At 55.9% G+C, this 57,671-nt stretch carries 45 protein-coding genes (1 of these 45 running past the window's edge); 26 read left to right on the forward strand and 19 right to left on the reverse strand.

Translation table 11 applies throughout. The annotated features are described in order from the left end of the window. The 7 genes from N1689_RS07820 to N1689_RS07850 all read left to right on the forward strand — a co-directional run. Window positions 1-827 (forward strand): isopenicillin N synthase family oxygenase (locus N1689_RS07820; RefSeq protein WP_260058465.1); only part of this gene is annotated, 827 nt, incomplete at its 5' end. A 35-nt stretch (window positions 828-862) separates the two neighbouring features. Then, window positions 863-1,666 (forward strand): MetQ/NlpA family ABC transporter substrate-binding protein, encoded by an 804-nt coding sequence (locus N1689_RS07825; RefSeq protein WP_260058758.1) that lies wholly within the window; start codon window positions 863-865, stop codon window positions 1,664-1,666. After that, entirely contained in the window at window positions 1,659-2,447 is a 789-nt protein-coding gene (locus N1689_RS07830) for a methionine ABC transporter ATP-binding protein (protein WP_161735445.1), read from the forward strand. The genes N1689_RS07825 and N1689_RS07830 overlap by 8 nt, the downstream gene beginning before the upstream one ends. Further along, window positions 2,435-3,103: a methionine ABC transporter permease gene (locus N1689_RS07835; RefSeq protein WP_013196174.1), complete on the forward strand. Its 669-nt coding sequence runs from the start codon at window positions 2,435-2,437 to the stop codon at window positions 3,101-3,103. The genes N1689_RS07830 and N1689_RS07835 overlap by 13 nt, the downstream gene beginning before the upstream one ends. Before the next feature lie 9 nt (window positions 3,104-3,112). Continuing rightward, window positions 3,113-4,183, forward strand: coding sequence for an iron-containing alcohol dehydrogenase family protein (locus N1689_RS07840; RefSeq protein WP_260058468.1), 1,071 nt, complete (start codon window positions 3,113-3,115; stop codon window positions 4,181-4,183). 97 nt (window positions 4,184-4,280) lie between these two features. Next, complete coding sequence (locus N1689_RS07845; RefSeq protein WP_161735451.1) at window positions 4,281-4,898, forward strand: NAD(P)H-dependent oxidoreductase; 618 nt, start codon at window positions 4,281-4,283, stop codon at window positions 4,896-4,898. After that, window positions 4,873-5,481, forward strand: coding sequence for a TetR/AcrR family transcriptional regulator (locus N1689_RS07850; RefSeq protein WP_161735452.1), 609 nt, complete (start codon window positions 4,873-4,875; stop codon window positions 5,479-5,481). The genes N1689_RS07845 and N1689_RS07850 overlap by 26 nt, the downstream gene beginning before the upstream one ends. An 85-nt stretch (window positions 5,482-5,566) precedes the next feature. On the opposite strand, the gene malG is transcribed toward N1689_RS07850, so the two are convergent. From malG to malE, 3 genes are read right to left on the reverse strand one after another with little or no spacing between them, the layout of a single operon-like run. Continuing rightward, window positions 5,567-6,457: a maltose ABC transporter permease MalG gene (gene malG, locus N1689_RS07855; protein ID WP_260058470.1), complete on the reverse strand. Its 891-nt coding sequence runs from the start codon at window positions 6,455-6,457 to the stop codon at window positions 5,567-5,569. Window positions 6,458-6,489: 32 nt separating this feature from the next. Continuing rightward, complete coding sequence (gene malF, locus N1689_RS07860; RefSeq protein WP_260058472.1) at window positions 6,490-8,016, reverse strand: maltose ABC transporter permease MalF; 1,527 nt, start codon at window positions 8,014-8,016, stop codon at window positions 6,490-6,492. A gap of 58 nt (window positions 8,017-8,074) precedes the next feature. Then, window positions 8,075-9,265, reverse strand: a complete 1,191-nt coding sequence (gene malE, locus N1689_RS07865) for a maltose/maltodextrin ABC transporter substrate-binding protein MalE (RefSeq protein ID WP_161735456.1) — start codon at window positions 9,263-9,265, stop codon at window positions 8,075-8,077. Window positions 9,266-9,627: 362 nt separating this feature from the next. On the opposite strand from malE, the gene malK reads away from it, so the two are divergent. From malK to malM, 3 genes are all read left to right on the forward strand, one after another. Further along, window positions 9,628-10,737: a maltose/maltodextrin ABC transporter ATP-binding protein MalK gene (gene malK, locus N1689_RS07870; RefSeq protein ID WP_150015485.1), complete on the forward strand. Its 1,110-nt coding sequence runs from the start codon at window positions 9,628-9,630 to the stop codon at window positions 10,735-10,737. Window positions 10,738-10,780: 43 nt separating this feature from the next. After that, window positions 10,781-12,082 (forward strand): maltoporin, encoded by a 1,302-nt coding sequence (locus tag N1689_RS07875; protein WP_222925812.1) that lies wholly within the window; start codon window positions 10,781-10,783, stop codon window positions 12,080-12,082. Between the two features lie 98 nt (window positions 12,083-12,180). Continuing rightward, window positions 12,181-13,113: a maltose operon protein MalM gene (malM, locus tag N1689_RS07880; protein ID WP_222925811.1), complete on the forward strand. Its 933-nt coding sequence runs from the start codon at window positions 12,181-12,183 to the stop codon at window positions 13,111-13,113. A 317-nt stretch (window positions 13,114-13,430) separates the two neighbouring features. Here the strand turns inward: malM and malQ are convergent, their stop codons facing one another. Continuing rightward, a complete protein-coding gene (malQ, locus tag N1689_RS07885) occupies window positions 13,431-15,497 on the reverse strand; it encodes a 4-alpha-glucanotransferase (protein WP_260058474.1) in 2,067 nt (688 codons plus the stop codon). Between the two features lie 8 nt (window positions 15,498-15,505). After that, window positions 15,506-17,908: a maltodextrin phosphorylase gene (gene malP / locus N1689_RS07890; protein ID WP_260058476.1), complete on the reverse strand. Its 2,403-nt coding sequence runs from the start codon at window positions 17,906-17,908 to the stop codon at window positions 15,506-15,508. 282 nt (window positions 17,909-18,190) lie between these two features. Here malP and malT point away from each other — a divergent pair, with 282 nt between their 5' ends. The 4 genes from malT (at window position 18,191) to N1689_RS07910 (ending at window position 23,500) form a co-directional block, all read left to right on the forward strand. After that, the gene (gene malT, locus N1689_RS07895) at window positions 18,191-20,893 is read left to right on the forward strand and encodes an HTH-type transcriptional regulator MalT (protein ID WP_161736169.1); all 2,703 of its coding nucleotides are present in this window, start codon (window positions 18,191-18,193) and stop codon (window positions 20,891-20,893) included. Between the two features lie 360 nt (window positions 20,894-21,253). Further along, a complete protein-coding gene (locus tag N1689_RS07900; protein ID WP_161736168.1) occupies window positions 21,254-21,814 on the forward strand; it encodes a YfiR family protein in 561 nt (186 codons plus the stop codon). Between the two features lies 1 nt (window position 21,815). Beyond that, window positions 21,816-23,024, forward strand: coding sequence for a diguanylate cyclase domain-containing protein (locus N1689_RS07905; protein ID WP_222925806.1), 1,209 nt, complete (start codon window positions 21,816-21,818; stop codon window positions 23,022-23,024). Between the two features lie 2 nt (window positions 23,025-23,026). Continuing rightward, window positions 23,027-23,500 (forward strand): OmpA family protein, encoded by a 474-nt coding sequence (locus tag N1689_RS07910; protein WP_260058481.1) that lies wholly within the window; start codon window positions 23,027-23,029, stop codon window positions 23,498-23,500. 135 nt (window positions 23,501-23,635) lie between these two features. On the opposite strand, the gene N1689_RS07915 is transcribed toward N1689_RS07910, so the two are convergent. From N1689_RS07915 to N1689_RS07930, 4 genes are all read right to left on the reverse strand, one after another. Next, the gene (locus N1689_RS07915; RefSeq protein WP_260058483.1) at window positions 23,636-24,646 is read right to left on the reverse strand and encodes a Gfo/Idh/MocA family protein; all 1,011 of its coding nucleotides are present in this window, start codon (window positions 24,644-24,646) and stop codon (window positions 23,636-23,638) included. 9 nt (window positions 24,647-24,655) lie between these two features. Further along, a complete protein-coding gene (locus N1689_RS07920; RefSeq protein WP_305884798.1) occupies window positions 24,656-25,483 on the reverse strand; it encodes a TIM barrel protein in 828 nt (275 codons plus the stop codon). Between the two features lie 98 nt (window positions 25,484-25,581). Further along, on the reverse strand, window positions 25,582-27,024 hold the full coding sequence (locus N1689_RS07925) for a sugar porter family MFS transporter (protein WP_161736163.1): 1,443 nt from the start codon (window positions 27,022-27,024) through the stop codon (window positions 25,582-25,584). A gap of 320 nt (window positions 27,025-27,344) precedes the next feature. After that, on the reverse strand, window positions 27,345-28,247 hold the full coding sequence (locus tag N1689_RS07930) for a LysR family transcriptional regulator (protein ID WP_260058484.1): 903 nt from the start codon (window positions 28,245-28,247) through the stop codon (window positions 27,345-27,347). Window positions 28,248-28,347: 100 nt separating this feature from the next. On the opposite strand from N1689_RS07930, the gene N1689_RS07935 reads away from it, so the two are divergent. Continuing rightward, window positions 28,348-29,415, forward strand: a complete 1,068-nt coding sequence (locus N1689_RS07935; RefSeq protein ID WP_222925802.1) for an SDR family oxidoreductase — start codon at window positions 28,348-28,350, stop codon at window positions 29,413-29,415. An 89-nt stretch (window positions 29,416-29,504) separates the two neighbouring features. Then, window positions 29,505-30,161 (forward strand): NAD(P)-binding oxidoreductase, encoded by a 657-nt coding sequence (locus N1689_RS07940; protein ID WP_222925801.1) that lies wholly within the window; start codon window positions 29,505-29,507, stop codon window positions 30,159-30,161. A gap of 384 nt (window positions 30,162-30,545) precedes the next feature. Here the strand turns inward: N1689_RS07940 and fumA are convergent, their stop codons facing one another. Both fumA and N1689_RS07950 read right to left on the reverse strand, forming a co-directional pair. Then, on the reverse strand, window positions 30,546-32,192 hold the full coding sequence (fumA, locus tag N1689_RS07945) for a class I fumarate hydratase FumA (protein ID WP_222925866.1): 1,647 nt from the start codon (window positions 32,190-32,192) through the stop codon (window positions 30,546-30,548). Window positions 32,193-32,348: 156 nt separating this feature from the next. After that, the gene (locus N1689_RS07950) at window positions 32,349-33,857 is read right to left on the reverse strand and encodes an anion permease (protein ID WP_161736158.1); all 1,509 of its coding nucleotides are present in this window, start codon (window positions 33,855-33,857) and stop codon (window positions 32,349-32,351) included. A 590-nt stretch (window positions 33,858-34,447) separates the two neighbouring features. On the opposite strand from N1689_RS07950, the gene N1689_RS07955 reads away from it, so the two are divergent. Together N1689_RS07955 and N1689_RS07960 are read left to right on the forward strand one after the other, a co-directional pair. Further along, window positions 34,448-37,228 (forward strand): flavocytochrome c, encoded by a 2,781-nt coding sequence (locus N1689_RS07955; RefSeq protein WP_161736157.1) that lies wholly within the window; start codon window positions 34,448-34,450, stop codon window positions 37,226-37,228. Window positions 37,229-37,290: 62 nt separating this feature from the next. Beyond that, window positions 37,291-38,253 (forward strand): FAD:protein FMN transferase, encoded by a 963-nt coding sequence (locus tag N1689_RS07960; RefSeq protein ID WP_260058490.1) that lies wholly within the window; start codon window positions 37,291-37,293, stop codon window positions 38,251-38,253. On the opposite strand, the gene dcuR is transcribed toward N1689_RS07960, so the two are convergent. Both dcuR and N1689_RS07970 read right to left on the reverse strand, forming a co-directional pair. Further along, window positions 38,247-38,966 carry a two-component system response regulator DcuR gene (gene dcuR / locus N1689_RS07965; protein ID WP_033735650.1) on the reverse strand — a complete coding sequence of 240 codons (720 nt, stop codon included), beginning with the start codon at window positions 38,964-38,966 and terminating at the stop codon, window positions 38,247-38,249. The genes N1689_RS07960 and dcuR overlap by 7 nt on opposite strands. After that, window positions 38,963-40,552 carry a sensor histidine kinase gene (locus tag N1689_RS07970; RefSeq protein WP_222925864.1) on the reverse strand — a complete coding sequence of 530 codons (1,590 nt, stop codon included), beginning with the start codon at window positions 40,550-40,552 and terminating at the stop codon, window positions 38,963-38,965. Before N1689_RS07970 ends, dcuR begins: the two co-directional genes overlap by 4 nt. A 351-nt stretch (window positions 40,553-40,903) precedes the next feature. Between N1689_RS07970 and mqo the strand changes: the two genes are divergently transcribed. After that, window positions 40,904-42,553 carry a malate dehydrogenase (quinone) gene (mqo, locus tag N1689_RS07975; RefSeq protein WP_222925863.1) on the forward strand — a complete coding sequence of 550 codons (1,650 nt, stop codon included), beginning with the start codon at window positions 40,904-40,906 and terminating at the stop codon, window positions 42,551-42,553. Between the two features lie 71 nt (window positions 42,554-42,624). On the opposite strand, the gene N1689_RS07980 is transcribed toward mqo, so the two are convergent. Continuing rightward, entirely contained in the window at window positions 42,625-42,936 is a 312-nt protein-coding gene (locus tag N1689_RS07980) for a VF530 family DNA-binding protein (protein WP_222925870.1), read from the reverse strand. 206 nt (window positions 42,937-43,142) lie between these two features. On the opposite strand from N1689_RS07980, the gene N1689_RS07985 reads away from it, so the two are divergent. After that, on the forward strand, window positions 43,143-44,456 hold the full coding sequence (locus tag N1689_RS07985) for an MFS transporter (RefSeq protein ID WP_260058492.1): 1,314 nt from the start codon (window positions 43,143-43,145) through the stop codon (window positions 44,454-44,456). 966 nt (window positions 44,457-45,422) lie between these two features. Here the strand turns inward: N1689_RS07985 and N1689_RS07990 are convergent. From N1689_RS07990 to N1689_RS08000, 3 genes are all read right to left on the reverse strand, one after another. Then, window positions 45,423-46,889 carry an aspartate aminotransferase family protein gene (locus tag N1689_RS07990; protein WP_161736891.1) on the reverse strand — a complete coding sequence of 489 codons (1,467 nt, stop codon included), beginning with the start codon at window positions 46,887-46,889 and terminating at the stop codon, window positions 45,423-45,425. A gap of 14 nt (window positions 46,890-46,903) precedes the next feature. Further along, window positions 46,904-48,289 carry a diaminobutyrate--2-oxoglutarate transaminase gene (locus tag N1689_RS07995; protein ID WP_222925861.1) on the reverse strand — a complete coding sequence of 462 codons (1,386 nt, stop codon included), beginning with the start codon at window positions 48,287-48,289 and terminating at the stop codon, window positions 46,904-46,906. 463 nt (window positions 48,290-48,752) lie between these two features. Next, a complete protein-coding gene (locus N1689_RS08000) occupies window positions 48,753-49,337 on the reverse strand; it encodes a TetR/AcrR family transcriptional regulator (protein ID WP_222925860.1) in 585 nt (194 codons plus the stop codon). Window positions 49,338-49,441: 104 nt separating this feature from the next. Here N1689_RS08000 and N1689_RS08005 point away from each other — a divergent pair, with 104 nt between their 5' ends. Continuing rightward, entirely contained in the window at window positions 49,442-50,335 is an 894-nt protein-coding gene (locus tag N1689_RS08005) for an ABC transporter six-transmembrane domain-containing protein (RefSeq protein WP_161734564.1), read from the forward strand. Window positions 50,336-50,449: 114 nt separating this feature from the next. Here the strand turns inward: N1689_RS08005 and N1689_RS08010 are convergent, their stop codons facing one another. Continuing rightward, window positions 50,450-51,199: an NAD(P)-dependent oxidoreductase gene (locus N1689_RS08010; protein WP_260058495.1), complete on the reverse strand. Its 750-nt coding sequence runs from the start codon at window positions 51,197-51,199 to the stop codon at window positions 50,450-50,452. Window positions 51,200-51,503: 304 nt separating this feature from the next. Here N1689_RS08010 and N1689_RS08015 point away from each other — a divergent pair, with 304 nt between their 5' ends. Both N1689_RS08015 and cspA read left to right on the forward strand, forming a co-directional pair. After that, complete coding sequence (locus N1689_RS08015) at window positions 51,504-52,700, forward strand: MFS transporter (RefSeq protein ID WP_260058496.1); 1,197 nt, start codon at window positions 51,504-51,506, stop codon at window positions 52,698-52,700. 423 nt (window positions 52,701-53,123) lie between these two features. Further along, window positions 53,124-53,336: an RNA chaperone/antiterminator CspA gene (gene cspA / locus N1689_RS08020; protein WP_003855207.1), complete on the forward strand. Its 213-nt coding sequence runs from the start codon at window positions 53,124-53,126 to the stop codon at window positions 53,334-53,336. Between the two features lie 182 nt (window positions 53,337-53,518). Here cspA and N1689_RS08025 read toward each other — a convergent pair whose 3' ends face one another. Further along, window positions 53,519-54,535 (reverse strand): lipoate--protein ligase A, encoded by a 1,017-nt coding sequence (locus N1689_RS08025; protein WP_260058498.1) that lies wholly within the window; start codon window positions 54,533-54,535, stop codon window positions 53,519-53,521. 229 nt (window positions 54,536-54,764) lie between these two features. Between N1689_RS08025 and N1689_RS08030 the strand changes: the two genes are divergently transcribed. The 3 genes from N1689_RS08030 to N1689_RS08040 form a co-directional block, all read left to right on the forward strand. Continuing rightward, complete coding sequence (locus tag N1689_RS08030; protein WP_222925858.1) at window positions 54,765-55,676, forward strand: DMT family transporter; 912 nt, start codon at window positions 54,765-54,767, stop codon at window positions 55,674-55,676. A gap of 145 nt (window positions 55,677-55,821) precedes the next feature. Then, window positions 55,822-57,090: an MFS transporter gene (locus N1689_RS08035; RefSeq protein WP_253418252.1), complete on the forward strand. Its 1,269-nt coding sequence runs from the start codon at window positions 55,822-55,824 to the stop codon at window positions 57,088-57,090. Then, window positions 57,077-57,671: the 5' portion of a sugar phosphate isomerase/epimerase gene (locus N1689_RS08040; protein WP_260058501.1), read on the forward strand. It continues 467 nt past the right edge of the window; only the first 595 of its 1,062 coding nucleotides appear in the window; the start codon lies at window positions 57,077-57,079; its stop codon lies off the right edge, out of view. Before N1689_RS08035 ends, N1689_RS08040 begins: the two co-directional genes overlap by 14 nt.

Raw genomic sequence — 57,671 nt, forward strand, 5'->3', positions numbered from 1 at the left:
CTCTGCCGCAGGCGGACAAAACGGCGGTCGCGATGGCCAACTCACCGCATTTTCGTGGTTACAACCTGGCGGGCGTGGAAATCACCCGCAGCCAGCCCGACTATCGTGAGCAGTTCGATATTGGCGCAGAGCGCGAAGCGCTGCCCGTCACCGCCGATTCCCCGACCTGGCAACGCATGCAGGGGCCGAACCAGTGGCCTGAAGCCTTGCCTGAATTGCAGACGGTGGTGACCCGCTGGCAGCAGCAGATGACTGCCGTGGCGCTGGAGCTGCTGCGCGCCTTTGCCGAAGCGCTGAACCTGCCACGTAACGCCTTCGATAACCTTTACGGCGACTATCCCAACGAACACATCAAACTGATCCGCTATCCGGGCCGCACCGAGGGTGAATCACGCCAGGGTGTAGGTGCACACAAGGATTCGGGTTTCCTGACCATGTTATTACAGGACGACCAGCCGGGCTTGCAGGTTGAAGTGACGCCGGGCAACTGGATTGATGCCTCACCTTTGCCGGGCGCGTTTGTGGTCAACATTGGCGAACTGCTGGAGCTGGCGACCAACGGCTATCTGCGCGCGACGGTACACCGCGTGGTGTCGCCGCAGCAGAACAATGAGCGCTTATCCATCGCCTTCTTCCTTGGCGCACAGCTCGACGCCGTCGTGCCAATCTATCAGCTTCCCCCGCAGCTGGCTGAGCTGGCGCAGGGACCGAGCAGCGATCCGCTTAACCCGCTCCTGCGAGAAGTTGGCTGGAATTACCTTAAAGGCCGGCTGCGTTCGCATCCGGAAGTTGCCCAGCGTTTCTATCCCGAACACAACACCCACTAAAAACTACGACTGATAACGATAAGAGATAAATGATGATGATTAAAAAGCGCTTTCTGGTTCTGGCTGGTCTTTCACTGCTGATTGCTCAAAGTTTACAGGCGGCACCGCTGCGCGTGGCGGCCGATCCGCTGCCGCATGCGGAAATCCTTGAGTATGTCAAAACTCTGGATCCGAAACTGGATATCAAAATTGTTGAGCTGAGCGGGGGCGTGAATGCCAATGAACTGCTGGCATCCGGGGATGTCGATGCCAACTACTTCCAGCATCTGCCTTATTTAAAAGATCAGGAGAAAGCGCTGGGAAAAACCTTTGCCGTGGTCGCCAGTGTGCATATTGAGCCGCTGGGGATCTACTCGCGTAAGGTGAAATCGCTGGCAGCGTTGCCAGAGGGCGCAAGCATTGCCGTGCCGAACAACACCACCAACCTGAGCCGCGCACTCTGGCTGTTGCAGGACAAAGGGGTGATTAAACTTAACGCGCAGGGCGAGGCGGGTTCGACGCTGGTGACGCCGAAAGATATCAGTGAAAACCCGAAGAAAATTAAAATTGTTGAGATCGAATCACCGCAGCTGCCACGGTCACTGGATGACGTTGATGCCGCCATTATCAACGGCAACTATGCCCTGGAAGCGGGTCTGAATCCGGCAAAAGATGCGCTGGGGCTGGAGTCCGTGGCGCATAACCCTTACGCCAACCTGCTGGTGACCACGCCTGAACTGGCGAAAGATCCGCGAGTGATTCAGCTGGCGAAAGATCTGCGCTCGCCGCAGGTGGCAGAGTTCATCCGTAAAACCTATCAGGGCTCTGTGATTCCGGTTGCGGACCAGCAGCATGATTAAGCTCAGTCATCTCAGCAAACACTACGCTGGCGCACCTGCGCCAGCGTTAGACGATATCTCTCTGACCATCGAAGAGGGCACCATCTTTGGTATCCTGGGCCGGAGCGGGGCGGGCAAAAGTACGCTGCTGCGCTGCCTGAACCGGCTGGAGAGTCCTTCCAGCGGGCGGATTGAGATAGATGGTCAGGATCTCGCCACATTGAGCCTGGCGCAGCTGCGTCAGCAGCGCCAGCAGATGGGGATGATCTTCCAGCACTTCAATCTGCTGCATTCCCGTAACGTGCAGGACAATGTCGATCTGGCGCTGGAGATTGCGGGTGTGCCTAAGGCGGCGCGCCGCCAGCGGGTCACCTCGCTGCTGAAACTGGTGGGGCTGGAGTCCTTTGCGGCCGCCTGGCCGTCGCAGCTCTCAGGTGGACAGAAACAGCGCGTCGGCATTGCCCGCGCGCTGGCCGCCCGACCGCGTTATCTGCTGTGCGATGAGGCGACCAGCGCGCTGGACCCCGAAACCACCACCTCGATTCTCGATCTGCTGGCCGATATTCAGCAGCAGCTCAATATCACAGTTGTGTTGATTACCCATGAAATGGCGGTAGTAAAGCGTATCTGTGACGGTGCGGCGCTGCTGGAGAATGGCCAGCTGGTCGAGAGCGGAACGCTGAGCCAGATTATGGGACGCGAAGAGGGACGCCTGCGCAAAATGCTGCTGAAGGATGGCGAAGCGGACCGGGCGTTTATTGAAAAATATCAGCGAGAGGCATTAACCCGATGCGTAGCATGAGTAGCGATCGGTTTCAGGAACTGCTGTTGAACGCCACAGGCGAAACGTTATATATGGTGCTGCTGGCGGCACTCTTTACGGTTGCGATAGGTTTACCGGTGGGCGTGCTGCTGTTCCTGACCCGTCCCCAGGGCATTCTGCCTAACCGCGCGATTTCACTACTGCTCAATGCGCTGGTCAATACTGGGCGCGCGCTGCCGTTTGTGGTGCTGCTGATCGCACTGATCCCTTTTACCCGCCTGCTGGTCGGCACCACGCTCGGCAGTACCGCCGCGATTGTCCCGATTACGCTGGGCGCCTTTCCCTTTTTTGCCCGCATCGTGGAGAACGCGCTGGATGAGGTCGATCGCGGCCGCATTGAGGCGGTAGTCTCAATGGGCGGCACGTTGTGGCATATCGTCAGCCGCGTATTGCTGCCGGAAGCACTTCCTGCGCTGGTGGCGGGCATTACCCTGACTATTGTGATGCTGATTGGCTTCTCGGCGATGGCGGGTGTGGTCGGCGGCGGCGGACTGGGCGATCTGGCGATTCGCTACGGCTATCAGCGCTTCGATAACCAGATCATGGCGGCCACCATTGTGGTGCTGCTGGCGCTGGTGATGCTGATTCAGAAACTCGGTGACCGCCTGGTGCGTTCGCTGGCTTATCGGCGTTAAGGGGCAGCGATGTTTCGTGTAATGTCGCCAAAAGGCTATCTGCAACGGCCAGGACTCCGGTCTGAAGTGGGTGAGATTATCCGGCCGCTGACCTCGCATATACATATCCTCACCTCGCCGCACGCCTGGCAGGCGGTGAATCCGGCACTGACCATCAGCCTGGAACAGGCAGGCATTCGCTGGCAGCTCGACATGCTGACCGGTGAATGCACCGATGCGGCGATAGCTTCACTGCAACAGCGGGTGCAGACGCACGGAGCCACCCTGATTCTGGCCGTCGGGGGCGGGCGGGTGCTGGACTGTGCCAAAGCGGTCAATGATGCCCTGCCGGATGTGCGGCTGGTCAACTTCGCTACGCTGGCTGCCACCTGCGCAGCCTGGTCTCCGCTGGCAATTATTTATAACAAGCAGGGCGGGCATCTTCGCAGTCAGCCACTTAACGCCATGCCGGAATGGATTCTGGTGGACAGTGAAGTGATTGCCCATAGCGACGTCCGCTACCTGCGATCCGGTATTGTGGACGCGCTGGCGAAATGGTTTGAGTTTGAACCTTATCAGCGACAGACGCCGCACCGGATGGCGCTGGATCTTAAAGTCGTCGCCGCCTGGCAGGCGGTGACGGTGCTGAGACAGTGGGGTGAAACGGCGGTGGCCGATAACTTAGCGCAACAGGTCACCCCGGCGCTGGAGAAGGTGATTGAAGCCAATATTGTACTGGCAGGGCTGGCGAACAGTATTCAGGACGCAATGGCGACGCCCGGCTTTGCCCATGTTATCCACGACCGTCTGACGCACCAGCCAGAACTGCATCACTGGCTGCACGGCGAAAAGGTCGGTTTCAGCCTGCTGATCCAGTCCTGGATTGAACAGCAGGGCAAACAGGTCGAGCCGGAACTGCTGTCGCTGCTGCGCCGTTTCCACTCGCCCCTGACGCTACCTGCGGCTATCGACGCCGACACCGTGCATCAAATCGCGCAGCAAATCCACTTTCCCGCCGCCAGCCTGGCGCATCTTCCCTTTACGTTTGACCCTCATCAACTGGAGAAGGCTCTGCTGGCGACGGCCGCGTTTAAACCGTAAATGCGGTGAGTCAGAAGAACAGACGTTGCCGCTTGATAACCTACCAATAGTAACTTACCTTTAGTAGCTTAATGGCTAATCAGGTAAGGTGACAACGATGCATGCACTCATAGTGACTTCCCATCCTAATCAGGATGCGCATTCCCACCACGTGGCGGACCAGCTGGCGCAGGGCATAATCTCGACAGGGCACCACACGGTTGAAAAGGCCGATCTGGCGGCAGAAGGGTTTGATCCACGCTTCACGCTCGATGATCATCGACGTTTCAACGGCCAGGCTATGGCATCGCCCGAAGTGCTGGCGGAACAGCAGCGACTGGACCGCGCCGATGCGCTGGTACTGGTCTATCCGATTTACTGGTGGTCATTCCCGGCACAGCTCAAAGGCTGGATCGACCGGGTGTTTATCCAGGACTGGGCCTTCAGCGAACAGGATGGCCGGGTAATTAAACGCCTTGGCCATCTGCCTGTGCATCTGCTGGCCATTGGCGCGGCGGACACCCGAACCTTTGTGCGGCGCGGCTATTTCACCAGCATGCGTAATCAGATTGAAAACGGCATCTTTGACTACTGCGGTGCGCCGGTGGTGACCAGTGAGCTGTTACTGATCGGCGATGAAGGTTATCCTGAGTCGCACTATCAGCTGGCGCAGGCTCTGGGCCAGCGTCTGTTCGCCCATCAGGAAAAACATGACCGTAGAAAAAACACCCCGTAAGCGTCTGTCACGTGAGGCCCGACGCAGGCAGTTGTCAGACGTCGCGTGGCAGATAATGCAGACGGAAGGCAGCGAGGCGCTGACGCTGGCGCGGGTCGGCGACGCGGCAGGCGTCAGTAAACCGGTGGTGTATGACCATTTCACTACCCGTCATGGGCTGCTGGCGGCGTTGTATGACGATTTTGATCGCCGCCAGAGCGAGCGGATGAATGCGGCGATGGATGCCGCGCCGATGCAATTACCAGAAAAAGCGGACGTGCTCGCGGCCTGTTATGTCGATTGTGTGATGACGGAGGGGCGCGAAATACCCGAACTGCTGTCCGCGCTCAGTACCTCACCGGAACTGGCCGCCGTCAAACGCCACTATCAGCTCGATTTTATTGCCCGCTGTCAGCGCTGGCTTGCGCCTTTTGCTGGCAGCAGCGGTATTGCGGAAGCCGGCATGTGGGGGCTGCTGGGGGGCGCGGATGCCATCGCAGGCGCGGTGGCACGCGGCGATATCAGCAAGCCTGAAGGTCAGCAGGCGATAGCGGCTATGGTGATGGCGCTAGTGGCGGGCAGTCTGGCGTCAGAAGCGGATTAGGATAAAAAAGGCGGCCCGCAGGCCGCCGAATCATTCAACCACAACAGGCGTTGTGTAAGCAGTGGCAACGTACAATGATGATCGTTTAGCCTTTCACCCCGCCCGCGGTTAATCCGCTGACCAGCCAGCGCTGTGCCAGCAGGAAAACCAGGGTGATCGGAATCGCGGAGAGCACCGCCGCCGCGGCAAAATCCCCCCACAGGTAGTTCTGCGGATTGAGGTACTGCTGCATCCCCACCGCCAGGGTATAGCTGTTGACGTCGCGCAGCAGCAGCGAGGCCACCGGCACTTCAGTTACTGCAGCGATAAACGCCAGAATAAACACCACCGCCAGAATCGGCACCGACAGCGGCAGCAGCACCAGCCGGAACGCTTGCCACGGCGTTGCGCCATCCAGCGCGGCGGCCTCTTCCAGTGACCCATCGATGGTTTCGAAATAGCCCTTAATCGTCCAGACATGCAGCGCAATGCCGCCCAGATAGGCGAAGATCACTCCACCGTGGGTATTCAGCCCGATAAAGGGCAGATACTGGCCGAGACGATCAAACAGCGCATAGAGCGCTACCAGCGACAGCACCGCCGGGAACATCTGGAAAATCAGCATCCCTTTCAGCAGGCTGGCGCGACCGGTAAAGCGCATACGGGCAAACGCATAGGCGCAGGTGGTGGAGAGCGCCACGATGCCCAGCGCGCTGATTGCCGCAATCTTGATCGAATTCCATAACCACAGCAGCACCGGGAAGGGCGGCGGTGTAACCCGTCCGTCGGCATGTTCAACGCTAAAGCCCAGCGCCAGCCGCCAGTGCTCCCACGAGATCTGCTCCAGGATCAGGCTGCCGGTGGCGAAGTTCCCGGCACGCAGGGAAATCGCGATCACCATCAGCAGCGGAAAGAGAATCGCCGCGATAAACAGCAGCAGCAGCAGATGCGTGGTCAGCAGACGCAGCCGTTGCGATTTGGGTTGTACCATAGCCATAACAACTCCTTAGCGCCTGGTCCAACAGGCTATTAATCGAATTTCATCCGCGAGGCTTTCAGGTTGATCACCGCCAGCGCACCCACCAGCAGGAAGATCAGCGTGGCAATAGCGGCGGCCAGACCAAAGTCCTGCCCGCCACCGCCTTCAAAGGCGATACGCCAGGTGTAGTTCACCAGCAGGTCGGTATAACCGGCTGGTGTGGTAGTGCCCAGGCGATCCGGCCCGCCGTTGGTCAGCAGCTGCACCAGCACAAAGTTATTAAAGTTAAAGGCAAAGCTGGCAATCATCAGCGGCATCAGCGGTTTCAGCAGCAGCGGCAGCGTAATCAGGAAGAAGTTCTGTAGCGGGCCGGCACCGTCCATCGCCGAGGCTTCATAGAGGTCGTCAGGAATGGCTTTCAGCAGCCCCATGCAGAGGATCATCATGTAGGGATAGCCGAGCCAGGTGTTGACGATAATCAGCATGGTGCGTGCCAGCGTCGGATCGCTGAACCAGGCGGGTTTTACACCAAACAGCACGCTCAGCATCACGTTGATCTCGCCAAAGCTCTGGTTAAACAGCCCCTTGAAAATCAGGATCGAGATAAAGGCCGGCACGGCATAGGGAAGAATCAGCATCACCCGATAGACCGCTTTGCCGCGCAGCGCTTCCCACTGCACCAGACAGGCCAGCACCATGCCCACAGCCACGGTCAGCACCACTGTGATCAGCGAGAAGAGCAGCGTCCAGCCAAATATCGCCAGGAACGGCTTCTGAATCCCTTCATCGGTAAAGACCCGTACGAAGTTTTTCCAGCCGGTATTCACGGTAAAGCCGGGACTCAGGGTTTCGTTGCCCCAGTTATCGTCTGCGTTGATGGCCTGATAAAAACCGGTCTGCGGATTGGCGCGGTAATGCGTGCCGCTCTGCTGATTAATCAGCTCATCCTGCGCGCCAACCCGATAAAGCGGCTGGGTACCAGAGTACTGACGCAGCGAACTCATCCGCAGCTGACGGCCATCCGGCAGCTCGGCGCGGATCTGGCTCAGCGCCTGACGGTGGGTGGTGATCACCCTGAAGGTGGCACGTTCGGCTGCAGGGAGTGCCGCGGGAGCCATTTTCAGCGTCTGATCTGCGCCAAATGCAAAGGGAGGGGAGACAAAATTATCTTTGCCATCGTTCAGCACCAGCTGCCAGCGATCACCCGCCGGGAAGAGTGAAAAATTCACCGCCTCACCCGACTGGAACGTGCGGCCCAGCAGCACCTGCTGCGCCCGCTCAAAGGTAAGCTGGTTACTGCTGCTGTAGTTGGTAAAAGCGATGGCGATAGTGCAGGCGAGGGGGAACAACACAAACAGCGCCATTCCGGCGACACCAGGATAGACATAGCGCCACGCATAGGCGCGACGGTTGGCAAAAATCCACAGTCCGGTCGCGCTGAGGATGAGCGTCAGCAGCGCAAAAAGATATTCGCCCTGCGCGTACATCAGCACCAGCAGATAGCCGACCAGCAGACAGCAGAGCGCGATGAGAACGCTTTTCAGCAGCAGACTGCGCGTTTTCGGTTTTCCTGACATGATGCGGTTTTCCTTAACGATCACTCAAGCCGGGTTGCCCCGGCTGCAAAAGGGAGAATTACTTCTTCAGACGGGCCTGGGCATCTTTTAGTGCGGCGTCAACGCTCTGACGACCGCCCAGCGCATTCAGGGTCGCTGTGCGCATCGCGTACCAGAAGGCCGCCATCTGCGGGATGTTCGGCATGATGTCGCCCTGTTTCGCGTTGCTCATGGTGGCGGCGATACGTGGATCTTTCTCCAGCGTCTGCTGATAAGATTTCAGCGCCACGGCACCCAGCGGCTTGTCTTTGTTGACCGTTTCCAGTCCGGAATCGGTCAGCAGATAGTTCTCCAGGAATTCCTTCGCCAGTTCCTTGTTTGGACTGGCGGCATTGATCCCGGCGCTCAGTACGCCGACAAAGGCTTTAGACGGTTTTCCCTTCAAGGCAGGCAATTCTGTGACGCCATAGTCGATGCCGCTCTTATCCAGATTGCCCCATGCCCACGGACCATTGATGGTCATGGCAGTCTCACCTTTGTTGAAGGCGGCTTCGGCAATGGAGTAATCGGTATCCGCATTCAGCGTTTTGGCTTTGACCTGATCGACCAGGAACTGCATGCCCGCTTTCGCCCCGGCGTTATCGACGCCGACATCCTTCACATCATAGTGCCCATCGCTCAGCTTAAAGGCGTAAGCTCCGCCAGCGGCCAGCAACGGCCAGGTGAAGTAAGGCTCCTGCAGGTTAAACATCATGGCACTTTTGCCTTTGGCGCGCAGTTGCTTGTCGAGCGCGGCCATCTCTTCCCAGGTTTTTGGCGGAGTTGGCAGCAGCTTTTTGTTGTAGATCAGTGACAGCGACTCCACTGAAATCGGATAGCCGATCAGCTTGCCGTCAAAGCGCACCGCGTCCCAGGTGAAAGGGAAGATTTTTTCGCGGAAGCTGGCATCCGGTGTCACCTCAGCCAGCAGGCCCGACTGCGCGTAGCCGCCAAAACGGTCATGCGCCCAGAAGATAATGTCCGGGCCATCGCCGGTCGCCGCGACCTGCGGATACTTCTCTTCCATTTTGTCAGGATGTTCGACCGTGACTTTGATACCGGTCTCCTGCTCAAATTTCTTACCCACTTCGGCAAGGCCGTTATACCCCTTGTCACCGTTGATCCAGATGACCAGTTTACCTTCCTCGATTTTTGCCATCGCGCTTGCTGAAAAGAGCACAGCAGAGAGGGCAGAAAGGGCCAGAATTCGTGCTCCGGTTTTCATCGTCATAAATCCATCCTGTTAGCGGAAGTGGTGAATGCTCTGTCGGCATCATTGTGCGGATCCACACCGGCATCTCATCCTCCTGCGCTCTACGCCCCTGGCGTAATCGCTGTGATCGCACAGGCAAAAAGCGCCTTAAGCGCGTGCTGAAGCGGTAAAAAATCCTGCAGGTCTGCGTCAGCGATCACAAAAAAGCGCAGCAGCGCGCGGCCTGCCGAGTCAGCCCGCATTTCTCCTCCTCCCGCCTCCTCCCCCATCAGATTGCGTCGCGGCGGAGGATGTTACTCCCTGTTTCCTCTCGCATAGTGAGCCCCGGAACCCGTCTGCCGCCCGGCAGACACGAATGTGCAGCTAAGAGGGAAGGGATCATGGCGAGCGTTGTGCTACGCAATGTCACAAAAGCCTGGGGCGATACGGTGGTGTCGAAAGATATTGATCTCACTATTCGTGAAGGGGAATTTGTTGTTTTCGTCGGCCCGTCGGGCTGTGGCAAATCGACGCTGCTGCGCATGATTGCCGGACTGGAAACCATCACCAGCGGCGAACTGTTAATCGGCGACCGGCGCATGAATGAGGTGCCGCCCGCCGAACGTGGCATCGGCATGGTGTTTCAGTCTTATGCGCTCTATCCCCATCTGTCGGTGGCGGAGAATATGTCTTTCGGCCTGAAGCTGGCCGGGGTGAAAAAAGCGGAGATCCATCAGCGCGTCAATCAGGTCGCTGAGATTCTGCAACTGGCTCACCTGCTTGATCGCCGTCCCAAAGCCCTCTCTGGCGGCCAGCGTCAGCGCGTGGCGATTGGTCGCACGCTGGTGGCGGAACCCCGCGTCTTTCTGCTTGATGAACCGCTGTCGAACCTCGACGCGGCACTGCGCGTTCAGATGCGCATTGAGATCTCCCGTCTGCATAAGCGCCTGAAGCGCACCATGATTTACGTCACCCACGATCAGATCGAAGCGATGACGCTGGCAGACAAGATCGTGGTGCTGGATGCCGGGCGCATTGCGCAGGTCGGCAGGCCGCTTGAGTTGTATCACTATCCCGCCAACCGCTTTGTCGCCGGGTTTATTGGCTCACCCAAAATGAATTTCCTGCCGGTAAAAGTGACCGCCACCGCCATTGATCAGGTCCAGGTGCGGCTGCCGAATCAGCAGCTGGTCTGGCTGCCGGTGGACAGTGCTGGCGTCCAGGTCGGCAGCAATATGTCACTGGGTATTCGCCCGGAACATCTGCTCTCCAGCGATATCGCCGACGTCACCCTGGAAGGGGAAGTGCAGGTGGTGGAACAGCTGGGGCATGAAACACAGATTCACATCGAGATTCCCGCTATCCGTCAGAACCTGGTCTACCGCCAGGAGGACGTCGTGCTGGTAAAAGAGGGCGCCATCCTCGGTATTGGCCTGCCGCCCGAGCGTTGTCACCTGTTCCGCGAGGACGGGAGCGCGTGCCGCAGGCTGTATCAGGAGCCGGGTGTATAGCCCTGCCAAAAACAATAAAAGCAATGACCTCAGGAGATAGAAAATGTTAACTCTGCGCAAACTTCCCATTGCCGTTGCCGTCGCGGTGGGCACCCTCTCCGCCCCGACGATGGCGGTTGATTTTACCGGTTACGCCCGTTCCGGCATTGGCTGGACCGGCAGCGGTGGCGAGCAGCAATGTTTTCAGGCGACCGGCGCTCAAAGTAAGTACCGTCTGGGTAACGAGTGTGAAACCTACGCCGAACTGAAATTAGGCCAGGAAGTGTGGAAAGAGGGCGACAAAAGCTTCTATTTCGACACCAACGTGGCTTACTCCGTGGCACAGCAGAATGACTGGGAAGCGACATCCCCCGCTTTCCGCGAAGCCAACGTCAAAGGTAAAAACCTGATTGATGCGCTGCCAGGTTCAACCATCTGGGCCGGTAAGCGGTTCTATCAGCGTCACGACGTTCATATGATCGACTTCTACTACTGGGATATCTCCGGTCCGGGCGCGGGTCTGGAAGATGTCGATTTGGGCTTTGGTAAGCTCTCTTTCGCGGCAACCCGTTCGTCTGAAGCCGGCGGCTCTTATACCTTCTCCAGCGATCGTATCCGTGACTTCGCCACCAGCACTGCCAACGACGTGTTTGATGTGCGTCTGGCCGGTCTGGAAACTAATACGGATGGCGTGCTGGAACTGGGTGTCGATTACGGTCGTGCCAATGTCCGTGACGACTACCGTCTGGAGGATGGCGCGTCGAAAGATGGCTGGATGTTCACGGCTGAACATACCCAGAGCATGCTGAAGGGTTACAACAAGTTCGTGCTGCAGTACGCCACTGATGCGCTGACCTCGCAGGGCAAAGGCGTGCCGCAGGGTACCAGTCTGAATAACAATGGTGACATGTATCGTATTCTCGATCACGGCGCGATCTCGCTGGCGGAACGCTGGGACCTGATGTACGTCGCCATGTATCAGAACATCGATCTGGACAACAACCGCGGCACCGAGTGGTACACCGTGGGTGTGCGCCCGATGTACAAATGGACGCCGATTATGAGCACGTTGCTGGAACTGGGCTACGACAACGTCAAATCGCAGCAGGCTAACGAGCGCAACGGCCAGTACAAAGTGACGCTGGCGCAGCAGTGGCAGGCGGGCGACAGCATCTGGTCTCGTCCGGCACTGCGTCTGTTCGCGACCTACGCCAAATGGGATGAAAAGTGGGGTTACAACAAAGATAACTCAGGCGATCTCACCACCTTCGCCTCTGCGGACACCAGCGGCAACGGCATCCTGACTAACAGCCGTGGCAACAACGACGAAGTCACCTTCGGCGCGCAGATGGAAATCTGGTGGTAACCCTTTTCTGACAGGCGCGGCGTCGCGCCTGAGGGATCTCTTTGGTCGTGGTGTGCCATTGCCTGGTTCACATCGCGACCTGTAATAAGGTACGCATAATGAAAATGAAAAAACTGGCTGCACTCTGTCTGAGTGCGGCGCTGCTGACAGGGCACACTCTGCCTGCCCTGGCCGATGTTAATCTGGTGCCACAGGATCTCTCCGCTGCACCCGTCGTGGCACCTGAATCGCTACAACGTCTGAGCTGGCAACCGCTGGCGGCCTCTCAGACCCAGACCACGACACTTTCGAACAGCGGCCAGACGCTGAACGCGCCACACATTGCCGGGTCGGTCGCGGCCTACAGTCTGCCCGCCAATATCGGCGAACTGACGCTGACGCTGAGCAGTGAAGTGGCGAACGGTCAGGTTTTCGCGCCGAACGTGCTGGTGCTGGATGAAAACCTGCGTCCCGCGGCCTGGTTCCCCAGCCGCTACTTTACCTATCAGAAGCCGGGCGTGATGGCGGCAGATCGACTGGAAGGGGTGATGAAGCTAACCCCGGCGCTGGGTCAGCAAAAAATCTACCTGCTGGTGTTCACCACCGACAGCGATCTGACGCAAACCACCACGCTGCTTGACCCGGCCAAGGCCTACGCCCAGGGCACCGGTCATGCGGTACCGGATATCCCCGATCCCGTCGCCCGCCACAGCCGGGAAGGCACGATCAAGCTGAAGATGCAGACCAGCTCCGGCTCATCCATTCTGGTCGGGCCGCTGTTTGGTTCATCCGGCCCGAGCGCGGTGACCGTCGGCAATACCGCACCTGCGGCAGCGTACAGCGCAGCACCGGCACCCGCCGCAGCGCCCGCGCCCAAAGCCCGCGCGGAACCGATCATGAGCGACACCGAGCGTTACTTTAATCAGAAGATCACCGAGGCGGTGAACAGCGGCAATATCGACAAGGCGCTGAAACTGCTGGATGAAGCCGAGCGGCTGGGTTCCACTTCTGCGCGGCAAACCTTTATCAGTAGTGTTAAAGGCAAGGGGTGAAGCTGCCCCGACAATACTGATGTTGTTCCATCTGGTGCGCTGCGGCGCACCTTTTTTTTGTTGCAGAGATCCTGATTGCATGACATGGCTGTTAAAGCAATCTCAGGATTGGGCGAATACAAATTCTTAAGTTGATTAAATCCTGAACAGCATCCGGTGTGTTTTTCAGATGCTCGTGCTCAGGGTGATCTTATCACTGTTGAGAGGCGCTGATTACAGTAGCAGCGTGCGAGCCGTTGCCGGCCCGCACGCTGTAATAACTGAAAATTATGTAAAACAGTCTGCGTCAGTCACGAGTCTGCGTCGCGCGTTAACCTTCAGTCGCGCAGTAGCCGCTTACGTCGTGCCGTCAGATCACGCAGCAGCGTGTCAGTGGCAGGATCGCTGAACAACGTTTCCAGCGGTACGCTCAGTTTGCGTCGCCAGTTCGGATATTCATCGCGGGTGCCCGGTATATTGACCGGCGCCGCCATATCCAGCCAGTCCTCCGGTTGCAGTCCCAACAGGGCGCTGTGACTGTCAGCCAGATAGTGCTGCATCGCCCGGTTTAATGCCTTGCTCATGCCGGTGCGACGTGCATCGCGTCCGGCACGTTTCGGCAGGGCACCAACGCGATGCAGACTCTGCAGCAGTGCCTGCTTCGCCCGCAGCCTATCCTGATATAGCCCGGCCAGCATCACCTTGTCGGGATAGAGGCCGAGTTGTGCGCCGGTGGTCAAATCATCGCTCTGCCACCAGCCACGCAGCGTCGGAAGATCGTGAGTGGTCGCGACCGCCATTGCCTGCCGTGGCCATTCGGCGGGCGGACGAAAACCATGGGCTGACTCCTGCTCAAAATAGAGCACCTTATAGGAGTAGACCCCGCCGTCCCTCAGCTTATCGACAATCGCCTCCGGCACGGTGCCGAGATCTTCGCCAATTACCATGCAGCGGTGACGCTGACTTTCCAGCGCCAGAATCGCCAGCAGATCGTCGATGGGATAGTGCACATAAGCCCCGTGCATCGCGCCCTCACCAGCCGGGATCCACCACAACCGCATCAGCGCCATCACATGGTCAATACGCAGCGCGCCGCAGTGGCGCATACTGGCGCGCAGCAGGGCGATCCACGGCTCCCAGGCGCGCTGCCGCATCACCTGCGGATCCATGGGCGGCAACCCCCAGTCCTGGCCGCGCGGACCGAGAATATCGGGTGGCGCACCGATGCTGGCCTCCATACAGTAGAGATCGCGCTCGCTCCAGGTCTCTGCGCCACCCTGCGCAACACCCACCGCCAGATCGCGGTAAAGGCCAATCGGCATCTGCTGCTGCTGGCAGATGTCCCAGCAGTCGGCAAACTGCTTCGCGGCCAGCCACTGCAGCCAGAGCCAGAAGCGCACCTGATCCTGATGTTGTTTCAAAAATGCCTGCACAGCCGGGGTACCGGGATTCTGCAACGCCTCCGGCCAGACTGGCCAGCCCCAGCGCCCGCTATCCTGTGCCATCTGGTCGGCGTGCAGCGCATCAAACAGCGCCTGATGCTGCAGGCTTTCGCCACCCTCCCGGATAAACACATTAAACGCCTGTACCTCTGAATCGGCGGCGTCACGCTGGGTGAACTGCGACCACGCCAGGCTCAGTGCCTGAATCTTCAGCCGGGTTACCGCCGCATAATCGACCCATTCGGCCGCGCGAGCCTGCTCCAGCGCCTGCTGCGTCTCCGGCAACTGCCACCATTCCTGCGCGGTGGCGCTCTGCCGGAAGTCAGTGACCGCGCCTACATCGATGTAGAGTACATTGAGCCAGCGTCGGGACGACGGGCTGTAAGGGCTTGCGCTCTCGGGGCAGGAAGGAAAGAGCGCATGGACAGGATTAAGACCGATAAACGCGCCGCCGCGTGCGGACACCTCTGGCAGCATCCTGCGCAGATCGCCAAAGTCGCCAATGCCCCAGTTTTCCGCCGAGCGCAGGGTATAGAGCTGCACGCAGGCGCCCCACAACGACTCACCCGCCAGCAGTGCAGGGGGTTCATAACAGCGGGCCGGAGCAATAATCACCCGGCACGACCACTGCTGTGCGCCCTGCTGCAGCGTCAGCTGGTGATAGCCTTCGGGCAGCGGCGGCAGATGCAGCGGCTGGGCGGGCTGGCAGCGACCTGAGCTGATCTCACCCGCCTCGCTGGTAAGATGCCAGTGGGCATCGTCGCTCAGCTGTGGCGACAGACTCAGCAGGTCGCCGCTGTGAAAAATGACTCCTGGCGGCAGCGGCGTGCTCAGCGGATGGGGAGGCTGCATCACCGCCAGCAAACGCTGGCGGGTCAGGGTCGGGATCGCCTGCGGCTTACCGTGCGCATTGATATACTCTGCGGCGATGCCTGCCAGCGAAAAATCGTCCAAAACTTTCATCACGTTCCTTAGCGTTTCGCTTGCCAGATGCGCTGCTGGTAATCGCGGATCGCACGATCGGAGCTGAACATGCCACAGCGCGCGGTATTGAGGATGGTGGCACGGGTCCAGGCCTCCTGATCGCTCCACAGCAGTTCCACCTGCGCCTGCGCGTTCAGATAGGGCTGGAAGTCAGCCAGCACCAGATAAGGATCGCCGCCTTCCGGACCGAGGCTGTGCAGCATCGCGTCAAAGGCGTGGAGGTCACCCTGGCTGAAGGTGCCATCTTCCAGCGTCTGTAAAACCCGATTGAGCTGCGGATCTTTTTTGCGCCACTGCGCCGGGGCATAGCCATCGGCTTTTAACGCCTTCACCTGTTCCACGGTATGTCCGAAGATAAAAATGTTCTCGCTGCCGACCTGCTCAGCGATCTCAACATTCGCCCCATCCAGTGTGCCGATGGTCAGCGCTCCGTTAAGCGCCAGCTTCATGTTACCGGTGCCGGAGGCCTCTTTACCGGCGGTAGAAATCTGTTCGGAGAGATCGGCGGCGGGAATCAGTCGCTCGGCAACGGAGACGTTGTAATCGGGAATAAACACCACTTTCAGGCGGTTGCCGATGCGCGGGTCCTGATTGATCACCCCGGCCACTTTATTGATGGCGTAGATGATGTTTTTCGCCAGCGCATAACCGGGCGCTGCTTTGGCACCAAACAGCACCACACGCGGCGCACGGTTTGCCTGCGGATCGGTGACCAGCGTCTGCCACAGCGCAATGATGTGCAGCAGGCTCAGATGCTGACGTTTGTACTCATGCAGGCGTTTGATCTGCACATCAAACAGCGCAGTGGGGTCGATTTCGATATCGGTACGGTTTTTGATCCAGCCGACCAGCGCCTGCTTATTCTGCTGCTTGATGGCGCGATATTCCGCGCGGAAGGCGGCGTCATCCGCAAAGGCTTCCAGTCCCTGCAGGGCATCAAGATCGTTCAGCCACGGCTTGTTGAGCGTTCGGGTGATCAGCGCACTTAGCGCCGGGTTGCACTGATTGATCCAGCGGCGCGGTGTGATGCCGTTGGTCACGTTATGGAATTTCTCCGGCCACAGCTGGTGATATTCCGGGAAGAGATCCTGCACCACCAGTTTCGAGTGCAGCGCCGCCACGCCGTTAACTGCAAAGCCGCTGGTAACGCAGAGGTTAGCCATCCGCAACTGGTTATTATGCACCAGCGCCAGTTTCGCCCATTTTGCTTCATCATCCGGCCAGCGCGCCGTGACAGCTGTTTTCAGCTGCGCGTTCAGGGTGTTGATAATCATCATATGGCGCGGCAGCAGGCTGCGCACCAGCCGGACATCCCAGCACTCCAGTGCTTCCGGCATCAGGGTATGGTTGGTATAGGCGAAGGTCTGTTGCGTAATCTGCCACGCGCGATCCCAGCTCAGCTGATGCTCATCCAGCAGCAGACGCATCAGTTCCGGGATTGCCAGCGTCGGATGAGTGTCGTTCAGCTGGATCACTTCGTAATCGGCCAGGGTTTCGATGCTGCGTCCGGCCCGATGATGACGACGCAGAATATCAGCCAGCGCGCAGGCGCACTGGAAATATTGCTGCATCAGACGCAGCTTTTTACCGTTCTGGTGATTGTCATTGGGATAGAGCACTTTGGTCAGTTTTTCTGCATCAATGCCCTGTTGCTCCGCGCGCAGAAAGTCACCGTCATTGAAGCGACTAAGATTAAACGGCTGCGCATGTTTCGCCTGCCACAAACGCAGTGGCTGACTGATGCCATTCTCAAAACCAACGACCGGCAGATCCCAGGCTTCACCAACCAGTTCAAACGCCGGCTGCCACTGCTGCTGCCCCGCAGCGGTCACCACTTTACCGCCCAGTCCAACGCTGACGTTGAGCGCAGCATTATGGTTAAACCACGGGTAGCAATCGCGTTGCCAGTCATCCGGGCCTTCAATCTGTGCGCCCTGTTCAAAGCGCTGGCGGAACAGTCCGTACTGATAGTTCAGACCATAGCCTGTCGCAGGCTGCCCCACATTCGCCATGGAATCCAGGAAGCAGGCGGCCAGACGACCGAGTCCGCCGTTGCCCAGCGCCGGATCCGTTTCGTTTTCCAGCACGTCGGTCAGTGAAATGTTCCAGGCCGACAGCGCGTCGTTAACCGCGTCATACCAGCCCAGGTTCAGCAGGTTGTTGCCGGTCAGGCGACCGATCAGAAACTCCATCGACAGGTAGTTAACATGGCGGAGATCTGTCGGGGCCGGGCGAGCGGGTTGTGCGGCCAGCATATCGGCCAGCGCACCGCTGAGAGCCTGCCACCATTGTGCGTGGATCATCTCCTGCGCATTGCGCAGGCCAAAACGCTGCCACTGACGGGTCAGGGCAGCGTTGAACTGAGTCGGGTTGAAATCGGGCTGTGTCATGGTTGATGTCCTGTAAAAACAGAAAATGGATCAATGTGCCGACAGTCTGCCCAGGCGGAAATCATTGCTCATCCTCCTGAAAAGAATTAGGGCAGGAGGATAGGGAGGGTGGAGAGGATGAGGCTAATCCGAAATCATCGCAGGAGTGTGATTGCGCACGCTTTTGTAAAGTTTAATTAATGGGTTTGCTTGCATTCATCTGACGAAATGCTGAACCTGTGTAAGGAATAATTACGAAGCGTAAAATAATGATGCGCTCGACAAATGGAGAAACGTGCGCCCATGTTAATACCCGCCAAACTCAGTCGCCCGGTGCGTCTTGAAGGCACCGTAATCCGCGAGAGATTGCTGCAAAAGCTCACCGCTGCCGGTAACTATCGGCTGGTGCTGGTGACCAGTCCGGCGGGCTACGGTAAAACCACACTGGTATCGCAATGGGCGGCGGGGAAAAGCGACCTGGGCTGGGTTTCTCTGGATGAGGGCGATAATCAGCCGGAACGCTTCGCCGATTACCTGATCGCGGCACTGCAACAGGCGACGCACGGCGGCTGTCCCCGCAGTGAGCTGCTGGCGCAGAAGCGGCAATATGTGAATCTCAATGCGCTGTTTTCACAGCTCTTTATCGAGCTGGTGGAGTGGCAGCAGCCGCTTTGGCTGATTGTTGATGACTACCATCTGATCACCAACCCGGTCATTCACGACGCGATGCGCTTTTTCCTGCGTCATCAGCCTGAAAATCTGACCCTGATTCTGATGTCACGTAACCTGCCGCAGCTCGGTATCGCGAACCTGCGGGTTCGTGAGCAATTGATCGAACTGGGCAGCCAGCAGCTGGCGTTTACCCATCAGGAAGCGCGCCAGTTTTTTGACTGCCGTCTGGCGGCCCCGCTTGAAAGCGAAGAGAGCAGTCGCCTCTGTGATGATGTCGCAGGCTGGGCAACGGCGCTGCAGCTGATTGTCTTGTCGGCACGTCAGGGAGCCAGTTCGGCTCAGCATTCCGCCCGACGTCTCTCGGGCATTAATGCCAGCCATCTCGCCGACTATCTGGTGGAAGAGGTGCTGGATAACGTCGATCTGCCGACCCGCCATTTTTTACTGAAAACCGCGCTGCTGCGCTCAATGAATGATGAACTGATCGCCTGCGTGACCCGTGAAGAGAACGGTCAGATGCGGCTGGAGGAGATTGAGCGACAGGGACTGTTTCTGCAGCGTATGGACGATTCCGGCTGCTGGTTCAGCTACCATCCGCTGTTCGGCAACTTCCTGCGTCAGCGCTGTCAGTGGGAACTGGCGGCGGAGCTGCCTGCGCTGCATCGAGCCGCAGCCGAGAGCTGGATGGCGCAGGGCTTTCCGGGCGAGGCGATTCACCATGCGCTTGCCTCAGGCGACGCTACCATGCTGCGGGACGTGCTGCTGAAGCACGCCTGGACGCTGTTTAATCAGAGCGAGCTGCCGCTGCTGGAGAACTCTTTAAAAGCGCTGCCGTGGGAGATGATGCTCGACAACCCGATGCTGGTGCTATTGCAGGCGTGGCTGATGCAGACTCAGCATCGCTTTTCAGAAGTCGACAGCCTGCTGGCGCGTTTTGAGCAGGCCAGCCACTGCGAGATAGATGCGGCACTGCGCGGTGAATTTAATGCATTGCGCGCTCAGGTGGCGATCAACGATGGCAATACCGATGAAGCGGAGCGGCTGGCGAAAGTGGCGCTCGATACTCTGCCCACCAGCCGTCACTACAGCCGCATTGTGGCAACTTCGGTGCATGGCGAGGTGATGCACTGCAAAGGCGAACTGGACGACTCACTCAAGCTGATGCGGCAGACCGAACAGATGGCGCGTCGCGATGAAATATGGCACTACGCGCTCTGGAGCCTGATTCAGCAGAGCGAAATCCTGTTTGCGCAGGGCTTTTTGCAGGCCGCCTGGGAGATCCAGAGCCGCGCCTTTGTGCTGGTGGAAGAGCAGCATCTGGCACAGTTCCCGCTGCATGAGTTTCTGCTGCGCATTCGCGCTCAGCTGCTGTGGGCCTGGGGCCGTCTGGAAGAGGCGGAACAGGCGGCGCGCGAAGGCATCAAGGTGCTGAATGGTTACCAGCCGCAGCAGCAGATTCAGTGTCTGGGATTGCTGGTGCAGTGCTCGCTGGCGCGCGGCAATATTGATAATGCCCGCAGCTATCTGAACCGGCTGGAAAACCTGCTGAACAACGGCAACTGGCACAGCGACTGGATCGCCAATGCCGATAAAGTCCGGGTGATTTACTGGCAGATGACGGGCGACAGTCAGAACGCCCGCGACTGGATGCGGCAGACACCTAAACCCGCCTTCGCCAACAACCATTTTCTGCAGGGACAGTGGCGTAACATCGCCCGCGCGCAGATTCTGCTGGGTGATGTCAGCCAGGCGGAAGTGGTGCTGGAGGAGCTGAATGAGAATGCCCGCGCCCTGCGCCTGATGAGCGATTTAAACCGTAATCTGCTGCTGCTCAATCAGATCTACTGGCAGACTGACCGCAAAGCGGAGGCGCAGCGCGTGCTGATTGAGGCGCTGAAACTGGCGCGCAGCACGGGCTTTATCAGCCATTTTGTCATTGAAGGCGAGATGATGGCGCAGCAACTGCGGCAGCTGATACAGCTTAATACCCTGAATGAGCTGGACAACCACCGCGCCCGCCGCATCCTGCTGGAGATCAACAAATATCACCGTCACAAGTTCGCCCATTTCGATGAAGGCTTTGTCAGCCGGTTGCTTAACCATCCTGACGTGCCGGAGCTGATTCGCACCAGCCCGCTGACGCAGCGCGAATGGCAGGTGCTGGGGTTAATCTATTCGGGCTACAGCAACGATCAAATTGCCGGTGAGCTGGCGGTAGCGTCTACCACGATCAAAACCCATATCCGTAATCTCTATCAGAAACTGGGCGTGTCACATCGCAGCGAAGCGATGAATCAGGTGCAGTCGCTTCTGAAAATGATGGGGTATGTTTGAGGGTATTGGTTGGACAGGTTAATTGCGCAATATCGCTGGCGATGCATTATCAGCATCACGTTATTACAGGCGTCTTTATCCAGTCTGCGCCTTGAAACGAAAAGCCTGGCGAATTGCTTAACCAAAAGAGAGACGTTATCACCCACCAGAAAAAGCCGGTGAAGTAAGGTAATCCTCTGTCGGCGTTCGTTATCCGAAGCTGTTACGACCAACGAATATTCCGCGAATGAACCTGTCTGAAAGTATAAGCAGAATGATCTATAGCTAAGAAAATTCTGTGTGCAAGCGTAACCAGCGCTATGTTAATATTTGCGCGCTTATTCAGCTCTCCTGCCGTGCGTAGTATTACCGGAACGCAGTATGACCCATAAATATCACCTGCATCATAATGTCGATGTGCTGCTTCTGCTGCGCCGCATCTGCCAGCTCGCCCTGGCGCTACTTATTCTGCTGTTTCTTCATCCCCCTATTGCGCTGGCCGGGACAAAAGATGACAAAGCTAATCGTATTGTTAGCGGCATCATCAGTTTCACTCACTGGCAAAATTTAAACAGGCCGCCTGAATTATGTGTTTTTACTTCAGCACGCCATCTCTCTTTGCCGGAAAACAGCGCCGCTGCGGCCGCGACATTCACCGTTCTCTATCTTGCGGGTGCAGGTGATTCTGCAATGCATCGATGCGATGCCATTTATTTCGGCGATCAGACACCGCAGCAGCAGGTGGACATTATTGAGAAGCTGAAGGGAAGAGCGGTGCTTACCCTTGCAGAGAACAATGCGGAATGCACGCTGGGCGCCGCTTTTTGTCTGATTTTTCAACCGGACCATACGCATTTTTCCGTTAACCTCGATTCACTTGCCAGAAGCGGTGTCAGAGTGAATCCGGATGTGCTTTTGCTCTCCCGCGAGGGAAGTGAATGAAATGAAATTCGATAAACTAAAGCACGATAAATCATCCATCCGCAATAAACTGCGCAAAATAAGCACCATCAATTCGGCGGTGATATTACTGTTGTGCTGGCTGTTGCTCTCATCGACGTCGCTGCTTTTTATTAAAAATTATGAGAAACGAAACCTCGAATTAATCGGCTCGACGCTAAGTACCACGCTCACCGCGGCAACCGTTTTTGCCGATAGCTACGATGCACGTAATAAAATCGAACGGCTTGGCAATGAAGGCATGTACGCTTCTGCGAAGCTGGTTACACGGGATCAGCTGGTTCTGGTCCAGTGGAATGCACAGCGGGAACAGACGGGCTGGTTTTCGCGGTTGCTGCGTGAGTGGATTTATCACAAACCACTTAACGTCGAGATTCTTCATGCTGACGTGGCTGTTGGTACGCTAATGCTGGAAGGGACCGTAACCGGCGCGGTGAGTTTCCTTCAATACTCATTCATGATTCTCTCCATAGGGATGCTCTGCGTACTGATTATCTCGCTGATGCTGAGTGAGTTTCTGCATCGGGGTATGATTGCGACACTGCGTACCATTACCAGTTCGATTCACTATGTCATTCATTCGGGTGATTTTTCCCTGCGTATTCCGGGTGGCCCAATCAGAGAATTTCAGCTCTTTTCAGATGACCTCAACTCCCTGCTGATGGAAATGCAATCACTGAAGGCGTCGCTGATGCGTGACAATCGCTCGCTGGCAGCTAAAGCCCTGTCCGATCCGCTGACCGGTCTTGCCAACCGCAGCGCCTTCTCTGCTCGCCTGACACAGCGCCTTGACCAGCCAGACGATCACGAGCGCTTTGCGCTGTTGTTTCTGGATGGCGATCGCTTCAAGAGCATCAATGATAACTGGGGCCATGCCGCCGGGGATGAGGTATTAAAAGCGATAGGATCGCGTCTTTTATCGCTGGCGACTGAACAGGATGTAGTCGCACGATTAGGGGGCGATGAATTTGCCATGCTGGTCAACAGCCGGACGAGTGAAGCGCAGTTACAGCAGCTCATGCAGCGCATTAATGACACCATTGGGGAACGCATCCTTATTACGGATGACATGCCGGTTACAACTTCGGTGACTATTGGCTACGCCTGGTCACGACCTGGCGATACGGTTGAATCGATCCTCGAACGTGCCGATATGAATATGTACAAAAACAAGCGAATAAATAGGGCGTAAATATGAAGAAAAACCTTTCCCTGCTATTGGTTACTCTGGCGCTGGTCGGTTGTCAGTCGAAAGCGCGTTTTAGCGACGCGCAAATCGCAGCGATGAAAAGCGCCGGATTCACGCAGAACCTGGAAGGCTGGGGATTAGGCTTATCTGATAAGATCCTGTTTGGTGTAAATGAATCAGAGCTGACACCCTCGAGTAAGCTCACCATTCGGGGAATGGCGAAAAGTCTGGCGTCGACCGGTATTGAGCATGTGCGCATCGACGGGCATACCGATAATTACGGCAAGCCGGATTATAATCAGCAGCTGTCGTTGAAAAGAGCAAACGCGGTCGCGGCTCAGTGGGCGGAAGGCGCGGCGATACCGCGTGAAAATGTTATGACGCGTGGCCTGGGCATGAGTGCACCGGTTGCCAGCAACAATAGCGCGCAGGGACGTGCGCAGAACCGGCGCGTGGCTATTGTCATCACCGCGCCGTAATTATTCAGCGGCCGCGTAATTTTGCGGCCCGCATTAAACATAGCGGATCGCCTGATTACCTATAGCGGGAAGCGTCGCTGAAAAGGGGGGCGGGATAGGGACGTGCACGGTGGGATCCACCGTGCATTTTGCCTGTCAGCGATAAAAGGCTGGTCTGGCTGGCATAGTTACCGGCACGATCCCGCCAGACGTTTGCGCCACGACGCAGGCATCGGCGGCGACGGCAGCGGCATAGCCATCCCACGCGGAGGGACCGGTCATCTCGCCGCTGATGACGTTGTTGATAAAGGCCTGCAACTCCACGTCATACGCATCGATAAAGCGCTTTTTCCAGTCCGTCAGAATGGTGGTGGAGAGCTTAGCCGCGCTGCGTAGCTGCACAGAGACCGGCTCCGGCAGGCGGGCAATGCCGCTTTCACCCACTACTTCACACTGAATGTCGTAACCATATTCACAGTTCACGAAAATTTCGACATCAATGCGTGCGCCTTTGGTGGTCTCAAGCAGCACGATCTGCGGGTCACGCAGGTGGGACGACGCCTTACGGGTTTTACGCGGGAAGATCACCTGCACGCTGGCATAGTCATCATTCAGCAGCCAGCGCAGCACATCGAGTTCGTGGATCAGCGTGTCAGTGATCGCCATGTCGGTGGTGTAGCTGTCGCCCACTTCCGGATTACGGTGCGCGCAGTGCAGCATCAGCGGCTCACCAATCTCGCCGCTGTCGATCACCGCTTTTAGTGCGCGATAGCCGCTGTCGTAAGGGCGCATAAACCCGACCTGCACCAGCTGACGTCCTGCCTTAATTTCTGCTTCCACAATGTTTATACAGCCCTGCGCGGTGACCGCCAGCGGTTTTTCGCAGAATACTGCTTTACCCGCCTCAATACAGGCCAGCACAAAGGCTTCATGCGTCGGGCCCCAGGAGGTAACCAGCACCGCGTTAACCTGTGGGTCGTTGATCAGATCAATCGCATTGTCATAAATGCGCGCTTCCGGCGTCAGTTCGTCAATAATCTGCTGGCAGTTGTCACGGTTGATATCGTTGAGTGCCACCACGCGCGCATTCTGTAAAACGGTACTGCAACGGCGGATATGTTCGCGGCCGATTGCGCCGGTGCCGATAACACCAATATTAATGGTCATAATGATTCCTTACGCTGAGTGGTTTAACAGCTGGATGCTGTTGCGAATTTCGCGGGTGATGTCCGCTTCCTGCCAGCTATTCATCACGGAGGAGAACGGCTCAAAGGCGTAAAGGCCGGTGTAGCCCATCTTCTCCAGGCGTTCGACCTGCTGTTTACTGCGCAATCTGTCATCTGCGCTGAGCATGATGCGTTCTTCGTCGGTGAGTTCGCTGACCGGGCGCGGGTCGGTGACACCGGAGAGGTGCACCAGACCGATTTGCTGAATGTCGATTCCCTGCTCAAAAGTCTGTTCGGCCTCTTCAAACAGATGATGATGAAAAGTGTCGATCAGCAAGCGGAAAGGCACGGCCGCCTCGCGGATCAGCGTCTGCGCCTGAGTCGCCGAACGCAGCGAGCTTTGCGGGAAACCCAGCGGTTCCACCAGCCCCTGAATGCCTGCCTCAGCGAACAGCGGGGCCAGGGTTTTCAGCGCGCTTACGGTGTCGGCAGCGCTGATGGGCGTGCCGTCGTTGAGCGGGCAGAGCACCAGCGATTCGGCGCCGACGGCCTGCGCATCGCTTAACAGCTGGCGGGCGCGTTGCAGCACCTCTTCATTCAGCTGGTTGAACGGGTAGAGCGCATTGATGGTAACAATCCGGATGCCTGACTCATGCGCCAGCGCTTTTACCTCATCGCCGCTGAGATCGTCGGTAACGCGTCCGCTGGGCATATCATTGCGCAGTTCGACATTATGAATACCGAGCTGGCTGACCAGTTTAAAAAACTGCGGGATACTCAGGCTGGGCGCTATTTTACGATTAACGCAAAAGCGCGCATTGGGAATATTCAGGCTCATAACGATTTCCTTAAATTATTGGTGAGGTGCTAAGGGCGGTCGGGTCGTCATGCCTCATGACACGGGCCGTTATTTATTTAACACAGAGCATGCAAAGGTTATTTTTTGCCGTTATAAAGCGCATAGAAATAGTGCTCGACCTGCTCAAGACTTCTTCCCCGGGTCTCGGGAATAAACTTCACAACAAATACAGAGCCGCCGATGCCAATCAGGGCGAATATAAAGAAGGCACCCGCCAGACCAAACGCGGCTAATAACAGCGGGAAGGCCATGGAGATGGCGAAATTGGCGATCCACAGTGAGAAGACCGCGCCACCCATACAGATGCCACGCATCCGGGCGGGGAAGATTTCCGACAGCAACAGCCAGGTGACCGGTGACAATGCGCCCTGCTGGAAGCAGAGAAACATCAACATGCCCGCCAGCACCAGATAAGCCCGCAGCAGGTTGACCGTGCCGTTGAGGTATTCCGGCATCAGCCAGCAGACCAGCCCGATAAAGAACAGGCAGCAGGTGCAGCCCATCTGACCGATTAATACCAGCGGGCGACGTCCCGTTTTGCCGATTAACCAGATACCCACCAGTGTCATCACTACCGAAATCACACCATTCGCAATGGTGGCAAACAGCGCGGCATCGTTGCTGAGTCCGGCTGCGGTCAGCATAGTAGGTGCGTAATACATAATGGTATTGACGCCAGTCAGCTGCTGAATCGCAGCGATGCCCACGCCCAGCAGGAAGATTTTCATCAGCCATGGCGTCGCGAGATCGCGCAGGCGGCCTTTACCTCGCTGCCGGTTCTCTTCGATGGTTTCTTCAATCTCTTCCAGTTCCCACTCCACATCTTCAGCGGCGCGGGTTTTTTCCAGCACCTCACGCGCTGCCTGACTGCGGCCTTTCATTACGTGCCAGCGCGGGGTTTCAGGCATAAATATCATGCCGATCCAGAGCAGAGCGGCGGGGACAATCGACAGCGCCAGCATCCAGCGCCAGGTATTTTCGCCGCCCCAGATATCGTTAAAGGTGGCGTTGGAGATATACGCCAGCAGCTGACCGCTGACGATCATCAGTTCCTGCAGGGTGACCAGCTGGCCACGTTTATTGGCGGGGGCGATTTCTGCGATGTAGACCGGCACGGTCGCGGCAGCCCCCCCCACGGCAAAGCCCAGGAACAGGCGAGAAGCGATCATCCAGGTGACATCAGGCGCCAGCGCAGAGCCGACAGCGCCAAAGGCGAAGATCAGCGCCAGCGCAATGATGATGCGGCGTCTGCCCAGACCATCCGCCAGATGACCGGCTGCCAGCGCGCCGAAGGCGGCACCAAACAGCAGGGAGCTGGTGACCAGCCCGGTGGTAAACGGGGTAAGATGCAAATCGCCGCGCATAAACAGTAACGCGCCCGAAACCACGCCGGTGTCATAACCAAACAGCAATCCACCCAGGGTAGCAACCAGCGCAATAATCTTCACAAAAGGCTCGGTGCGGGTGGCGCTATTTGGACCGGAGGCCGGGTTCGACGAGATATAAAGTTCTTTTTCCATGAATACTCCTGGCAATAACAACAAAGACAAAACGTCAGAACATGAAGAAGCCATCACCCTACTGATATTTTTATTTCGGGTTAAATTATATTTGAAACTTAGTTTTCATTATGTGAGCTCAAGCCTTTCGCGTTTTTTATTTTGATGGGATTCCATCAAATCCCAAATAAGCCCTTTGAAGTTAAAGGGATTATTTGGGGGAATAACAGATTGGGGGTATTTCAGACGGGGCAGAACAGTCAGGAATGCACGGCGGCAAAAAGAAAATAAAAAGGGTCAGGATGAAACATCCCAACCGCAGTCAAAAAAACAGGCCGGTGTCAGCGAATGGCCAGGGCGTTTAGCGCTGATAATAGCGCGTCCACTTTTGGCAGGAACTGTTTGCGGCGTGGCCACACCACGCTCAGCGTCAGCCCGTCGGGCTGTAACTGCGGCATAATAATTTCCAGTTCACTGGCGGCCACGGCGCGCTGAATCAACCATGAGGGCATCTGCGCGACACCCAGCCCGGCAATGACTGCCTGAAGCTGTGCATCGACGTCGCCCAGCGCCAGCCGGTAGGGCACGTCGCGCCAGTGGGGCTGTCCATCTTCGGTGGTAAATAGCCAGGGTTTGGTTGTGCCATCCACACGCTCATAAAGAATGGCGGGATGGTTCAGCAGCGCTGCTTCATTTTCAGGACGGCCTTCCCGGGCCAGATAAGCGGGAGAGGCACAGAACTGCATCTTCTCGCGACCCATGTTACGCCAGCCCAGCGACGCGGGAAGGTCGGGTGCACCGCCGATCCGCACCGCCACATCCACGCCTTCCTCAAACAGGTCAACAAAGCGATCGGACAAACTCAGGCTCAGTGCCAGCTCTGGATTTTGCTGGCAGAAGGGCATCAGCAGCGGCATGACGTTGAGGCGGCCATAGGTGGTGGGCACCGCCAGACGCAGCCGGCCGGAAGGAATGGTGCGCTGAGCCGCCAGTACCGCCTCGGCTTCGGCCAGATCCTCCAGCACCCGCAGACAGGTCTGATAATAGGCGCTGCCCGCGTCGGTCAGATTCAGGCTACGCGTGGTGCGCTCCAGCAGCCGCGAGCCTAAGCGCGCTTCCAGTCGGCTGATGCTCTTGCTGACCGCCGAGCCGGTCACGTGCAGACGTTCAGCCGCGGCGGTAAAGCTGCCACACTCCACGCTGGCGACAAACGGGAGAATATCTTTAAGGCGATGATCGTGCATCGATTAGTGAACTCAGGTTGAGAATGCTGTGAATAAATGCCAGAGATAAGAACTGAATTCTCTATTAGGCTTAGCATTACGCAAAACGAGGAGAAATCAAATGAAAAAGCACGCTTTAATTGTGGGCATCAGCGGCGTTATTGGTCGCGCACTGGCAGATAAATTACAGCAGGAAGGCTGGCAGGTCAGTGGCCTGTCACGCGGACGTGGTGCCGTACCTGAAGGCGCAACCAGCCTGACAGCCGATCTGACCGATGCAGAGGCTGTCCGTGAAGCACTGAAAGAGGTAAAACCGGATGCGCTGTTTTTCAGCGTCTGGGCGCGTCAGGAAAATGAGAAAGAGAATATCCGCGTCAACGGCGGCATGGTTCGCAATGTGATTGAAGCACTCGGTGAACGCCTCAAAGGTTCGCACGTCGCGCTGGTGACCGGACTGAAGCACTATCTGGGTCCGTTTGAAGCCTACGGTAAAGGCGCCGTGCCGGTTACGCCGTTCCGTGAAGAGCAGGGGCGTCAGCCGGTCGATAACTTTTATTATGCGCAGGAAGATGAAGTGTTCGCGGGCGCAGATAAGTATGACTATCGCTGGAGCGTGCACCGTCCGCATACCATCATCGGCTATGCCGTAGGCAATGCGATGAACATGGGACAGACGCTGGCGGTTTATGCGACGCTGTGCAAAGAGAAGGGCTGGCCGTTTATCTTCCCGGGTTCGCCAGAGCAGTGGAATGGTGTCGCTGATATGACCGATGCGGGTCTGCTGGCCGAGCAATTGCATTGGGCGGCAACGTCACCAAACGCCGCTAATCAGGATTTCAACGCGGTAAATGGCGATGTGTTCCGCTGGAACTGGATGTGGCCAAAACTGGCTGACTATTTCGGTATCGAAGCTGCAGACTACCCGGCGAAGATGATGCCGCTGGAAGATCGCATGCAGGAAGCTGAGAGCGCATGGCGGGCAATAGCAGAGCAGCATCAGCTGCGTGAGGCCGATGTGACTAAGCTGGCCTCGTGGTGGCATACCGATGCCGACCTGGGTCGTCCGATGGAAGCCTTTACCGACATGAGTAAGAGCCGCAAAGCGGGCTTTACCGGCTATCGCAGTACGCTGGACTCCTTTACACAGCTGTTTGATAAGCTGAAAGCGGAAAAAGTCATCCCGAAATAAACCCAGCAGGCGCCGCATCAGGCGCCTGTTTCGTTTCTGGCAGATAGCTATACTCTGACACCTAATCAGTGAATGGAGGAGTGAATCCTATGGCGACATGTTTCATTATCGGGGCGGCAGGTAAGGTTGGCCAAAAGCTGACCCGTCAGCTGAGCAACAAAGGCCACACTGTCACGGCAATGCACCGCAAGCCGGAACAGGCTGAGTCCCTGCAGGCCGCAGGCGCTAAGCCTGTCGCGGGCGATATTCAGCAGCTGAGCGTGACGGCGCTGGCAGAGTTGATGGCCGGTCACGACGTGGCGGTCTTTACAGCGGGTGCGGGCGGTGCCGGTATCGCGCTGACCAATGCCATTGACGGTGAAGGGCTGAAGCTGGCGGTCGCCGCCGCAGAGCAGGCTGGCGTGTCACGCTTTATGCTGGTATCCGCTTTTCCGGATGCGGGCCGCGGTAAAACGCCGTCTGAGGGATTTGAGAACTATATGCGGGTGAAACGCCTGGCGGATGTGGAACTGGTGGCGAGCAAGCTGGAGTGGGTGATCCTGCGGCCTGGCACGCTGACCGATGAGGCTGGTACGGGTCGGGTGCATGCAGATCTGGCGATCCCCTATGGTGAGATCCCGCGCGAAGATGTGGCAGCGACGCTGGTCGGTCTGATTGAGAATCCGGCGATTAAGTATCAGATTATCGAACTCACCAAAGGTGAGGTGCAGATCGATATGGCGTTGCAGCGGTTGCAGCGCGGTTAACAGGGTCCGATAGCGGCGCTTTAGTTTACCTGGGAAGGTAGGGCTGGGTTAGCGCTTTGATCGAGGCTGCTCAGGAAACGCGGTCAGATCGGAAAGACGCAAAAGCCGCCATCCATGGCACGCTCGGCCCGCGCCGTCCTGGCGCGGGACGCTTTCCTCCTCTGACCGTGTTTCCTGCGCGTTAAGCTAAGGTGTTGCTGTCAGATTTATGCTGCTTTCATTGTCGCTATGCGCCGGGCTAAAAAGTTGCTGCTGGATTTATATTGAGTCGGGATTCCGTTCCCTGCGCATGCTTACTCTTACAGCCATCCGCTCCTTAAATCTGTCAGTCCGCATCACAAAAAAGCCCCGAGACCGGGGCTTTTTTCTTATCTGACGCAGCTTTTACTTCACGCATTTCGCGCAGTGCGCGCGCTCAATGTGCTGGAAGAAGTCGTTACCTTTGTCATCGACCAGGATAAAGGCAGGGAAGTTCTCCACCTCGATTTTCCAGATCGCTTCCATTCCCAGCTCCGGATACTCCACGCATTCCAGACTTTTGATGCTCTGCTGCGCCAGCACCGCGGCCGGGCCACCGATGCTGCCCAGATAGAAGCCGCCATGTTTATGACAGGCATCCGTCACCTGCTGGCTGCGGTTGCCTTTTGCCAGCATGATTTTGCTGCCGCCGTGAGCCTGCAGCAGATCGACGTAGGAGTCCATGCGGCCTGCGGTGGTCGGGCCGAGTGAACCAGACGCATAACCTTCGGGCGTTTTGGCCGGACCGGCGTAATAGACCGGATGATCCTTTATGTACTGCGGTAATCCTTCGCCGTTATCGATGCGCTCTTTGAGTTTGGCATGAGCAATGTCACGCGCCACGATAATGGTGCCGGTCAGTGACAGGCGGGTAGAGACCGGATACGCAGAAAGCTGCGCCAGAATCTGCTCCATTGGACGGTTAAGATCAACCTGCAACACCTCACCTTCACCCTGCTGACGCAGCGCTTCCGGGATCAGGCGACCTGGGTTGGCTTCCAGCTTTTCAATCCAGATACCTTCGCGGTTAATCTTCGCTTTAATATTACGGTCAGCCGAGCAGGAGACGCCCATGCCGATCGGGCATGACGCGCCGTGACGCGGCAGACGCACCACGCGGATGTCGTGCGCGAAATATTTGCCGCCAAACTGCGCGCCAAGGCCGAGCTGCTGCGCCGCTTCCAGCAGCTCCTGCTCAAGCTGAACGTCACGGAAAGCCTGACCGTGCTCGTTGCCTTCAGTCGGTAAGCCGTCGTAATAGTGCGTCGAGGCGAGCTTAACGGTTTTCAGGGTGCTTTCAGCCGAGGTGCCGCCGATAACAAACGCAATATGGTAAGGCGGGCAGGCTGCGGTGCCGAGGGTACGCATCTTATCCACCAGGTAATTTTTCAGCTTGCCGGGGCTCAGCAGCGCTTTGGTTTCCTGATAGAGATAGGTTTTGTTAGCGGAGCCGCCACCTTTGGCGATACAGAGGAATTTATACTCATCGCCATCGACGCTGTAGAGGTCGATCTGCGCCGGCAGGTTAGTGCCGGTGTTCACCTCTTTGTACATATCCAGCGCGGCATTCTGTGAATAGCGCAGGTTATCTTCGATGTAGGTGTTGTAGATACCCTGTGACAGCGCGGCCTCGTCGCCACCGCCGGTCCAGACGCGCTGGCCCTTTTTGCCCATGATGATCGCGGTGCCGGTATCCTGACAGGTCGGCAGCACGCCTTTGGCGGCAATTTCAGAGTTTCTTAAAAACTGCAGGGCGACATATTTGTCATTGTCGCTGGCTTCCGGGTCATTAAGGATAGAAGCCACCTGCTGCTGGTGGGCCGGACGCAGCATGAAAGAGGCGTCGTGGAACGCCTGCTGGCTCAGCAAGGTCAGCGCCTGCGGGTCGACTTTAAGGATCTCCTGACCCTCAAACTCGGCGACCGAGACATGCTCCCGAGTCAGCAAGTAGTATTCAGTATCTTCGTGGGACAGCGGAAAAGGGTTCTGATAGACAAAAGGTTTGTTCGACATTTTTTCTCACTTAATGACCGGCTGAACCTCCGCGGGCAGGCTGCGGGGCGCAACATCATAGGCGAATTCATTGTTTATTATGCTTCCCCGCTGCGGGTGCAGCGGGGAAGTGAAGGAATGGTATCTTATAACGCGTTGATCTGCATGTTGTATCCGTCAGAACATCCACACCATCCACGGATAAGCAATCACCATCATAGAGACCAGGAAGATGGCACCGAAGATGGTACCCAGACGCCAGTAATCTTTTGTCGGCAGATAACCGCTGCCGTAATAAATCGGGCTTGGGCCAGTACCGTAGGGCGTGATGATGCCCATCACACCCAGAGAGGTACACAGCATCAGGCAGAAGACTGGCATATTGATGCCCGGGATTGACGCTGCAATGGTCAGCATGGCCGGTAACAGGGCAGTAGTATGTGCCGTGGTACTGGCAAACAGGTAGTGGAGCAGGAAGAAGGCGATTAATAGCACCACGGCTGAAATCTGTGGGTCATAGCCCTGCAGCAGCATGCCTCCCTCTTTACCTAGCCAGGCGATGAAGCCGACGCGGGCCAGGCCATCAGCCAGCGCCACCAGCGTTGCGAACCAGGCGAATGTATTCCAGGCCGGCTTGTTGCTGGTAATGTCGTTCCAGTTCAGGACGCCGGTCCACAGCATCAGTACCACCACCAGCAGCGCAGCCATCGCAGGCTCAATCCACGAGGTGGCGAAGATCCACATCAGCAGGGCACAGACTACAAACACCAGCAGCAGGATTTCATTGCGTGTCAGGCGGCCCAGTTTCTCCAGTTCAGCGATAGCCCATTTCGGCACTTCATCATTGATTTTGACTTCTGGCGGATAGAACCAGTAAGCCAGCAGCGGCATGGTCAGAATCAGCAGCACGCCCAGCGGCAGGAAGGCCAGGAACCACATACCCCATGAGATATCAAAACCGATGATGCTTTTCACCAGCGCCAGTGCCAGCAGGTTAGGTGCCAGCGCTGAGAGGAACATCGAACTGGTGATACAGGCTGCGGTGATCGCGACCCACATCAGATACGAACCGATCTTACGGGCGCTCGGGTCGTTGGGTTTAGAGCCGTAAAGCGGAGGCAGGTTAGCAATAATCGGATAGATAGTACCGCCACTGCGCGCGGTGTTTGAGGGGGTAAACGGTGCCAGAAGCAGGTCAGCGAAGGTAATGGCATAGCCCAGCGTCAGGCTGCGGCGACCCAGATATTTCACCAGAATCAGGGCCAGACGACGACCAAACTGCGTCTTGTCATACCCGGCGGCGAACATAAAGGCACCGAAGATGAGCCAGACCGTGGAGTTACCGAAACCGCTGACCGCCCACTTAAAGGACTCACTGGCGACTTTGAATTTCGGGTTAGCCAGTTCCTCCGGGCTGAAGAGGACAAACTGACTGAACAGCGCGATGGCCACGACGCCGGTCAGGCCGATAACGGCACCGGGCAGCGGCTCAAAGATCAATCCGACAATCACGCCGACAAAGATGGCGAAGAAGTGCCAGGCATAGGGTTCGAGACCGGCCGGTGTTGGCACCAGCAACAGCAACACAGCAACGATGACTGGCAGAGCCAGCATGATAGCTTTCTTTTTACCCGCCGCCGCAGGGGCAGCTTTAGGGGGTTCAGTTACAGCTGAGAGTGGTTTCATAGTATTTTATCTGCACGTTGAGAAGAATGCGATTTGCGCCCCGGACCTTCACTGATGACTTTCTTATTTATTCTTAATAGTGTGAATAAACCGCGATGCAATAATTTTATCAATCTGCTGCTGGACTATTGAGCAGCATTTTTAAATCCATGTAAATATGATGCGATTTTTGCAAATATAGATTTTGATCCAGATCAAAGAAATTTATTCATTATTCCCCCGTTTTTAACATTTATTTTTTATTTATATTTTTGACATCGATATTCTGACAGTTTTGTGAAGCTGATCGACAAATCCTGGGAAGGCCCCGGTCGACCCATTCATCTTAACACTATGATCATAAAGGTTAAATTATTTATGTAAATCAATGGTTGATTTTTAGTTACCCATGGTTAACAATTAATATAACTACACTTCCTGAATTCAGCAAATAAAAACTCTGAATCGTTTAAAAGTTAAAAAAGTAAATTTATCACTTATGAAAGCAAAGATAAGGGTATATTAGACGCATGACATCGGACCACTTAATAAAGCGATAATTTGCGTCCGCTAAAAAATTTCCAGACTTTTAAATCTTGGAGTTTATCGCAATGAAATCTCTCACCCCCATCCTTAATCCACTTACCCTGCCTGGCGGCGCTGTGTTAAAAAACCGACTGGTGATGGCCCCCATGACCACCTGTACCGGTTTTTATGACGGAACGGTCACCAGCGAACTGGTCGAGTATTACCGCGCACGTGCAGGCAGCATCGGAACTGTGATCGTTGAGTGCTGCTTTATTGATAACCGCGGCCCGGCGTTTCCGGGTGCCATTGCTATCGACAGTGACAACAAAATTCCTGGTCTGAAACGCATCGCGGACGCGATTAAATCGGAAGGCTCCACGGCCATTCTGCAGATCTATCACGGTGGCCGCATGGTCGAGCCGGAACTCATCGGCGGGAAAACACCGGTTGCGCCGAGCGCCATTGCCGCACCACGCGAAGGTGCCACTCAACCGCTGGCGCTGAGCGCTGAAGAAGTCGAAACCATGATCACCAAATTTGGTGATGCGGTGAACCGTGCTATCAAGGCCGGTTTCGACGGCGTCGAAATTCATGGTGCGAACACCTATCTGATTCAGCAGTTCTATTCTCCGAATTCTAACCAGCGCGATGATAAGTGGGGCGGCAGCCGCGATAACCGCGCGCGCTTCCCGCTGGAAGTGCTGGAAATCACTCACAAAATGGCGGAGCGCTTCGCCCATAACTCGTTCATCATCGGCTATCGCTTCTCGCCAGAAGAGATCGAAGTGCCCGGCATCCGCTTTGACGACACCCTCTATCTGCTGGAAAAACTGGCCGCGCGCGGACTCGATTATGTTCACTTCTCTGTCGGCCAGCTGCTGCGCCCGTCCATTGTCGATACGCAGGACCCGACGCCGCTGATCGAGAAATTCGTTGCGATGCGCTCGCCAGTGCTGGCAAAAGTGCCGGTGATTGGTGTCGGCGGCGTGGTGAATAAAGCCGACGCCGAACTGGCGCTGGAAAAAGGCTATGACCTGGTGGCCATTGGTAAAGCCTGTATCGCCTATCCGAACTGGGCTGACCGCATCATCAATAACGAACATCTCGAACTCTACATCGACAGCAATAAACGCGAAGAGCTGCAGATCCCGGAACCGCTGTGGCGCTTCTCGCTGGTCGACGCGATGATCCGCGACATGAGCGAATCGGGCCGTAAATACAAAGCGGGTGTTTATCAGGAGAAAGTGGAAGCCGAAGCGCTGAAGCTGAAAATCAACGTCACACTGGATACCGACCGTATTACCGACATCTCGCTGGTGCCGGACGATACACTGGATGTGGACTTCACCACCACCTTTGAAAGCCTGCGTAACCGTATTCTGGTGGCGAACAGCCCACACGTTGATGCGATTACCGGCGCGACCACCCAGAGTGAAGCGCTGAAAAAAGCGGTTTCCCGTGCGCTGACCACCTCCAGCAAAGAGCATGTGATTGAAGAGGGCGGTAACCCTAATGCCCCACAGAATTACGATGTGGTGATTGTGGGCAGCGGCGGTGCCGGTCTGGCGGCGGCGATTCAGGCGCACGATGAAGGCGCACGTGTGGTTATCATCGAGAAGATGCCGACCATTGGCGGCAATACCATCAAAGCGTCTGTGGGTATGAACGCCGCCGAAACCCGTTTCCAGAAACTCAAAGGCATCGAAGACAGCAAAGAGCTGTTCTACGAGGAGACGCTCAAAGGCGGCCAGTTCAAAAACAACCCGGTATTGCTGCGCGAGTTTGTGGACCTGGCGCCTGAGGCGATTGAGTGGCTGGCGAATCACGGCATTGAACTGAATGACATCACTATTACCGGTGGGATGAGCATCGACCGTACTCACCGTCCGGCTGACCGTTCAGCGGTAGGTGGCTTCCTGATCAGCGGCCTGGTGAAAAATATCAACAGCCGCAACATCGAAGTGCTGCTGGAAACCTCTGTTGCAGAAATTCTTTATGAGAACGGTGCTGTAACGGGTGTGAAAGTGGTCGATGAATACAACGACAGCCGTATCCTTAACGCCAGAAGCGTCATTGTAGCGACCGGCGGATTCAGTGCGAACCGTGAGCTGGTGGTGAAATATCGCCCTGAACTTGATGGCTTTGTCACCACCAACCACAAAGGTGCGACCGGTAGCGGTATTGCGATGCTGGAGAAAATTGGTGCCGGAACGGTGGATATGGGGGAAATTCAGATTCACCCGACTGTTGAGCAGACCACGTCTTATCTGGTCTCTGAATCGATTCGCGGCGGCGGCGCTATCCTGGTCAGTCAGGCCGGCAAGCGTTTCTACAACGAGATGGAGACCCGCGACAAAGTCTCAGCGCAGATTATTGCCCTGCCAGAGAAGAGTGCCTGGATTGTGTTTGACGAGCAGGTGCGCATGAATAACAAAGCGGCTGACGAGTACATCGCCAAGGGCTTTGTGGTCAGCGCGCCAACCGTGGCGGAACTGGCGGTGAAACTCAACATGAGTGAGCATCACACGCTGGAAGCGACGCTGGCACGTTACAATAACTTCGTAATAATGCAGAAAGACGAAGACTTTGGTCGCCAGACCGCGCTGCGTCATCCGCTGAGCGAAGCGCCATTCTATGCGATTCGTGTTGCACCAGGCGTGCACCACACCATGGGCGGTGTCACCATTGATACCACCACCGCGGTGCTGGACAGCCAGAAACAGGTGATTAACGGTGCCTGGGCATGTGGCGAGGTGGTTGGCGGCATTCATGGCGCGAACCGTATTGGCGGTAACGCCGTTGCAGATATCATTATCTTCGGTATCCTGGCCGGCGGTAACGCCGCCGCCTACGCCCGACGTTAACGGCAGTCTCCGGCATCCGCATCCTGCGGGTGCCGGTTTTCCCCTTTAAAGCAGAGTCGCCTATGTTAACTGATGCGCGTGTCTATGCTTATTCCGCTGTATTAATGGGTTCGCCCATCCTGCTCAAACTCTTCGAAGACAACCAGACGCTGGCCAGGCAGGTTTTTCGCCTGATCAAACAGCAGGAGAATCTCTTCACGGTAAATCGCGCGGCGTCGGAAGTCATGGCGATTAACCACGCGGCAGGAGAGCATACGGTGGTCGTCAGTCAGCCCGTGTTTGATGTGATCGCCTGTGCGCATGCGGTGAGCCTGTTGCCCGACAGCCTGTTTAATCTGGCCATCGGTCCGCTGGTGAAGTGCTGGAAAATTGGCTTTCAGGGCCACAGCGTTCCGTCAGAAGCCGATCTTCAGGCGCGCATGACGCTGATCAATCCACAGGACGTTATCCTTGATGCTGCCACCCGCAGCGTGATGCTGGCACGGCCAGGAATGGAGATTGACCTGGGTGCCATCGCCAAGGGCTATATCGCCGACGTAGTCCAGGCTTTTTTGCGTCAGCAGCAGGTCAGCAGTGCGCTGATCAATCTGGGCGGCAACGTTCAGACGGTGGGCGCGCCACCAGAATCCGCGGGCTGGGCAATCGGTCTGAAAAAGCCGTTTGGTGAGGCCGATGCGCTGATCGGTGTCATCGGTGTGAACAACCGCTCGGTCGTGACGTCCGGTATCTATGAGCGCTACTTCGAGCTGGATGAGGTCTGTTATCACCACATCCTGAATCCACAGACCGGTTATCCGCTGGATAACGAGCTGTTGAGTGTAACCGTTATTTCCGATCGCTCGCTGGATGGCGACATCTATACGACGCTGCTGTACGGACTGGGCGTTGAAAAAGGCATCGCCTGCCTGACTGACAAACCGGGCATTGAAGCTATCTTTGTGACCCGTGACAGGCAGATAATCTGCTCGTCACAACGTCACTTTTCGTTTCAGTTACTCGACACGGACTACCGGCTGGTTCACTGACAGTATTGTTTGAGTAAGGTGTGATACTCCGGCTGCAGGCGATAGCGGTAAACCGGACGGCCCGTAACCCCATAATGAATGCTGGTGAACAGAATATTAATCTGCGCCAGCCAGATCAGGTATTTGCGGCACGAGACGCGCGAGATATTGACTTCCGTCGCCAGTTCGTCGGTAGAAAATTCCGTGCCGGGATGGGCGTCGATCCACAGGCACAGTGTACGTAGCGTCTGCGGCGTTAACCCTTTCGGCAGGCGTTTCTGTTCGCTGGCACCAGGCGGATTACCATGCAACAGCTGATCAACGTCCGACTGCTGATAGAACTGATGATTATCCATGAGCGATTTTTTCTGACGCCAGCCGGTCAGCGCCTCTTCAAAGCGGGCAAACTGGAAAGGCTTAATCAGATAATCCACCACGCCATAGTTGAGCGAAGTCTTGATGGTGGCGGCATCCGCCGCTGATGAGATAATAATCACGTCAACTGGCCGCCCTGCGCTGCGCAGTTCTGGCAGCAGATCGAGACCGTTTTCCTGCTGCATATAGATATCAAGCAGGATCAGATCAACCTGTGGTTCAGCCTCGGCCAGCCGCTCTTTGGCCTGCTGTAAGGTTGAGGCCGTGCCGCAGCAGGTGAAGCCAGGGATCTGCCCGATATAACAGCGATTCAGCTCGGCTACCATGGCGTCATCATCGACAACTAACACATTGATCATTGGGTAATCATTCCTCTCTCCCACGGAAGTTGCACTAAAAATTGGGTAAATACACCGGGTTCCGACTCGACACTGACGTTGCCGCCCAGGCTTTCGGTCTGCTGCTTAACCAGAAACAGTCCGACACCGCGATCGTCACCTTTTGACGAGACGCCGCGCTCAAAAATGGCGCTGAGCTGCGAGCTGTCGATACCTGGGCCGTCATCACTCACTTCACAGGCCAGCCAGCCATTCTGATAATGCAGCATGAGGTGAATTTCCCCTTCGGTTTCCGGGTCCAGCGCCTCCAGGGCATTTTCAATTAAATTGCCCAGCACGGTAATCAGAACCGCGCTCTGCTCCTCGCTGCCGCAGTCAGGCAGAAAACTCGCCTCATCGATAATCAGCTGATGACCTTCATCGGTTACCCGGTTGATTTTGCTGAGCAGGAAACCGGCAATGATCGGCGATTTGATCTTTTGCAGCAGCGAACCGATCTCCGTCTGATAGGCATTAGCGGTTTTCAAGATGTACTCTTCCATCTGTGCATAATTTTTCATATGCAGCAGGCCCAGAATCACATGCAGCTTGTTCATGAACTCATGAGACCGCTCACGTAACGCATCTACATAGTTTACCATGCCGTCCAGACGCTGCATCAGCTGGCTGATTTCGGTCTTATCCCTGAAGGTGGTTACCGCGCCGATAATGCGGTCACGACTGCGCACCGGAACGGTGTTGCTGATCAGGATGCGATTACCCAGCGTCAGCTCCTGATCGTGCCAGGCTTTGCCCGCATGCAGCGCATCCTGCTGATGACGGTGCATGACGCTCTCCTCAGCAATCAGATCACCGCTTAACGGCATCCTGCGGGTGGTCTCATGCAGTAGCTGCTGAGCCGCATGGTTAATCAGGCTGACGCGTGACTGATCATCGACCGCAATCACCCCTTCTTTAATGGAATTCAGGATCGCCTGGCGCTGTTCAAACAGGCTGGAGATTTCGTGCGGCTCCAGCCCCAGCAGTATGTTCTTGAGTCGCCTGACCAGAATGAGAATACCCAGCAGGCCAACCACACCGCCAAACAGGACGGTCCAGACGATATTCCAGCGGCTCTTCGCAATCTGAGCCGCCACATCATTCAGTGCAATGCCGATTGCCACCACGCCAATCTGCTGATGCTGGGCGTTATAAACCGGCGTAAAGACCCGCAGTGCCTCCACCAGCACCCCATGATTGACCGCGACATTTTCCCGGCCGCCGAGCGTGGGATAGATGTCATTGCCGACAAAATGTTTTCCGATCACTGCGGCATTCGGATGTGAAAAGCGGATGCCGTGCATATCCGTCACCACCACAAACAGCAGGCCGTTGCGTTTGCGCGCGGCTTCCGCCAGCGGCTGAATCTGGCTGCTGCCGTCTGGCAACAGTAACCCGCGCTGCACTTCCGGGCTGTCTGCCAGCGTTCGCGCCACCGCCATCGCTTTATCTTTAAGATGCGACTGCGCAAAGTTATCAATCTGAACGAAATAGAGCAGATGGACAGCGAGCAGCACGGTAACGATCACCGCAGTCATCATCAGGGTGGTCAGGGTACTGAGTTTCATGGGTCGTTTAGTCACGGCATGTCGGTTCTGTGGTTGGCTTGTCATCGATGTTCAGCACGGGTAGGGGATCGGCTTGAAACATACGCTAACTCACCGCATCAGTACAGTTTTAGCGGTCTGCGCGCGGGCGACAGAGCAATAACAATATTTGGGTTAGGGGATTGTATAATTCAAAGGACACCCTTAATGTGTGGTTAAAATATGTGAGCAATTCAGTAAGCCTTTTGTAATTAAATTAAGGCTAAATTGCTATTTTTAATTTTATAACTATTTTCACATTAACTCACAAATAACATTATTTTAAACTTTAAGGACTTTTTTTAACCAGTACCGTCCGAGCTGTCGATTAAAATGATGAATTCAAAGAAAGTAATCCCCACCCTTTCCCTCGCGGCCTTGTTAGTTTCTTCAGCCCTCCATGCTGAAACCTCACCAGAGAAAACCGACGTCCTGTTAATTGGCGGCGGCATTATGAGCGCCTCTATGGGCACCATGCTGGAAGAGCTGCAGCCTGGCTGGAAACAGATCATGGTCGAGAAGCTGGATGGCGTGGCGCTGGAATCCTCTAACGGCTGGAATAATGCCGGTACCGGTCACTCTGCCAACATGGAGCTGAACTATACGCCTGAGCGTAAAGACGGCTCGATTGACGTGTCCAAAGCGCTGGAAATCAACGAAGCCTTCATGGTCTCTCGCCAGTTCTGGAGTTCACAGATTAAAGAGGGCGTCATGCACGACCCGCGCTCTTTCATCAACTCAACGCCACACATGAGCTTTGTCTGGGGCGACAATGTTGACTTCCTGACCAAACGCTATGCGGCATTGCAGAAAACGGCGCTGTTCCAGGGGATGAAGTTCTCTACCGATCACAAACAGATCGCGCAGTGGGCACCGCTGGTGATGGAAGGCCGTGATCCCCAGCAGAAAGTGGCCGCCACCTGGACGCCAGTCGGCACCGACGTTAACTACGGTGAAATTACCCGTCAGTTGATCGGCAGCCTGAAGAAGAATGACAACTTCCGTCTGGAAACCTCTTCTGAAGTTACCGATTTCAAACGTAACGGCGACAACTCCTGGCACGTCACGATTAAAGATGCCAAAAACGGCAACGAACGTGCGGTTGACGCAAAATATGTCTTTATCGGTGCAGGCGGCGGCGCGCTGAAATTACTGCAGAAGACCGGCATCCCGGAAGCAGATAACTATGCAGGCTTCCCGGTCGGTGGTTCATTCCTGGTCACCGAAAACAGTGCCATTGCCGATCGCCATCTGGCGAAAGTTTACGGCCAGGCTTCAACCGGTGCACCGCCGATGTCCGTTCCGCATCTGGATACCCGTTATCTGGATGGCAAACGCGTCGTGCTGTTTGGACCGTTTGCGACCTTCTCAACCAAGTTCCTGAAAAACGGTTCGCTGTTTGATCTGCTGAGCACCACCACTACCCATAACATCGTGCCAATGACCGATGTGGGTATGGATAACTTCGACCTGGTAAAATACCTGATTGGACAGGTGATGCTGAGTGATGAAGATCGCTTTGAGTCGCTGAAAGAGTACTACCCGGACGCGAAGAAAGAGGACTGGAAACTGATTCAGGCCGGTCAGCGTGTGCAGATTATCAAGAAAGATGCTGATAAAGGTGGCGTGCTGAAACTGGGTACAGAAATTGTGACCGATCAGCAGAAAACCGTGGCGGCTCTGCTGGGTGCTTCTCCTGGTGCATCAACCGCAGCGCCAATCTCTCTGAGCGTGATGCAGAAACTGTTCCCGGAAGAGTTCAAATCACCGGAATGGCAGGCGAAGATCCACAAAATGATCCCAGGTTACGGTCAGAAACTGAATGACAACGTGCCGTTGCTGCAGCAGGTCTGGAATGAGACCGCAGCGACCCTGCAACTGACCACGCCGCCCGTGATCAACATGGAAGGCAAAACCGCAGACGCGCCGGCAGCACAGCCTCAGCAAGCTGCGCCGTCAGCGAAACACGACATGGCGCTGTAATAGCAGCCTGACGTGAAAAAAGCCCGCCCAGGTTTACCTGCGCGGGCTTTTTTACTGCTTCGTTGTCAGTGTTACTCCGGCGTGTTACCGCGCCACTTGCCCCACGGATCTTCAGCGGGTGCCTGATCGGCTTCTTCAGCCGGTTCGTCGCGTGCTGCCGGTTGCGCGTTTAACGAGGCCAGATAAAGCGCTTCGACTTCAGCCCGCGCCCACGGCGTACGGCGTAAAAATTTCAGGCTCGATTTAACGCTGGGATCGCTTTTAAAGCAGTTAATGTTGATCCGTTTTGCCATTTCAGCCCAGCCATACTGCGCGACCAGACTGTTTATCTGCATCTCCAGTGTGATGCCGTGAAGAGGATCTTTTGAGGTGTGTGCGTTCATCATCTATCCGCCTGATTCATTCAATGCCGCACATCCTGACAACCGTAAAGCGGTTGTGCAAGGACTGAAGGTGAAAAAGAGCGTGTGGGGGGGGTACCTGCAGATTTATGTGTCTGCGCTAACGCGACGGGCAGAAGTTTGCGCAGATCAGCAGCGATTGTGCTAATCATAAACGACTGATGATGCTTTAAAAAGGATCGCCTGTCATGTCTGCCCCTGCTGATAATCTGCTCTCCTCCGCCAGCCGAAAACGTGCTCTGCTTGCCGGTTCGGTCGGTAATTTCATTGAATGGTATGAGTTCGCGGTCTATGGCTTTCTGGCCACGGTGATTGCGCAGAACTTTTTCCGGCTGGAAGGCGAGTCTGCGCTGACCGGACTGCTGCTGACCTACGCGTCGTTCGCCATCGCTTTTTTCTTCCGTCCACTGGGTGCGATTGTTTTTGGCCGGATGGGCGATCGCATCGGGCGAAAACCCACACTGATTTTTGTATTGATTATGATGACGCTGGCGACAGCTGCCATCGGTCTGGTTCCGACTTATGCCCAACTGGGTATCCTGGCGCCGCTGATCGTGACCGGCCTGCGTATCCTGCAGGGCCTGTTCGCAGGAGGCGAGTATGGTGGGGCGGTGTCGCTGATGACCGAGTTTGCACCACGCAGAAAGCGCGGTCTGTATGGCGCGTGGCAATCCTTTACCGTGGCGCTGGGATTACTGGCGGGCGCAGGCATAGTGGCATTGCTCTCAGTGTTGCTGACGCCAGAGCATATGCTGAGCTGGGGCTGGCGCATCCCATTCTTTATCGCACTGCCGCTGGGGGGGCTGGCACTCTGGCTGCGGGTGCAGATGGAAGAGACGCCCGCATTTGTTCAGCAGCAGGCACAGCCCCATGCAAAAGTGAACGCCAGCCTGGGCGACACGCTGAAAACGATTCTGCTCGGTATCTGCCGGCTGATGGTGTGGTCAGCGGCCGGTTACACCTGGCTGGTGATTATGCCGACTTATCTGCAGGCATCGCTGCACACCGGCTTTAACCAGGCACTGCTGATTGCGGTGATATCGAACCTCGGTTTTGCCGCCACCATCATCCCGGCCGGGATGCTGAGCGACAGGATTGGCCGCCGCGCCGTGATGGTCTCAGCTGCGGTGCTGCTGCTGGTGCTCTCTCTGCCGCTGTTAAACGTTTTGCAGGCAGAGAGTACCGGACTGCTGTTGAAAGCGCTGGTGGTCTTTATCGCAGGTGGCGTGGTCGGTTTGCTGGCAGGACCCGGCCCCGCGATGCTCGCCGAGATGTTTCCGACGCGGGTACGCTACACCGGGCTGGGGCTGGCCTATTCACTTTCCAATGCAGTCTTTTCCGGCTGCGCGGGACTAATCATCACCGGGCTGATTAAAGAGACCGGTAATCCCGATATTCCCGCCTGGTATGTGATGGCGACGGCGCTGGTGAGTATTGTGGCGCTGATGACGCTGAATAAAGATGATCATCTGCGACGGCTGGATGAGCCGCCGTCGCGCTAAGTTCTGGATGGTGGTTTGAGCGGTAAAGGATAATCCGGCAGGCTGCCTGTGCATCAGGCAGCCCGTTAGCATGAACGCCCGTAAGGGGGCAGGCGTTGGTTATTCAGAACAGATTAGCGATCATGCGATGACGATAAACTGAAAACCTGATCACGCGAACGGACTTTATCAGCGTGGTTATCGGCAATGATAATCACAGCCGCCATAATCAGGCCCATAATAATGATGATTAATTTACGCAGCAGCATAAGTCATTACTCCTGTTGAATTAACTAACCCAGACGAACAGTCATTATTTTCGGTTAATCAGAGAGTTAATTTGAATATTGATCTATTATGGCTGAAAGATAAGCTTTATTTTTTGATCGCGATGCGGTTTATCAATATCAGATAAAATAAAAACGTTATGCGGGTTGAATATTAAACACGGGCTAAACAGGCTCATTAAATTCGCCGGTTACGCTTCCGTGCGTTTGGTCAATAAGAATTGAATATACAGGCGTACGCCGTGAGGGCATTGCTAAAAAAAAGAGATGCCGGAGACCGGAATCTGGCTGGCCGGCGGCGACGAGCTGATTCCGGTGCAGGCAATTTTCTACAAATGAGTTTAATGCGGTGCTGCTTTAACGTTGACTATTCCGGGATCGATAAGCGCAATAATTAAACCCGGCTCAATCTGCTCATCAATTAGCATATCAGCCGCTTCGTTTTTTGAATGTTATCCAGCATGCGTTCCAGCGCGTCGATGCGTGATTAGGGCACGGCATTATGCCAGACATTCAGGCCACTACGCTCGTGTACCTCGATTTTTGCACCGAATGAATCAGCCAGTACAAGACCTGAGATGAAGAGGCCAGGTTACGGATCGGAGGGGGCAGGGATGAACAGGTCATCAACGCAAAGAGAGCGGCAGAAAAATAAAAAGGCGCCCGAAGGCGCCTCTGTGGTGTGAACCGATGTGATGAATTACACCAGCTGCTGTGCCGTTTTTTCCACCAGCGTCAGCAACACTTTGATATCTTCCAGCGTTACTGTTGGGTTCAGAAGGGTCATCTTAAGGCAGGTAACGCCATCATGCTCGGTCACACCGACGTTGGCGCGGCCTGACTCCAGCAGGGCATCCCCGATGCGCTGGTTCAGCAGGGCGATATCCGCACTGCTGAGGTGCGCCAGATGCGCCGGACGATAGCGGAACAGCACGCTGGCCAGTTGCGGTTTCATCACCAGCTCCAGAGCAGGCTGCTCTTCAACGTACTGTGCCACCTGCTGTGCCAGCGTCACACCGTGATCGATGATTTCGGCATACTGCTTCTGACCCAGCGCTTCCAGACCCATCCACAGTTTCAGTGCATCAAAACGACGGGTAGTCTGCAGCGATTTGGAGACCAGATTCGGCACGCCCTGTGCTTCATCAAACTCCGAGTTCAGATAGGCCGCCTGGTAGCGCATCAGCTCATAGTGACGCGCTTCCTTCAGCAGGAAGGCACCACAGCTAATGGTCTGGAAGAACTGCTTGTGGAAGTCCAGCGTAATGGAGTCGACCAGCTCAATGCCATCCAGATAGTCACGATACTTCTCTGACAGCAGCAGCGCGCCGCCCCAGGCCGCATCGACGTGCACCCAGATGTTCTCTTCCGCCGCCAGCGCCGCGATTTCACGCAGGGGATCGATTGCACCGGCATCGGTAGTTCCCGCCGTGGCAACGATCGCCAGAATGTTTTCGCCGTTAGCTTTGGATGCGGCCAGCTTCTGACGCAGATCATCCATATCCATGCGGGCAAAGCGATCACATTTCACCTGCGTGACGGACTGATAGCCCAGACCCAGCAGCGCCATATTCTTCTGTACGGAGAAGTGCGCGTTCTCTGAGCAGAAGACTTTAATCTTCTTCAGATCGCCGGTTAAGCCATCCTGCTGAACAGAATGACCCTGACGCGCAAACCAGGCGTCACGCGCCAGCATCAGACCCATCAGGTTGCTCTGGGTGCCGCCGCTGGTGAAGACGCCCGCGTCGCCAGGCTGATAACCGACCTGGGTGCGCAGCCACTCAATCAGCTTCATCTCAATCAGGGTGGCAGACGGTGCCTGATCCCATGAATCCATGCTCTGGTTGGTGGCGTTGATCAGCACTTCCGCCGCCTGGCTGATGACCAGGCTTGGACAGTGCAGGTGCGCCACACATTGCGGGTGATGCACCGACAGGCTGTCTTTGAGGAAGTACTCAATGGCGCGTTCAATCGCGGCCTGGTTACCCAGGCCCTGAGGATTGAAGTCCAGCGTAATGCGCTCGCGCAGCTCTGCGACGGTTTTTCCCTGATACATCTCAGGTTGTTCCAGCCACTTAACGACGGCCGCGCTACTCTGGGCAATCGCCTGCTGGTAGGCCTCGGTACTCTGTGCTGAGGCCGCCAGAATCGGGTTTAACCGGGACATTGCATTCACTCCACTTAAACTGCTTTCACGCCAGCGGACAGCAGGGCGTTTTCAAATTTATCCATGAATACGTCCAGTTCTGCATCTGTGATCAGCAGGGAAGGCAGCAGACGTAATACGCTGCCGTGACGTCCGCCACGCTCCAGAATCAGGCCGTTCTCAAAACATTTTTTCTGTACCAGTGCAGACAGTTCGCCGTCAGCCGGGAAGCTGCCCATATGGTCAGCAGGTTCGTCGGGTTTCACCAGCTCAATGCCGATCATCAGACCCAGACCACGCACGTTGCCGATTACCGGGTAGCGCTGCTGCAGCTCGCCCAGTTTGCCTTTCAGCCATTCACCCTGTGCCGCAACTTTGTCAGCGATGTTGTTATCTTTCAGCAGCTTCAGCGTGGTCAGGCCGGTCGCCATCGCCAGCTGGTTGCCACGGAAGGTACCGGTGTGGTGACCCGGAGACCAGGCGTCGAACTCTTTCTTAATGCCCAGTACCGCCAGTGGCAGACCGCCGCCGACCGCTTTGGACATTACGATGATGTCTGGTTCGATACCCGCGTGCTCAAAGGCGAAGAATTTACCGGTACGGGCAATACCCGCCTGGACTTCGTCGATGATCAGCAGAATGCCGTGCTCTTTGGTCACTTTGCGGATGCGCTGCAGCCACTCAGCCGGAGCCGGGTTAACCCCGCCTTCACCCTGAACTGCTTCAAGAATCACCGCCGCAGGTTTGCGAACGCCGCTTTCAACGTCATTGATCAGGTTTTCAAAGTAGTAAGTCAGTGCTTTCACGCCTGCTTCACCGCCAATGCCCAGCGGGCAGCGATAAAGGTGCGGATAAGGCATGAACTGCACTTCCGGCATCATGCCATCTACGGCTTCTTTCGGTGACAGGTTGCCGGTGACCGACAGCGCGCCGTGGGTCATACCGTGATACGCACCCGAGAAGCTGATGATCCCGGAACGACCGGTGTGCTTTTTCGCCAGTTTCAGCGCCGCTTCAACGGCATCTGCGCCGGACGGGCCGGTAAACTGCAGGCAGTACTCTTTGCCCTGACCCGGTAATAACGAGAGCAGGTACTCAGAGAACTCATCCTTTAACGGCGTAGTTAAATCGAGAGTATGTAACGGCAAGCCGCTGGTAATGACATGTTGAATGCTCTGCAGAACGTCTGGATGGTTATGACCCAACGCCAGCGTTCCGGCACCGGCAAGACAGTCGAGATACTGATTATTCTCGACGTCGGTGATCCAGACACCCTGAGCTTTCGCAATCGCGAACGGCAATTTGCGAGGATAACTTCGAACGTTTGATTCAAATTCAGCCTGACGGACTAAATAGGTTTCGTTGGTTGCGTTTAAGTTCTGTGCATTCAAACTATCAATACGGACTTTATCCGTCATCATATCTCTCCTACAACCGGGACGGGCGTAGCGTCACAGTTGAATAAATGAATTAAAATGGGTGGCTATGTGTAAAGCGCGGCCAATATAGGTGTTTTTCAGGTCCGACTCAATGATTAATTTTATCGTCAGATAACGGATTCTTTGTTATAGGAATCAATCAGTTGGTGGGTTTATGACCGCATGCATTATTGCCGCTACGCTAACGGCTTGCTAATAAATGGCGTAAAAACACCAGCTTACCCGGTTCACAAGGCGCTAAGTCAATGATAATAATCTGTGTAAACAGCTGTTTCCGGTAAAAAACGCTATCAAAAAGGCAGCTTTTCAGACGTAAAAAGCATAAGTCCGCTCAACTGACGAATACGCATTTATAGACGCTTAAAACTGCAGGCTAATTAAAATAATAAACCTTTATTTAACATTTAATTAATATATGGCGAAAGGTAAACCGTATTAACCGGGATTAACGGCATGGCCCCAGGGCAAATTCAACAAACTGGTCGAGGTCTGCCATAGCTTCGCGAGCTTTAGATTCTGAAGGATTGATCGTCAGCAAATCCGCATAGCCGTTCAGCATGGCGCTGATTTGCCTGGCGGTGCGGGGAACATCATCACACCGTAGTGTGCCGTCGGTGACGCCGTCACGGATAATCCCCTCCATTAGTGCCTGCCACACTTCAGTCATCTCTTCAGCCAGTGCAGCATATGCATCATTGTGCGCAGCCATCTGCCAGAAAGAGGCATAGAGCTGCCAGGTGGCATCCGGCGCACTCGGCAGATGGCTTTCAAACAGGGTATGCAGCCGCTGACGCGGTGTGAGCAAGGCCAGTGTGTCGGCAAAATTTTCAACATCGACCCGCATAAAGCGTTCCAGCGCCGCCAGGCAGAGTGTCTGCCAGTTGCTGAAATAGTGGTAAATATGACTGCGTGAAATACCTACCGACTCGGTGAGTTCACGGGTGGTCACTTTTTCGATCCCTTTCTCAATAAACAGCACTATCGCTGCATCCAGGATTTTGGTTCTCAATACCTCAGCCGACTCTTTCATTATTCTCTCTATCATTGCCACGTTGACTTTGAGCAACTGCTCAAATAGACTGCTTTTTGTACTTGAGCAACCGCTCAAGAGTGACGCTATCAGAAAAAGAAACTATGTCTTCCTCAAAAACGATCCTGCCGGTTGCGGCTCCCCGCAGCGCTATTCTGACATTAAAAATGCTTGGCCGCCGCCATAGCCGTAAGCTATTCCTCACGCTGCTGCTGGTGGTGGCGGAAAACGTCATGTATCTGCTTTATCCGCTGCTGGCGGGCTTCGCTATCAACGCCATACTCTCCGGCAGGACCTGGCATGCGGTGCTCTATGCGGCGATGGTCTTTACCATGTGGGCCATCGGTGCAGCGCGGCGCAGTGTCGATACCCGGACTTTTGCCCGCATCTATGCTGAGCTGGCCGTGCCGGTGATTGTGGCACAGCGCAGCGAAAAACAGAGCGCGTCGACGATTGCTGCGCGGGTGGCGTTGTCTCGCGAGTTTGTCGACTTTTTCGAGAAGCATCTGCCGGTGCTGATTACTTCGCTGGCGTCGATGACCGGTGCGGCAGTGATGCTGCTGGCTATCGAGTTCTGGACCGGCGCAGGCTGTCTGGCGATCCTGCTGTTCTTCGCCTGTTTCCTGCCGGGATTTACCCGCAAGAACGATGCGCTGTTTGGCCGTCTTAACAACCGGCTGGAGAAAGAAGTGAGCTTTGTCAGCAACGCGAACGCCGCGTCACTGGGCCGCCACTATGGCGTGCTGGCCAGTCTGCGGATCCGCCTCTCGGATCGGGAAGCGTGCGGTTATCTGGCCATCGGTAGCGTGGCGGCACTGCTGTTTGCGGTCACTATCGCGCTAATGTCGGGCCGTGGCGGCACCAATGCGGGTCATATCTATTCGGTAATGACCTATATGTGGATGTTTGCCATGAGTCTGGATGATGGTCCTCAGTTGCTGGAGAAATATTCACAGCTCAAAGACATTGGCCGGCGGGTGAATACCGGTACGCACTGATTTTGACGATCTCTGCCACATTCCTGAAGCAACCGCCGGACTTTCCGGCGGCTGTTGAGATAAAGCGCCACAACACGGCAAAACTACGACCGCGTTGACCTCTTTGGTGCAGGATTAATAATCCAGTTCGCCCGGCGTAAATGCCCTGAATGCGTTATCGGACGGCGTATAGCCCAGCACCTCACGCGTCTGCGTCAGATCAAACCGTTTAAAGCGGTTATCGGAAATGCCGTAACCAATAAAGAAAGTGATCTTCTCCGCTTCGACAGCGCCGTTCAGCAGTCTGACGGCATCATCCGGACTCAGCCAGGCGCTGTAATCCCGCGCAGTGTGCTGGCTATTATCCAGTGCCGGTTCAAACGCCCCGATTCTCAGCGCCACGCAGCTCAGATCGTGCTGGCTGGCGTAGAAAGCGCAAAGTGCTTCCCCATAACATTTGGTGACGCCATACAGATTCGCAGGACAGACAGCCATGCCGGGATGTACCTGAATATCTGTCGGATAACCCTCGATAGTCTGCGCACTGCTGGCAAACACCAGACGACGACAGCGATGATCTGCGGCTGCCTTCAGTAACCAGGTGGTGGAGAGAATGTTTGCGGGCAGTAGATCGTCGAAGCTGGCCTGTGCATCAGGGATACCGGCGAGGTGGATAACGGTATCGACAGGTTCATCTGACAGTAAGTTCTCTGCCGCATCCGGTTGCGATAAATCCGCCGCGATAAACCGATGCGGGGCGGGGATCGCGTAGTCGGGCTGCCGCACATCCGTCAGGATAAAGCGGTAACGATCCTGGCTGGCTGCGAAGAAGGTCCGGCCGATGCGTCCGCTGGCGCCGGTAAGAAGGATCACTCTGGTCGTCATCTGCTGATTCCTGTTCAGTAACCTGTTAAATAAAGACGCGTTAATCGGTCAGTAAAGCAGACATCCCCGATCTAAGCCTGCCTGACCTCTCCGGATTGTAAGCTGGCTTAGCGCGATTCGCGCCAGACCCGCACAGTGGAAGCGTAATCCTGGAACAGCCTTAACTGTGCGTCAGATCACAAAATGGGTTGCTTAGCGCGGCCTCACTTTCTATAGTCAAGCCGCTTCATCCGGACGGGATAACGTTCTGCTTTCTCCCGCCGACTCACGTCAGCTTTTCAGTTCAGGTCATTGGGAATCCATTTTGTTAAGAAAAAATCATAAAACCGACGATGCCGGTTTTGTCCGCTGGGCATTACTCGCTCTGGCACTGGGCGGCTTTGGTATCGGAACCGGTGAGTTCATCATGATGGGCCTGCTGCCCGATGTTTCACGCTCTCTGACGATCACCGAACCGCAGGCGGGCAACGCTATCGCCAGTTACGCGCTGGGTGTGGTGGTGGGCGCACCGTTTATTGCCGTACTGGCAGCGCGGATGGCACGTAAATCGCTGCTGCTGATCCTGATGGCGCTGTTCAGCGTCGGCAATGTCGCCAGTGCGATGGCCGACAGCTATCACGGCCTGCTGGTGGCGCGCTTTCTGACCGGCCTGCCGCACGGGGCTTACTTTGGTGTTGCCTCACTGGTGGCAGCTTCACTGGTCCCGCTTGAACGGCGCGGTCGTGCGCTGGCGTCACTGATGCTGGGACTGACGGTGGCGACCCTGATTGGCGTACCGCTAGGCTCATGGATTGGGCAGCTATTCAGCTGGCACGTGGTGTTCACCTTTGTGGGCGCGGTTGGTCTCCTGACCTGCCTGCTGATTGGTCGCTACGTGCCTTACACGCCAGGCGATGCGGATGCACATCCGCTGCGTGAACTGGGTGCGCTGAAAAACACACAGGTGCTGCTGACCCTGCTGGTGGGCGCGGTAGGCTTTGGCGGCATGTTCGCGATCTTCAGTTATATCGCGCCAACGCTGATTAATATCACTGGCATCTCTCCTTCGCTGATCCCCTGGGCGATGGTGGCGTTTGGGCTGGGAATGATCATCGGTAATCTGGTGGGGGGCCGTCTGGCTGATGGCCCGGTGCTGAATATTATTGGCTGGACGCTGTTATGGAACGTGCTGGTGATGCTGGCCTTCCCGGTGCTGGTTCAGCATGTGGCCACCGGACTGCTGGCGACCTTCCTGATTGGCACCTGCTCGGTGCTGCTGCCGTCACTGCAGATTCGCCTGATGGATGTCGCCAATGAGTCGCAAACCCTGGCAGCCGCGATGAACCATTCAGCGCTGAACATCGCCAATGCGATGGGCGCGTATCTGGGTGGCCTGACCGTGTCGCTGGGCTATGGCTGGATCTCCACCGCGTGGGTGGGTGTTGCGCTGGGCGTGGCCGGTCTGATGGTGTTTGTGATGACGGCGCGCCATGCTGCGCGTCAGCAGACGCAACTGGCCTGATATAAAAGAAGAGGGCGCAGCGATACCGATTATCGCTGCGCTTAATGTGTACAGCGCCGACGTATAACTTTTCCGCAGTGATTAACCGCAAGGCTTTTTACTGGCTGACCGTTTAATGAAAATTATCATTCTGAAAGCGCGGGAATTTAAAAAGGCTTGAAAAATCAATAATGGCGTTCCGGACGTCTGGATGTTAAAATTAAATTAAAATAATGTTTGCTAAAGTCGTTAAGGGATGGCTTAATGGCGACCTCGGTTTGGAACACAGACCTTATCAAAGCAGTTTTAGTAAAGCAGTCCTCAGTGCAAGCGATATCACAAGATACCCTTATTCATGAGTCTCCTCCTAAAAGCCTGGTAAGTTACCTTCTGAAAGACAGGCCATCTTCGCCACTTAGTGGCTCATAAATTAAGGAATTATCGATGTCTAATAAAATGACTGGTTTAGTAAAATGGTTTGACGCGGGTAAAGGTTTCGGTTTTATCTCTCCTCAGGACGGCAGCAAAGATGTATTCGTACATTTCTCTGCAATCCAGAGCAACGACTATAAAACTCTGGACGAAGGCCAGCAGGTCGAATTCACTATTGAAAACGGCGCTAAAGGTCCTTCAGCGGCAAACGTAGTCCCTATGTAAGCCTCTGTTATCAATAACGCTTACAATCGCGATGACGGCAATAGCCCGAGCAGATAAGCCTGAATTGATAATAAAAAAACCCGCCTTGTGCGGGTTTTTTGCGTTTATGTCTGGCTGAAAACTTTCGCGAAGTTTTTGCCCACAACAGCGTTTCGCGCGGGCCAGTATCAGACTGAGCCTGTTCACCTTAAGCTTGCGATCAGCCATTGCCGCAATTCTGTCAGCTCCGCCTGTTGTGCCGGGAAATCGGCTATCAGCAGATTCAGGACCTGGTCCAGTGCATCGGGCCGGTATGTGACGTTCTGCATCCGCTGGGCCAGCGCTTCGAGCGGCGCGGGATTGAGGCTGTCGCTGAAAATCTGACAGCGGCTGATCACGCCGCGTTCGACATCGAAGTGAATCTCCACACCGCCCCAGATAAAACGCTGGTCCAGCAGATGCGAGAAGGCAGGTGCCTGACCGAAATTCCATGCCCAGCTACTCTGCTTTGCGAACTGCTCAGTGAATCCAGGCAGGTCGGGCAGGGCATCGGGAGAGATCATCTCCGGCTCACACTGCTCGCCGAAATGTGCAAAAAAGGCGTCTGTCACGGCTGAGCAGATCGCCTGATAGCTGATACCGGGCGTTAACTCCGTCAGATTAGCAACCCTGGCGCGCACTGACGTAATCCCTTTAGCCTGCAGTTTCTTCACATCAGGATTAAGGTAATCTGCCAGCCGGGAAAGATCGGCATCCATCAGAATAGTGCCGTGATGAAAACCGCGATCCGGCGTTTCACGATACGCAGACCCGGAGATTTTGCGCAGTCCGTCAGCGGTGTTCACCACTAAATCGTTACGGCCGGACGCTTCCGCCGGAACACCCAGCGCGTTCAGTGCGCGCAGGATAATGGCAGTTGAAACGCTTTTATCGTACTCCGGCTTGCCGGCCATAAAGGTAAAACAGCAGTTACCGAGGTCGTGAAACACCGCGCCACCGCCGCTGCTGCGACGCGCCAGACGGATGCCATCTTCCGTCATGCGCCGGGTATTGCACTCTTTCCACGGGTTCTGCGCCCGTCCAATCACCACCGTTTCCGCATTCCGCCACAGGAACAGCACCCGCTGGGTGGCAGGCATCTGCCGGAAAATGCACTCTTCGACCGCCAGATTAAACCAGGGATCATTGGATTCAGATAACAGTAAACGCAGCGTGGACATCAGTAACTCCCGATCCTTATGAGAAGCGGCCCGTAAAGCAGGCAGAACGCAGAGTCTACCAGCACGGACGCGGACTCACATGCCTCTTCATGCCGTGATGCTGCGGCAAAAAAAGATAAAATGCCGTCTGCGGCGCAATCACGGCAGATTGCTGTAGAACATTGTGCCAGTATATTGTCTGAGTCTGCTGATTTTACTGCTTATTTTCCCCGATGAGATTAAAAAACTTATGAACGCGTCCGCTGGCATCGCGATGAAAATCACAGCTGCGTTGAGCTCAACGCTGATGCTGGCCTGTGTAAAAGGGCTGGATGGCGCAATACCGGTCGGCGAAGTGATATTTTTCCGCTCGCTGCTGGCACTGGTTCCACTGCTCATCTGGCTACGCGTTCAGGGCAGCGTGCTGGAGGGCATCCGCACCCGTAATATTCGCGGGCATTTTGTGCGCGGGCTGGCCGGAACCGGTGGTCTCTATTTCAGCTACCTGTCGCTGCTCTATATTTCCCTGACCGACGCTACCGCGATTAACTATGCCGCACCGCTATTTACCGTGCTGCTGGCGGCATTGCTGCTGCGTGAAAAAGTGCGCCACCATCGCTGGGTGGCGGTCTTTACCGGTTTCAGCGGCATTCTGGTGATGTTTTCCGGGCATCTTTCGCTGACGCAGTCGGCAGCATTCTCGCTCTCCGCGTCGGCGGGCATTCTGCTGGCGCTGATGGCAGCCTTCTGTACCGCCTGTGCACTGGTCCAGATTCGGTTTCTTAACGGCAAAGAGAAACCGGGCGCCATCGCCTTCTGGTTCGCCGTCACCACAGCGATAACGTCGCTGGTCACGCTGCCGGGCGGCTGGAAAGTGCCGCACGGTAATCAGGTAGCGCTACTGATAGGATGCGGGCTGCTGGGCGGAATCACGCAGATTCTGATGACCCTGAGCCTGCGGTACGCAGAAGCCTCCCTGCTGGCTCCGTTCGACTACACCACGCTGCTCTGGTCCGTCGCGGTGGGGTATCTGTTGCTGGGTAACCTGCCGACTACCACCACGGTCATCGGTGCGGTTCTGGTGGTGTGCGGCGGCCTCTATTCAGTGCTGTATGAGCGCTACCGCTTTCGTAAAGCGCGGGTAGCGGATATTACGACCTGAGCAGAGCACGCATCAGAATGCTGAATAACAAAAGGATAATAACGTACAGTTAACAATTTGTGAGCGCGGCGAAAGAATGAACGGTTGTAATCGATTACTTTTAAATCCGGCATAAAGTAATCGATTACTTATTCGTGAGGTTCTCATGATTGCAACGGTGCAGGAGAGTGAAGGTCAGCGGGTGCAGCATAAGCTGCTGGTGCCGCGTCTTTCACTGATGATGTTTATGCAGTTCTTTATCTGGGGCAGCTGGTCGGTAACGCTGGGGCTGGTGATGACCCGTCACAATATGCCGTTGCTGATTGGGGATGCGTTTTCGGCCGGGCCTATCGCGTCGATTCTCTCACCGTTTGTGCTCGGTATGCTGGTGGATCGCTTCTTTCCCTCGCAGAAAGTGATGGCCGTCATGAATCTGGCGGGCGCAGCGATTCTCTGGTTCGTGCCGCAGGCACTGATCGCAGAGAACGGCGCGTTGCTGATCGCCCTGTTATTTGGCTATACGCTCTGCTTTATGCCGACGCTGGCGCTCTCGAATAACATCGCCTTTCACAGTCTCGCCAGCAGTGAGAAGAGTTTCCCCATCGTCAGGGTCTTCGGCACTATCGGCTGGATCGTGGCGGGGATCTTTATCGGCGTGACCGGCATTGCAGACAGCGTGGCGGTGTTCCAGCTGGCGGCACTCTGTTCAGTCCTGCTGGCCATTTATAGCCTGACGTTGCCTCACACACCGGCACCGGCTAAAGGTTTACCGTTAAAAGTCCGCGATCTCTTCTGCGCCGACGCCTTCGCCTTGCTGCGGCTGCGGCATTTCATGGTCTTTGCACTGTGTGCCACCCTGATCTCCATTCCACTTGGCACCTACTACGCGTTTACTGCTTCCTGGCTGGCGGATGCCGGTATCCGCGAAGTCAGCACGCTAATGTCACTGGGGCAGATGTCTGAAATTGCCTTCATGCTGATCATCCCGCTGCTATTTCGTCGCCTGGGTGTGAAGTACATGCTGCTGATTGGGATGACGGCGTGGTTTGTCCGCTATGCCCTGTTTGCGCTGGGCATGAGTGATGAGACGCGCACGCTGATCTACCTCGGCATTCTGCTACATGGCATCTGCTATGACTTCTTCTTCGTGGTGGGCTTCATCTATACCGATCGGATTGCCGGTGAAAAGGTAAAAGGGCAGGCGCAGAGCATGGTGGTGATGTTCACCTACGGCATCGGCATGCTGCTGGGATCGCAAATCTCTGGCGCGCTCTACAACCATCTGGTTGCAGGTAACGTCAGCGCGCAGAGCTGGGCACTCTTCTGGTGGATCCCCGCCGTTGCCGCCGCGCTGATCGCGATTATTTTCTTCTTCTCGTTTAAATATCGTGATGAGGCGGTAGCAAAAACAGGAGTTACTAATGAAAACAGTTAAGGGACCGGGCATCTTCCTGTCACAGTTCATCACCTCGCAGCCGCCATTTAATTCCCTGGCGGGTCTGGCGGAGTGGGCCGCCGCGCTGGGATACCGGGCGCTGCAGATCCCCTGTCACCAGCCCGCTATTTTCGACCTTGAACAGGCAGCGGTTAGCCAGACCTATTGCGATGAGGTACGGGGATTGCTGGCCGGTTTTGGGCTGGAGATCAGCGAGCTGTCTACCCATCTCGAAGGGCAACTGGTTGCCGTTAACCCCGCCTATGACATGGCTTTTGATAATTTTGCCCCAGCGGCATTGCGCGGCGATCCCGTCCGGCGCACTGACTGGGCTATCGCCACCCTGAAAAAGGCGGCCGCGGCCTCTGAGAAGTTAGGTTTGCGCGCCCACGCCACCTTTTCCGGCTCACTCGCCTGGCCCTGGTTCTATCCCTGGCCGCCGCATCATGAAGCGCTGTTTGATGAGGCGTTTGCTGAGCTGGCAAGGCGCTGGCTACCGGTGATGGATGTATTTGACCAGCATGGCATTGACCTCTGCTATGAGATTCATCCCGGCGAAGACCTGCATGACGGTGTCACGT

It is taken from the genome of Pantoea sp. XY16 (genome assembly GCF_025153065.1).
GTDB classification, from domain to species: domain Bacteria; phylum Pseudomonadota; class Gammaproteobacteria; order Enterobacterales; family Enterobacteriaceae; genus Pantoea; species Pantoea alfalfae.

Bases quoted from the DNA above. Each gene is read 5' to 3' on its own strand.
- N1689_RS07825 (WP_260058758.1), top strand. From the start codon at position 863: ATGATTAAAAAGCGCTTTCTGGTTCTGGCTGGTCTTTCACTGCTGATT.
- N1689_RS07830 (WP_161735445.1), top strand. From the start codon at position 1,659: ATGATTAAGCTCAGTCATCTCAGCAAACACTACGCTGGCGCACCTGCG.
- N1689_RS07835 (WP_013196174.1), top strand. From the start codon at position 2,435: ATGCGTAGCATGAGTAGCGATCGGTTTCAGGAACTGCTGTTGAACGCC.
- N1689_RS07840 (WP_260058468.1), top strand. From the start codon at position 3,113: ATGTTTCGTGTAATGTCGCCAAAAGGCTATCTGCAACGGCCAGGACTC.
- N1689_RS07845 (WP_161735451.1), top strand. From the start codon at position 4,281: ATGCATGCACTCATAGTGACTTCCCATCCTAATCAGGATGCGCATTCC.
- N1689_RS07850 (WP_161735452.1), top strand. From the start codon at position 4,873: ATGACCGTAGAAAAAACACCCCGTAAGCGTCTGTCACGTGAGGCCCGA.
- malG (WP_260058470.1), bottom strand. From the start codon at position 6,457: ATGGCTATGGTACAACCCAAATCGCAACGGCTGCGTCTGCTGACCACG.
- malF (WP_260058472.1), bottom strand. From the start codon at position 8,016: ATGTCAGGAAAACCGAAAACGCGCAGTCTGCTGCTGAAAAGCGTTCTC.
- malE (WP_161735456.1), bottom strand. From the start codon at position 9,265: ATGACGATGAAAACCGGAGCACGAATTCTGGCCCTTTCTGCCCTCTCT.
- malK (WP_150015485.1), top strand. From the start codon at position 9,628: ATGGCGAGCGTTGTGCTACGCAATGTCACAAAAGCCTGGGGCGATACG.
- N1689_RS07875 (WP_222925812.1), top strand. From the start codon at position 10,781: ATGTTAACTCTGCGCAAACTTCCCATTGCCGTTGCCGTCGCGGTGGGC.
- malM (WP_222925811.1), top strand. From the start codon at position 12,181: ATGAAAATGAAAAAACTGGCTGCACTCTGTCTGAGTGCGGCGCTGCTG.
- malQ (WP_260058474.1), bottom strand. From the start codon at position 15,497: ATGAAAGTTTTGGACGATTTTTCGCTGGCAGGCATCGCCGCAGAGTAT.
- malP (WP_260058476.1), bottom strand. From the start codon at position 17,908: ATGACACAGCCCGATTTCAACCCGACTCAGTTCAACGCTGCCCTGACC.
- malT (WP_161736169.1), top strand. From the start codon at position 18,191: ATGTTAATACCCGCCAAACTCAGTCGCCCGGTGCGTCTTGAAGGCACC.
- N1689_RS07900 (WP_161736168.1), top strand. From the start codon at position 21,254: ATGACCCATAAATATCACCTGCATCATAATGTCGATGTGCTGCTTCTG.
- N1689_RS07905 (WP_222925806.1), top strand. From the start codon at position 21,816: ATGAAATTCGATAAACTAAAGCACGATAAATCATCCATCCGCAATAAA.
- N1689_RS07910 (WP_260058481.1), top strand. From the start codon at position 23,027: ATGAAGAAAAACCTTTCCCTGCTATTGGTTACTCTGGCGCTGGTCGGT.
- N1689_RS07915 (WP_260058483.1), bottom strand. From the start codon at position 24,646: ATGACCATTAATATTGGTGTTATCGGCACCGGCGCAATCGGCCGCGAA.
- N1689_RS07920 (WP_305884798.1), bottom strand. From the start codon at position 25,483: ATGAGCCTGAATATTCCCAATGCGCGCTTTTGCGTTAATCGTAAAATA.
- N1689_RS07925 (WP_161736163.1), bottom strand. From the start codon at position 27,024: ATGGAAAAAGAACTTTATATCTCGTCGAACCCGGCCTCCGGTCCAAAT.
- N1689_RS07930 (WP_260058484.1), bottom strand. From the start codon at position 28,247: ATGCACGATCATCGCCTTAAAGATATTCTCCCGTTTGTCGCCAGCGTG.
- N1689_RS07935 (WP_222925802.1), top strand. From the start codon at position 28,348: ATGAAAAAGCACGCTTTAATTGTGGGCATCAGCGGCGTTATTGGTCGC.
- N1689_RS07940 (WP_222925801.1), top strand. From the start codon at position 29,505: ATGGCGACATGTTTCATTATCGGGGCGGCAGGTAAGGTTGGCCAAAAG.
- fumA (WP_222925866.1), bottom strand. From the start codon at position 32,192: ATGTCGAACAAACCTTTTGTCTATCAGAACCCTTTTCCGCTGTCCCAC.
- N1689_RS07950 (WP_161736158.1), bottom strand. From the start codon at position 33,857: ATGAAACCACTCTCAGCTGTAACTGAACCCCCTAAAGCTGCCCCTGCG.
- N1689_RS07955 (WP_161736157.1), top strand. From the start codon at position 34,448: ATGAAATCTCTCACCCCCATCCTTAATCCACTTACCCTGCCTGGCGGC.
- N1689_RS07960 (WP_260058490.1), top strand. From the start codon at position 37,291: ATGTTAACTGATGCGCGTGTCTATGCTTATTCCGCTGTATTAATGGGT.
- dcuR (WP_033735650.1), bottom strand. From the start codon at position 38,966: ATGATCAATGTGTTAGTTGTCGATGATGACGCCATGGTAGCCGAGCTG.
- N1689_RS07970 (WP_222925864.1), bottom strand. From the start codon at position 40,552: ATGAAACTCAGTACCCTGACCACCCTGATGATGACTGCGGTGATCGTT.
- mqo (WP_222925863.1), top strand. From the start codon at position 40,904: ATGATGAATTCAAAGAAAGTAATCCCCACCCTTTCCCTCGCGGCCTTG.
- N1689_RS07980 (WP_222925870.1), bottom strand. From the start codon at position 42,936: ATGAACGCACACACCTCAAAAGATCCTCTTCACGGCATCACACTGGAG.
- N1689_RS07985 (WP_260058492.1), top strand. From the start codon at position 43,143: ATGTCTGCCCCTGCTGATAATCTGCTCTCCTCCGCCAGCCGAAAACGT.
- N1689_RS07990 (WP_161736891.1), bottom strand. From the start codon at position 46,889: ATGTCCCGGTTAAACCCGATTCTGGCGGCCTCAGCACAGAGTACCGAG.
- N1689_RS07995 (WP_222925861.1), bottom strand. From the start codon at position 48,289: ATGATGACGGATAAAGTCCGTATTGATAGTTTGAATGCACAGAACTTA.
- N1689_RS08000 (WP_222925860.1), bottom strand. From the start codon at position 49,337: ATGAAAGAGTCGGCTGAGGTATTGAGAACCAAAATCCTGGATGCAGCG.
- N1689_RS08005 (WP_161734564.1), top strand. From the start codon at position 49,442: ATGTCTTCCTCAAAAACGATCCTGCCGGTTGCGGCTCCCCGCAGCGCT.
- N1689_RS08010 (WP_260058495.1), bottom strand. From the start codon at position 51,199: ATGACGACCAGAGTGATCCTTCTTACCGGCGCCAGCGGACGCATCGGC.
- cspA (WP_003855207.1), top strand. From the start codon at position 53,124: ATGTCTAATAAAATGACTGGTTTAGTAAAATGGTTTGACGCGGGTAAA.
- N1689_RS08025 (WP_260058498.1), bottom strand. From the start codon at position 54,535: ATGTCCACGCTGCGTTTACTGTTATCTGAATCCAATGATCCCTGGTTT.
- N1689_RS08030 (WP_222925858.1), top strand. From the start codon at position 54,765: ATGAACGCGTCCGCTGGCATCGCGATGAAAATCACAGCTGCGTTGAGC.
- N1689_RS08035 (WP_253418252.1), top strand. From the start codon at position 55,822: ATGATTGCAACGGTGCAGGAGAGTGAAGGTCAGCGGGTGCAGCATAAG.